Source organism: Huaxiibacter chinensis (assembly GCF_022171985.1).
GTDB classification, from domain to species: Bacteria; Pseudomonadota; Gammaproteobacteria; order Enterobacterales; family Enterobacteriaceae; genus Enterobacter; species Enterobacter chinensis_A.
The window spans coordinates 1-56717 of sequence record NZ_JAJVHF010000012.1 but is presented as its reverse complement, the minus strand read 5'-3'; the positions used below and the strand labels follow the sequence as shown (position 1 = coordinate 56717).

The 56717-nt window shown below is 54.1% G+C and carries 58 protein-coding genes (1 of these 58 running past the window's edge); 40 read left to right on the top strand and 18 right to left on the bottom strand.

Annotation, left to right across the window (positions count from 1 at the left end; all coding sequences use genetic code 11):
• The 3 genes from LZP96_RS19720 to LZP96_RS19710 all read left to right on the top strand — a co-directional run.
• A protein-coding gene (locus LZP96_RS19720; RefSeq protein WP_064326071.1) for a pyridoxal phosphate-dependent aminotransferase crosses the window boundary here: on the top strand, positions 1–1169 show its 3' portion. Its footprint begins 1 nt before the window's first position; the window shows 1169 of its 1170 coding nt (coding positions 2–1170); the start codon is cut by the window's left edge — 2 of its three bases fall inside, at positions 1–2; it ends in the stop codon at positions 1167–1169.
• Between the two features lie 10 nt (positions 1170–1179).
• Entirely contained in the window at positions 1180–1953 is a 774-nt protein-coding gene (locus tag LZP96_RS19715) for an ABC transporter substrate-binding protein (RefSeq protein WP_064326072.1), read from the top strand.
• A 245-nt stretch (positions 1954–2198) separates the two neighbouring features.
• Entirely contained in the window at positions 2199–3854 is a 1656-nt protein-coding gene (locus LZP96_RS19710; protein ID WP_064326073.1) for a glucan biosynthesis protein D, read from the top strand.
• 29 nt (positions 3855–3883) lie between these two features.
• Here the strand turns inward: LZP96_RS19710 and ydcK are convergent, their stop codons facing one another.
• Entirely contained in the window at positions 3884–4864 is a 981-nt protein-coding gene (gene ydcK / locus LZP96_RS19705; RefSeq protein WP_064326074.1) for a YdcK family protein, read from the bottom strand.
• Positions 4865–4986: 122 nt separating this feature from the next.
• On the opposite strand from ydcK, the gene tehA reads away from it, so the two are divergent.
• Together tehA and tehB are read left to right on the top strand one after the other, a co-directional pair.
• Positions 4987–5991: a dicarboxylate transporter/tellurite-resistance protein TehA gene (gene tehA / locus LZP96_RS19700; protein ID WP_064326075.1), complete on the top strand. Its 1005-nt coding sequence runs from the start codon at positions 4987–4989 to the stop codon at positions 5989–5991.
• Positions 5988–6584, top strand: coding sequence for a tellurite resistance methyltransferase TehB (gene tehB, locus LZP96_RS19695; RefSeq protein WP_064326076.1), 597 nt, complete (start codon positions 5988–5990; stop codon positions 6582–6584). The genes tehA and tehB overlap by 4 nt, the downstream gene beginning before the upstream one ends.
• Here tehB and pepT read toward each other — a convergent pair.
• Positions 6581–7810, bottom strand: coding sequence for a peptidase T (gene pepT / locus LZP96_RS19690; RefSeq protein WP_064326077.1), 1230 nt, complete (start codon positions 7808–7810; stop codon positions 6581–6583). The two genes, tehB and pepT, sit on opposite strands and share 4 nt — an antisense overlap.
• 112 nt (positions 7811–7922) lie before the next feature.
• Between pepT and LZP96_RS19685 the strand changes: the two genes are divergently transcribed.
• Both LZP96_RS19685 and LZP96_RS19680 read left to right on the top strand, forming a co-directional pair.
• Positions 7923–9515 carry an ABC transporter substrate-binding protein gene (locus LZP96_RS19685; RefSeq protein ID WP_064326078.1) on the top strand — a complete coding sequence of 531 codons (1593 nt, stop codon included), beginning with the start codon at positions 7923–7925 and terminating at the stop codon, positions 9513–9515.
• 136 nt (positions 9516–9651) lie between these two features.
• The gene (locus LZP96_RS19680) at positions 9652–10323 is read left to right on the top strand and encodes a DUF3313 domain-containing protein (RefSeq protein WP_064326079.1); all 672 of its coding nucleotides are present in this window, start codon (positions 9652–9654) and stop codon (positions 10321–10323) included.
• Between the two features lie 39 nt (positions 10324–10362).
• Here the strand turns inward: LZP96_RS19680 and LZP96_RS19675 are convergent, their stop codons facing one another.
• Entirely contained in the window at positions 10363–11259 is an 897-nt protein-coding gene (locus LZP96_RS19675; protein ID WP_064326080.1) for a DMT family transporter, read from the bottom strand.
• A 172-nt stretch (positions 11260–11431) separates the two neighbouring features.
• Here LZP96_RS19675 and LZP96_RS19670 point away from each other — a divergent pair, with 172 nt between their 5' ends.
• On the top strand, positions 11432–12304 hold the full coding sequence (locus LZP96_RS19670) for a helix-turn-helix domain-containing protein (protein ID WP_258926294.1): 873 nt from the start codon (positions 11432–11434) through the stop codon (positions 12302–12304).
• Here the strand turns inward: LZP96_RS19670 and LZP96_RS19665 are convergent.
• Positions 12284–13450: a benzoate/H(+) symporter BenE family transporter gene (locus LZP96_RS19665; protein ID WP_258926277.1), complete on the bottom strand. Its 1167-nt coding sequence runs from the start codon at positions 13448–13450 to the stop codon at positions 12284–12286. The genes LZP96_RS19670 and LZP96_RS19665 overlap by 21 nt on opposite strands.
• A 90-nt stretch (positions 13451–13540) precedes the next feature.
• Between LZP96_RS19665 and LZP96_RS19660 the strand changes: the two genes are divergently transcribed.
• Positions 13541–14083, top strand: coding sequence for a helix-turn-helix domain-containing protein (locus LZP96_RS19660; protein ID WP_064326083.1), 543 nt, complete (start codon positions 13541–13543; stop codon positions 14081–14083).
• A gap of 65 nt (positions 14084–14148) precedes the next feature.
• On the top strand, positions 14149–16110 hold the full coding sequence (locus LZP96_RS19655) for a peptidase U32 family protein (protein ID WP_064326084.1): 1962 nt from the start codon (positions 14149–14151) through the stop codon (positions 16108–16110).
• Between the two features lie 3 nt (positions 16111–16113).
• Here the strand turns inward: LZP96_RS19655 and LZP96_RS19650 are convergent, their stop codons facing one another.
• Positions 16114–16341 carry a DUF2554 family protein gene (locus tag LZP96_RS19650; RefSeq protein ID WP_064328124.1) on the bottom strand — a complete coding sequence of 76 codons (228 nt, stop codon included), beginning with the start codon at positions 16339–16341 and terminating at the stop codon, positions 16114–16116.
• 234 nt (positions 16342–16575) lie between these two features.
• Here LZP96_RS19650 and LZP96_RS19645 point away from each other — a divergent pair, with 234 nt between their 5' ends.
• Complete coding sequence (locus LZP96_RS19645) at positions 16576–16941, top strand: hypothetical protein (RefSeq protein WP_064328125.1); 366 nt, start codon at positions 16576–16578, stop codon at positions 16939–16941.
• Between the two features lie 188 nt (positions 16942–17129).
• Here LZP96_RS19645 and ftrA read toward each other — a convergent pair whose 3' ends face one another.
• The gene (ftrA, locus tag LZP96_RS19640) at positions 17130–18134 is read right to left on the bottom strand and encodes a transcriptional regulator FtrA (RefSeq protein WP_064326085.1); all 1005 of its coding nucleotides are present in this window, start codon (positions 18132–18134) and stop codon (positions 17130–17132) included.
• 73 nt (positions 18135–18207) lie between these two features.
• Between ftrA and LZP96_RS19635 the strand changes: the two genes are divergently transcribed.
• The 8 genes from LZP96_RS19635 to zinT all read left to right on the top strand — a co-directional run bounded on the left by LZP96_RS19635 (position 18208) and on the right by zinT (position 26202).
• Complete coding sequence (locus LZP96_RS19635) at positions 18208–18609, top strand: rhodanese-like domain-containing protein (protein ID WP_064326086.1); 402 nt, start codon at positions 18208–18210, stop codon at positions 18607–18609.
• Between the two features lie 145 nt (positions 18610–18754).
• Positions 18755–19858, top strand: coding sequence for a cobalamin-independent methionine synthase II family protein (locus tag LZP96_RS19630; protein ID WP_064326087.1), 1104 nt, complete (start codon positions 18755–18757; stop codon positions 19856–19858).
• Positions 19859–20060: 202 nt separating this feature from the next.
• Positions 20061–21332 carry an urea ABC transporter substrate-binding protein gene (gene urtA / locus LZP96_RS19625; protein ID WP_064326088.1) on the top strand — a complete coding sequence of 424 codons (1272 nt, stop codon included), beginning with the start codon at positions 20061–20063 and terminating at the stop codon, positions 21330–21332.
• A gap of 23 nt (positions 21333–21355) precedes the next feature.
• Positions 21356–22930 (top strand): urea ABC transporter permease subunit UrtB, encoded by a 1575-nt coding sequence (gene urtB, locus LZP96_RS19620; protein ID WP_064326089.1) that lies wholly within the window; start codon positions 21356–21358, stop codon positions 22928–22930.
• Entirely contained in the window at positions 22930–24003 is a 1074-nt protein-coding gene (gene urtC / locus LZP96_RS19615; RefSeq protein ID WP_064326090.1) for an urea ABC transporter permease subunit UrtC, read from the top strand. Before urtB ends, urtC begins: the two co-directional genes overlap by 1 nt.
• Positions 24003–24800 carry an urea ABC transporter ATP-binding protein UrtD gene (gene urtD / locus LZP96_RS19610; RefSeq protein ID WP_064326091.1) on the top strand — a complete coding sequence of 266 codons (798 nt, stop codon included), beginning with the start codon at positions 24003–24005 and terminating at the stop codon, positions 24798–24800. Before urtC ends, urtD begins: the two co-directional genes overlap by 1 nt.
• A 9-nt stretch (positions 24801–24809) precedes the next feature.
• A complete protein-coding gene (gene urtE / locus LZP96_RS19605; protein ID WP_064326092.1) occupies positions 24810–25508 on the top strand; it encodes an urea ABC transporter ATP-binding subunit UrtE in 699 nt (232 codons plus the stop codon).
• A gap of 52 nt (positions 25509–25560) precedes the next feature.
• Positions 25561–26202: a metal-binding protein ZinT gene (gene zinT, locus LZP96_RS19600; RefSeq protein ID WP_064328126.1), complete on the top strand. Its 642-nt coding sequence runs from the start codon at positions 25561–25563 to the stop codon at positions 26200–26202.
• A 41-nt stretch (positions 26203–26243) separates the two neighbouring features.
• Here the strand turns inward: zinT and ydeE are convergent, their stop codons facing one another.
• A complete protein-coding gene (gene ydeE / locus LZP96_RS19595) occupies positions 26244–27437 on the bottom strand; it encodes an efflux MFS transporter YdeE (protein WP_064326093.1) in 1194 nt (397 codons plus the stop codon).
• A gap of 191 nt (positions 27438–27628) precedes the next feature.
• Between ydeE and eamA the strand changes: the two genes are divergently transcribed.
• Entirely contained in the window at positions 27629–28528 is a 900-nt protein-coding gene (gene eamA / locus LZP96_RS19590) for an O-acetylserine/cysteine exporter (RefSeq protein WP_064326094.1), read from the top strand.
• Between the two features lie 32 nt (positions 28529–28560).
• Here the strand turns inward: eamA and marB are convergent, their stop codons facing one another.
• From marB to marR, 3 genes are read right to left on the bottom strand one after another with little or no spacing between them, the layout of a single operon-like run.
• Positions 28561–28779 (bottom strand): multiple antibiotic resistance protein MarB, encoded by a 219-nt coding sequence (gene marB, locus LZP96_RS19585; protein WP_064326095.1) that lies wholly within the window; start codon positions 28777–28779, stop codon positions 28561–28563.
• A 34-nt stretch (positions 28780–28813) separates the two neighbouring features.
• On the bottom strand, positions 28814–29194 hold the full coding sequence (gene marA / locus LZP96_RS19580; RefSeq protein ID WP_157685371.1) for an MDR efflux pump AcrAB transcriptional activator MarA: 381 nt from the start codon (positions 29192–29194) through the stop codon (positions 28814–28816).
• An 18-nt stretch (positions 29195–29212) separates the two neighbouring features.
• The gene (marR, locus tag LZP96_RS19575) at positions 29213–29647 is read right to left on the bottom strand and encodes a multiple antibiotic resistance transcriptional regulator MarR (RefSeq protein ID WP_064326097.1); all 435 of its coding nucleotides are present in this window, start codon (positions 29645–29647) and stop codon (positions 29213–29215) included.
• A gap of 256 nt (positions 29648–29903) precedes the next feature.
• Here marR and LZP96_RS19570 point away from each other — a divergent pair, with 256 nt between their 5' ends.
• Positions 29904–30569 carry a MarC family NAAT transporter gene (locus LZP96_RS19570; RefSeq protein WP_064326098.1) on the top strand — a complete coding sequence of 222 codons (666 nt, stop codon included), beginning with the start codon at positions 29904–29906 and terminating at the stop codon, positions 30567–30569.
• 39 nt (positions 30570–30608) lie between these two features.
• On the opposite strand, the gene LZP96_RS19565 is transcribed toward LZP96_RS19570, so the two are convergent.
• A complete protein-coding gene (locus LZP96_RS19565) occupies positions 30609–31805 on the bottom strand; it encodes a sugar transporter (RefSeq protein ID WP_064326099.1) in 1197 nt (398 codons plus the stop codon).
• Between the two features lie 175 nt (positions 31806–31980).
• Between LZP96_RS19565 and LZP96_RS19560 the strand changes: the two genes are divergently transcribed.
• Together LZP96_RS19560 and LZP96_RS19555 are read left to right on the top strand one after the other, a co-directional pair.
• Positions 31981–32775, top strand: a complete 795-nt coding sequence (locus LZP96_RS19560) for a PhzF family phenazine biosynthesis protein (RefSeq protein ID WP_064326100.1) — start codon at positions 31981–31983, stop codon at positions 32773–32775.
• An 80-nt stretch (positions 32776–32855) separates the two neighbouring features.
• On the top strand, positions 32856–33338 hold the full coding sequence (locus LZP96_RS19555) for a GNAT family N-acetyltransferase (RefSeq protein ID WP_258926276.1): 483 nt from the start codon (positions 32856–32858) through the stop codon (positions 33336–33338).
• Here the strand turns inward: LZP96_RS19555 and ptrR are convergent.
• Positions 33292–34170, bottom strand: coding sequence for a putrescine utilization regulator PtrR (gene ptrR / locus LZP96_RS19550; RefSeq protein WP_064326102.1), 879 nt, complete (start codon positions 34168–34170; stop codon positions 33292–33294). The two genes, LZP96_RS19555 and ptrR, sit on opposite strands and share 47 nt — an antisense overlap.
• A gap of 99 nt (positions 34171–34269) precedes the next feature.
• Here ptrR and sad point away from each other — a divergent pair, with 99 nt between their 5' ends.
• The 10 genes from sad (at position 34270) to LZP96_RS19500 (ending at position 45763) form a co-directional block, all read left to right on the top strand.
• Complete coding sequence (gene sad, locus LZP96_RS19545; protein WP_064326103.1) at positions 34270–35658, top strand: succinate-semialdehyde dehydrogenase; 1389 nt, start codon at positions 34270–34272, stop codon at positions 35656–35658.
• A gap of 122 nt (positions 35659–35780) precedes the next feature.
• On the top strand, positions 35781–37370 hold the full coding sequence (locus LZP96_RS19540) for a methyl-accepting chemotaxis protein (RefSeq protein WP_064328127.1): 1590 nt from the start codon (positions 35781–35783) through the stop codon (positions 37368–37370).
• 63 nt (positions 37371–37433) lie between these two features.
• The gene (gene glsB, locus LZP96_RS19535) at positions 37434–38360 is read left to right on the top strand and encodes a glutaminase B (protein ID WP_064326104.1); all 927 of its coding nucleotides are present in this window, start codon (positions 37434–37436) and stop codon (positions 38358–38360) included.
• Entirely contained in the window at positions 38360–38722 is a 363-nt protein-coding gene (locus LZP96_RS19530; protein ID WP_064326105.1) for a DUF4186 domain-containing protein, read from the top strand. Before glsB ends, LZP96_RS19530 begins: the two co-directional genes overlap by 1 nt.
• A gap of 108 nt (positions 38723–38830) precedes the next feature.
• Entirely contained in the window at positions 38831–40279 is a 1449-nt protein-coding gene (locus tag LZP96_RS19525; RefSeq protein WP_064326106.1) for a GGDEF domain-containing protein, read from the top strand.
• 180 nt (positions 40280–40459) lie between these two features.
• A complete protein-coding gene (locus LZP96_RS19520) occupies positions 40460–41452 on the top strand; it encodes a sensor domain-containing diguanylate cyclase (protein ID WP_064326107.1) in 993 nt (330 codons plus the stop codon).
• A gap of 51 nt (positions 41453–41503) precedes the next feature.
• Positions 41504–42469: a GGDEF domain-containing protein gene (locus LZP96_RS19515; RefSeq protein ID WP_064326108.1), complete on the top strand. Its 966-nt coding sequence runs from the start codon at positions 41504–41506 to the stop codon at positions 42467–42469.
• 81 nt (positions 42470–42550) lie between these two features.
• On the top strand, positions 42551–43075 hold the full coding sequence (locus LZP96_RS19510; protein ID WP_064326109.1) for a GNAT family N-acetyltransferase: 525 nt from the start codon (positions 42551–42553) through the stop codon (positions 43073–43075).
• 118 nt (positions 43076–43193) lie between these two features.
• Complete coding sequence (locus tag LZP96_RS19505; RefSeq protein WP_064326110.1) at positions 43194–44645, top strand: tagaturonate reductase; 1452 nt, start codon at positions 43194–43196, stop codon at positions 44643–44645.
• A 203-nt stretch (positions 44646–44848) separates the two neighbouring features.
• Positions 44849–45763: a bestrophin family protein gene (locus LZP96_RS19500; protein WP_064326111.1), complete on the top strand. Its 915-nt coding sequence runs from the start codon at positions 44849–44851 to the stop codon at positions 45761–45763.
• On the opposite strand, the gene LZP96_RS19495 is transcribed toward LZP96_RS19500, so the two are convergent.
• On the bottom strand, positions 45751–46317 hold the full coding sequence (locus LZP96_RS19495; RefSeq protein ID WP_064326112.1) for a GNAT family N-acetyltransferase: 567 nt from the start codon (positions 46315–46317) through the stop codon (positions 45751–45753). The genes LZP96_RS19500 and LZP96_RS19495 overlap by 13 nt on opposite strands.
• Positions 46318–46435: 118 nt before the next feature.
• Between LZP96_RS19495 and LZP96_RS19490 the strand changes: the two genes are divergently transcribed.
• From LZP96_RS19490 to LZP96_RS19470, 5 genes are all read left to right on the top strand, one after another.
• Positions 46436–46906 (top strand): GNAT family N-acetyltransferase, encoded by a 471-nt coding sequence (locus LZP96_RS19490; protein ID WP_064326113.1) that lies wholly within the window; start codon positions 46436–46438, stop codon positions 46904–46906.
• Between the two features lie 176 nt (positions 46907–47082).
• On the top strand, positions 47083–48078 hold the full coding sequence (locus LZP96_RS19485) for an alpha/beta fold hydrolase (protein WP_064328128.1): 996 nt from the start codon (positions 47083–47085) through the stop codon (positions 48076–48078).
• A 45-nt stretch (positions 48079–48123) separates the two neighbouring features.
• Positions 48124–48864: a response regulator gene (locus tag LZP96_RS19480; protein WP_064326114.1), complete on the top strand. Its 741-nt coding sequence runs from the start codon at positions 48124–48126 to the stop codon at positions 48862–48864.
• The gene (locus LZP96_RS19475) at positions 48861–50159 is read left to right on the top strand and encodes an ATP-binding protein (protein WP_064326115.1); all 1299 of its coding nucleotides are present in this window, start codon (positions 48861–48863) and stop codon (positions 50157–50159) included. Before LZP96_RS19480 ends, LZP96_RS19475 begins: the two co-directional genes overlap by 4 nt.
• 135 nt (positions 50160–50294) lie before the next feature.
• Positions 50295–51485, top strand: a complete 1191-nt coding sequence (locus LZP96_RS19470; protein ID WP_064326116.1) for a cytochrome c biogenesis protein/redoxin — start codon at positions 50295–50297, stop codon at positions 51483–51485.
• Positions 51486–51488: 3 nt separating this feature from the next.
• Here LZP96_RS19470 and tam read toward each other — a convergent pair whose 3' ends face one another.
• Complete coding sequence (gene tam / locus LZP96_RS19465; protein WP_064326117.1) at positions 51489–52247, bottom strand: trans-aconitate 2-methyltransferase; 759 nt, start codon at positions 52245–52247, stop codon at positions 51489–51491.
• Positions 52248–52389: 142 nt separating this feature from the next.
• Between tam and LZP96_RS19460 the strand changes: the two genes are divergently transcribed.
• Positions 52390–53190, top strand: coding sequence for an OBAP family protein (locus tag LZP96_RS19460; protein ID WP_064326118.1), 801 nt, complete (start codon positions 52390–52392; stop codon positions 53188–53190).
• Between the two features lie 123 nt (positions 53191–53313).
• On the opposite strand, the gene LZP96_RS19455 is transcribed toward LZP96_RS19460, so the two are convergent.
• Positions 53314–54321 (bottom strand): Rossmann-fold NAD(P)-binding domain-containing protein, encoded by a 1008-nt coding sequence (locus LZP96_RS19455; RefSeq protein ID WP_064326119.1) that lies wholly within the window; start codon positions 54319–54321, stop codon positions 53314–53316.
• Between the two features lie 117 nt (positions 54322–54438).
• On the opposite strand from LZP96_RS19455, the gene LZP96_RS19450 reads away from it, so the two are divergent.
• Positions 54439–55053 (top strand): TetR/AcrR family transcriptional regulator, encoded by a 615-nt coding sequence (locus tag LZP96_RS19450; protein ID WP_071892373.1) that lies wholly within the window; start codon positions 54439–54441, stop codon positions 55051–55053.
• A 43-nt stretch (positions 55054–55096) separates the two neighbouring features.
• Here the strand turns inward: LZP96_RS19450 and LZP96_RS19445 are convergent, their stop codons facing one another.
• From LZP96_RS19445 to LZP96_RS19435, 3 genes are all read right to left on the bottom strand, one after another.
• Positions 55097–55636, bottom strand: a complete 540-nt coding sequence (locus LZP96_RS19445; RefSeq protein WP_064326120.1) for a GNAT family N-acetyltransferase — start codon at positions 55634–55636, stop codon at positions 55097–55099.
• Between the two features lie 4 nt (positions 55637–55640).
• On the bottom strand, positions 55641–55910 hold the full coding sequence (locus tag LZP96_RS19440) for a type II toxin-antitoxin system TacA family antitoxin (RefSeq protein WP_064326121.1): 270 nt from the start codon (positions 55908–55910) through the stop codon (positions 55641–55643).
• A 386-nt stretch (positions 55911–56296) separates the two neighbouring features.
• Entirely contained in the window at positions 56297–56515 is a 219-nt protein-coding gene (locus LZP96_RS19435) for a helix-turn-helix domain-containing protein (RefSeq protein ID WP_071892502.1), read from the bottom strand.
• Positions 56516–56717: the final 202 nt, after the last annotated feature.

Below are 56717 nucleotides of genomic sequence, written 5' to 3'. Positions count from 1 at the left end.
TGACTCTGCGTACTCCGGTGCATACCCGTTCTAAATTGCCTGACGTTGGCACCACGATTTTTACCGTGATCGGTCAACTCTCAGCACAACACAACGCCATCAATCTTTCTCAGGGGGCGCCTAATTTCTCCTGCGACCCGGCGCTCATTGCGGGCGTGACGCGGGCAATGGAAGAGAATCATAATCAGTACGCGGCCATGACCGGACTGCAGTCCTTAAAAGAACGCATTGCCGATAAGATCGAGACCCTGTACGGCACTCGCTACGATGCGAACAACGAAGTGCTGATCACGGCGAGCGCCAGCGAAGGGCTTTATTCTGCCATCAGCGGGCTGGTGCATCCGGGGGATGAGGTGATTTACTTTGAACCCTCTTTCGATAGCTATGCGCCAATCGTGCGGCTCCAGGGCGCAACGCCGATAGCCATAAAGCTCACGGTCCCCGATTTTGCCGTGAACTGGGATGAGGTGCGTGCGGCGGTGACCTCGCGCACCCGTATGATCATTGTTAATACTCCGCATAATCCCAGTGGTCAGGTCTTCTCGGCCGAGGATCTTCACCAGCTTGCGGCGATAACGCGCCATACCGACATCATCATTTTGTCTGACGAAGTGTATGAACACGTCGTTTTTGACGGCAAGCCGCACCACGGAATGGCAACACACCCGGCGCTGGCCGAACGCAGCGTGGTGATTTCATCCTTCGGAAAAACCTATCACGTCACCGGCTGGCGGGTGGGGTATTGTGTAGCGCCAGCCGAACTGATGGATGAGATCTGCAAGGTGCATCAATTTCTGATGTTTTCTGCCGATACCCCCATGCAGTACGCATTTGCTGAACACATGGCCGACCCGCAGACCTGGCTTTCGCTGGCGGCGTTTTATCAACGCAAACGCGATTTGCTGCAAAATCTGCTGATGGAATCGCCGTTCAGGCTGCTGCCGAGTGCTGGCTCCTTTTTCCTGCTGGCAGATTACAGCCACTTCAGCGATGAGCGCGACAGCGACATGGTTAAGCGGCTGATCACCGAGTGCGGCGTTGCCACCATCCCGCTGTCGGCGTTTTACGCGGACGGTACGGACAATAAACTGATTCGTCTCTCTTTTGCGAAAGATGAGGCGACGTTACGGGCAGGTGCCCAGGCCCTGTGTCGGGTTAAACCACGCTAAGGAGTTTTACATGACATTACGCGCGTTAGTTGCCGGCATGGGATTGCTGTGTACATTTTCTTCGTTTGCGGCCACCGAGCTACGTTACGGTCTGGAAGCAGAGTATCCACCGTTCGAGAGCCGTAATGCCTCCGGCGAGCTGGAAGGCTTTGACGTTGATCTGGGCAAGGCGATCTGCAAAGCGGCGTCACTGAAATGCAGCTGGGTCGAAACCTCCTTTGATGCATTAATCCCGGGGCTGATGGCGAAGAAATTTGACGCTATTAACTCGGCAATGAACATTACCGAGCAGCGTCGTAAAAGTATCGATTTCACCCAGCCTGTCTATCGGATCCCCTCTCAGCTGGTCGGCAAGGCCGGGGCTGCGATGGAAGCCACGCCAGAAGGGCTGAAAGGCAAAACGATAGGCGTGTTGCAAGGTTCCATTCAGGAAACCTACGCTAAAGAGCACTGGGAAAAACACGGTGTCACCGTGGTGTCTTATAAAGATCAGAATATGGCCTGGGGAGATTTGCTGAACGGCCGCATTGACGCCTCTCTGGTGATGTCCGCCGCCGGACAGGCAGGTTTCCTCAGCAAGCCGCAGGGAAAAGGGTTTGGTTTTATCGGCAAACCCGTCTCTGACGACACGATCCTGGGAAGCGGGATCGGATTCGGGCTGCGCAAGGGTGACGAGGCCACCCGGCAGCAGCTCGATGCGGCGATAGAGAAAGTACGCGCTGACGGCACTATTGACGCTCTGGCGAAGAAATATTTTCCCGGAATTGATGTCAGCGTAAAATAAAAATAATGCGCCTGATTAGCCCCTGGTGACGATGTCCATCAGGGGCTTTTTTAATTTTTTATACGTAACTTTACGCCCATTTCAGCCCATTCCCCTCGACAGAAAATATTTCTCGCTTTGCTCAGATAATCGCCGCTCAACAATTGGATTTTTAACCATTTTTGTTTAGGCTGTGCGTTCTTTCCTGCCGTTGTTTTGCCAGGCGCGAAATTCATTCACACAGCCATAAGGACGTATTCTCAGGCATGAATCGCAGACGTTTTTTACAAGGTTCGATGGCAATGGCTGCGCTGAGCGGCACGGCCGGACTCTCGACGCTCTTTTCCCGCGCGGCCTTTGCCGCAGAATCGGATATTGCCGACGGTCAAAGCCGCCGTTTTGACTTCTCTGTGCTGCAGTCCATGGCGCAGGATCTGTCCCAAAACGCCTGGGGCGGGGCACCGCGACCCCTCCCTGAGACGCTGGCAACCATGACGCCGCAGGCCTACAACGCGATTCAGTACGACGCGAAACAGTCGCTGTGGAACAACGTTGAAAATCGTCAGTTAGACGTACAGTTTTTCCATATGGGCATGGGATTCCGCCGTCGCGTTCGTATGTTCTCTGTGGATGCGGGCACGTCTCAGGCGCGAGAGATTCATTTCCGCCCTGAACTCTTTACCTATCACGACACCGACGTTGATACCCGCCAGCTTGAAGGGCAGCGCGATTTAGGTTTTGCCGGTTTCCGCGCCTTTAAAGCCCCTGAACTGGCCCGTCGCGACATTGTCTCTTTCCTCGGCGCGAGCTACTTCCGTGCGGTGGATGATACCTATCAGTATGGTCTTTCCGCGCGCGGTCTGGCGGTGGATACCTTTACCGATACGCCGGAAGAGTTCCCGGACTTCACGTCGTTCTGGTTCGAGACGGTTAAACCTGGTGATACCACCTTTACCGTCTACGCGCTGCTCGACAGCCCAAGCATTACCGGGGCGTACAAATTTGTAATTCACTGCGAAAAAACGCAGGTCATCATGGACGTCGAAAATCGCCTGTATGCCCGTAAGGACATCAAACAGCTGGGTATATCGCCCATGACCAGTATGTTCAGCTGCGGTAACAACGAGCGCCGGATGTGTGACACGATTCATCCGCAAATTCACGATTCCGATCGCCTGGCTATGTGGCGCGGAAACGGTGAGTGGATCTGTCGTCCGCTTAATAACCCGCAGAAACTGCAGTTCAACGCCTTCGAAGACAAAAACCCGAAGGGATTTGGTCTGCTGCAGCTTGACCGGGATTTCTCGCACTATCAGGATATTATGGGCTGGTACAACAAGCGTCCAAGCCTGTGGGTCGAGCCGCGTAACCAGTGGGGCAAAGGCACCGTTGGGCTGATGGAGATCCCCACTACCGGCGAAACGCTGGATAACGTGGTCTGTTTCTGGCAACCCGAAAAAGCGATCAAAGCGGGCGATGAGCTGAATTATAAATATCGGCTTTACTGGAGCGCCAAACCTCCCGTGCGCTCTCCGCTGGCCAATGTCTTCGCGACGCGTACCGGCATGGGCGGCTTCCCGGAAGGCTGGGCGCCGGGTGAAAACTACCCGAAAGTCTGGGCACGACGGTTCGCGATTGATTTCATCGGCGGGGATTTGAAAGCGGCCGCGCCAAAAGGCATTGAACCGGTGATCACGCTGTCGAACGGAGAGGCGAAGCAGGTGGAAATCCTCTACGTTGAACCTTTTGATGGCTACCGCATTCTTTTTGACTGGTATCCGACCAACGATTCAACCGATCCGGTTGATATGCGCCTGTTCCTGCGCTGCCAGGGCGACGCTATCAGTGAAACCTGGCTGTATCAGTATTTCCCGCCTGCGCCGGACAAACGTCAGTACGTTGACGATCGCGTTATGCGCTAAGGCCCTGAAGACCTCTCTTCGGAGAGGTCTTAGATCGCCCCCAGCAGCGGCGTGCGGGTGATGTGTTCCTGTCCGTTAAGTATTTTTTCACCCCGCAGATGAATATACTCGCCGTCCACTGACGCAATCACCGCGTCATCGGTAATTTCAATGCGATGTTCGATCAGCACATTGCCGCTAATTTTGGCCCGCCCCTGAATCACCACTCTGTCATCAATCAAAACAGGGCCGCCACGCAGCCAGGCATGGCCGCCAATCAATACGTGATGTTTAATCACGCAGTTACCCTCAACGACGGCGTTTTCAGCCACCTGGGAGCTGTAGCGCAGGGTAGGGATGGCATCCTCTTCAAGGCCTGCCGACAGGCGCGCCTGACCATAGACTTTTGCGCAATCGCACACCCAGACGTTATTTATCTCATTGCCTTCGATCACGGCGCTGTCGAAGATCTCCGCCCGGTGCTCGATAAACGCGTAGCTCACCAGCGCGTTACCGTAAATTTGTGCCTGATGAATGACCCTGGACTGGCTGACGGTGGCGTTATCATAGATGCGAAGGATCTGCTCACGGTCGGGCGTCAGACCCTGCGCGGCGATAACGGTACTCTCATGCAGAATGCGTGCATGACCGGAAAGGTGACACTCGCCGCGGATCTGTGAATGCTGAACCGTGACGCTCCCGCTTAGTCGCGCACCATGGCTGACGTGTGCGCCATCTACCCAGCTCTCGCCGGAGATTAGGGCACCGTGGCTGATAACGCACGGCTGCGTCAGCCTGGCGTTATCGCGGATGTGGGCCTTTTCGAATACCACGCTATTTTCATCGTAGATCCAGCATAATCCGTCATGCGAAAGGGCGCTTTCATCGTCAATCCATCCGCCTTTGCAACCGGCTTTAACATCACCGAAATCGCGCTCTGCAACGATCTGGCGCAGCGTGACGGTGACCTTTGTCTCTCCGCTTTGCCAGAGATAAGGACGCGTTTCATCGCTGAGTCGGTATTTTTTCATGGTGGTATCCTGTCAGGTCGCCTTAGTTAAACGTAGCAAAGTTTACGCCTTTCGAAGTACTGGCAACCGATTCAGAAACCCCTTAAACTAGTATTTAAAATATATTTTATAATTTAAAATTTATGCATAATCGTAACAATCCCCAACAGGTTCTTAACTTACCCGCGGGTTATTTTGGCATGGTGTTGGGCACTATCGGCATGGGCTTCGCCTGGCGATACGCCAGCACGCTTTGGCCGGTTTCCCCCTGGCCCGGAGAGATCCTGGTCACGCTGGCGGTCGTTATGTGGTTCTTACTTTCCGTGGCATATCTCAGCCGCGCGCTGCGATTCCCGCAAAGCGTGCTGGCAGAAATGCGCCACCCGGTGATGAGCAGCTTTGTCAGCCTTTTTCCGGCAACCACTCTGCTGGTGGCGATCGGCTTTGTGCCGTGGTATCGGCCCCTTTCTCTGGGGCTTTTTGGCGTTGGCGTAGTGGTACAACTGGGCTATGCGGCCTGGCAAAGTGCCGGGTTATGGCGCGGCAAGCATCCGCAAGAGGCGACGACGCCGGGTTTGTACCTGCCAACGGTGGCGAATAATTTTATTAGCGCCATGGCCTGCGGTGCGCTGGGTTTCCACGATGCCGGACTGGTTTTTCTGGGGGCGGGCGTGTTCTCCTGGCTGAGTCTGGAACCGGTGATTTTGCAGCGTTTGCGCAGTGCGGGTGAGCTACCTGGCGCACTACGTACCTCGCTGGGTATCCAGCTTGCACCCGCGCTGGTGGCCTGTAGCGCCTGGTTAAGCGTCAACGGCGGGCAGGCCGATACCTTCGCGAAAATGCTGTTTGGCTATGGCCTGTTGCAGCTACTGTTTATGTTGCGCTTACTGCCCTGGTATCTTTCACAGCCTTTTAATGCCTCTTTCTGGAGCTTCTCGTTCGGTGTGTCTGCGCTTGCCACCACCGGCCTCCATCTGGGGCAGAGCAGTGCCTCCGGCTTCTTCCATGCTATTGCTGTTCCGCTGTTTATCTTCACTAACGGCATTATTGCGCTGCTTCTGGTGCGCACGTTTGTGCTACTGATGCAGGGAAAATTATTGATTCGTACAGATATCGCCACGCTTAAACACGCTGAGGAAAAAGAATGACTGTTTATGATGAGAATTACTTCACCGAGAAATACGGTCTGACCCGTACCCACTCTGAGGTTATCTATAGTGCGGGTATGATGAAGCCGGGCAAAACGCTCGATTTGGGCTGCGGTAATGGGCGCAACAGCCTGTACCTTGCCGCGAACGGGTATGACGTCACCGCGTGGGATAAAAATCCGGCCGGAATTGATAATATCGAGCGTATCAAAGCGGCGGAAGGCATCGTTAATCTGCAGGCGGAGATCAAGGACCTCAACACCCTGAGCTTTGAAGGGGAGTACGACTTTATCCTCTCGACCGTGGTGATGATGTTCCTCGACGCGAAAACCATTCCGGGCCTGATTGCTAATATGCAACGCTGCACCCGTCCGGGCGGGCACAACCTGATTGTAGCGGCGATGGATACCCCCGACTATCCCTGCAACGTCGGCTTCCCGTTTGCGTTCAAAAGCGGCGAACTGAGCCACTATTACGAAGGCTGGGAATTACTGAAATATAACGAAGACGTCGGTGAGTTACACCGCACCGACGCCAGTGGCAATCGCATCAAGCTGCGCTTTGCCACGATGCTGGCCCGCAAACCGGCTTAACGGGCCGCCAGCAGGCAAATTTGCAGGGCGGTGTGGTAAGAGGCCTCGAACGACGACAGCGGTAAAAACTCAAACTTCGAGTGGAAGTTATGGGCGCCGGTGAAGAAGTTCGGGGTTAACAGACCTTTTGCCGACAGCGCCGCACCGTCTGTTCCGCCCCGCATAGGCGTCGGTTTTGGCGTGATCCCAAGCGATTCCATCGCGCTAAACATCAAATCGATCGCGCGGCGATCTTCCCCCAGCGCATTGCTGATATTGCTGTAGGTATCTTCGATGTGATAGTCCACCTGCGCCGTAGGGTGTTGTGCGGCTATCTGGCCTGCCACATCGATGATCTGCTGTTTGCGCGCGGCAAAGCTGTCCTTGTCAAAATCACGGATATTGGCCTTCAGAACCGCTTCATTTTGCCCGGCCTGGATACCGTTGAACCAGATATAGCCTTCACGACCTTCCGTGCATTCTGGCGTTTGCTGGCGATCAAAATGATGGATGAAATCGGTGGCCATTAGTAATGGGTTGACCAGTACCCCTTTGGCGGACATTGGATGCGCCGTCACGCCGGTAAAGCGGATCTCTGCAGCCGCAGCATTAAAGTTCTCGTAAACCAGTTCACCGATTTCACAGCAGTCGATGGTAAAGGCGAAATCGACATCGAAACGGTTTAAATCCAGCGCTTTGGCGCCGCACAGACCGATCTCTTCATCGGGTACAAAGGCCACCACAATATCGCCATGGCGATCGGCTTGCGTGAGATTTTCCAGTAACGTCATCACCACCGTGACGGCCGATTTATTATCTGCGCCTAATACGCTGGTTCCGTCGCTGAAAATAATCTCTTCATTGGGATAAGAGAGAATTTCCGGGTGCTCTTTGACGCGCAACCAGATCGCTTTCTCTTTATTCAGGCAGAGATCATCTCCGGTAAAAGTTAATATTTGTGGATGAATATCCGGAGATAATCCCACGTCAACCGTATCAATATGAGTGATAAAACCGATGCGTGGCGCACCGGGTACGGTGCCTTTTTTGACGGCGGTAACGGTGGCGAATTCATCGATGACTATGTCACTTAACCCGAATGATTTCAGCTCGTTAGCCAGCTCTTCAGCCATTCGATGCTGTCCGGGCGTAGAGGGTAAGGTCTTTACCTTCGGATCGCTTTGACTGGTAATCGCCAGATAGCGAAAAAAGCGTTGGGTTAATTGACTGGAGAGTAATGAAGCCATAGTGAATCCTTCTTTATTTGTTTTATCAGGTGTTTGCAGTGTCACTTTAATGTTATTTATGGAATGGCAAAAGGGTTAATTAGCCGTCGAATTAAAAAGACAGGAAAAAATAATGAAAAGCAAACTCACAACCTTAGCGCTGGCGATGGCGGCTTTGACGGTCAGTTCCACCGTTGCGGCCAAAACACTGGTCTATTGCTCCGAAGGATCGCCGGAGAACTTCAATCCTCAGTTATATACCTCGGGAACCAGCGTGGATGCCAGCGCAGTACCGGTTTATAACCGTCTGGTCGATTTTAAACCCGGTACAACCGAGTTGGTGCCAAGCCTGGCTGAACGCTGGGAGGTGAGTGAAGACGGTAAGGTCTATACCTTCCATTTACGCAAAGGGGTGAAATTCCAGAGCAACAAGCTGTTCAAACCTACCCGCGACTTTAACGCTGACGACGTCATATTCTCATTTATGCGCCAGAAAGACGTTAATCACCCGTATCACAATGTCTCGAACGGCAGCTATTCCAATTTCGAAAGTCTGGAATTCGGCAGCCTGATTACCGCCATCGATAAAGTGGATGACCACACCGTACGCTTCACCTTAGCGCACCCGGAAGCGCCCTTTGTCGCCGATTTAGCCTGGTATTTTGCTTCGATACTGTCCGCTGAATATGCCGATGCAATGCTGATAGCCGGGACGCCGGAAAAAGTCGATATGGATCCAATCGGGACCGGTCCGTTCCGCCTGGCGCAGTATCAAAAAGATTCGCGCATTCTTTTTACCGCATTCCCGGAATACTGGCAGGGCAAATCGAAGCTCGATCGCCTGGTGTTTAGCATTACTCCGGATGCCTCGGTTCGCTATGCTAAAGTCGAGAAAAATGAGTGTCAGGTGATGCCGTTCCCTAACCCGGCCGAACTGCCGCGAATGAAGGCGAATAAGGATATCAACCTGATGAGTAAAGCAGGGCTGAATACCGGATTCCTGGCGTTCAATACGCAGAAACCGCCTCTGGACAATGTGAAGGTCCGGCAGGCGCTGGCGATGGCGATAAACAAGCCGGCGATTATTGATGCGGTATTTCACGGCACCGGAACGGCGGCAAAAAATCTCCTGCCGCCGGGAGTCTGGAGCGCCGACAGCGAACTGAAAGATTACGATTATTCGCCAGAGAAGGCGAAAGCCCTGTTGAAAGACGCCGGATTTGCGAACGGAGCGACCATAGAGTTGTGGGCGATGCCCGTGCAGCGGCCGTACAATCCTAACGCGAAACGCATGGCGGAAATGATTCAGGCTGACTGGGCAAAAATTGGCGTGCAGACCAAAATCGTTACCTATGAGTGGGGAGAGTACCTGAAGCGGGTGAAAAGCGGCGAACATCAGGCGGCGTTAATGGGCTGGACGACGGCAACGGGCGATCCGGACAACTTCTTTGGTCCGTTGTTTACCTGCACGTCGGCTAACGGCGGCTCGAATTCAGCAAAATGGTGTTATCCGCCTTTCGACAAAATTATTGCCGAGGCAAAATCGATTACCGATCATGATAAACGCGTGATGTTGTATAAGCAGGCTCAGCAAATGATGCACGATCAAATGCCTGCCGTGATGATTGCGCACTCGACGATTTTTGAGCCTGTACGAAAAGACGTTACAGGCTATGAGATCGATCCGTTTGGCAAACATATCTTCTGGCAAGTCGATATTAAATAGCCCCCCGGGTATCCGGCGCAGTGCCGGATACCATTTTTCGCAATTTGTGCTCTGAACATCATTTTTTGCCACAACGCGTTCATGGGGTTTTTGCTATAACTTCATATGCATATCTGCATATAAATGGAACACCATCATGCGTACTCAGACCTTTTTTAAAGTGGCCGTTCTTTCTGGCCTGTTGGCAATGACGGGCTGTGCATCCAAAGTGGCAGCGCCGGATCAATACTCAGGCTTTTTAAAAGACTACTCAGGTTTAAAGGAGACGACTTCAGCCACAGGTAAACCCACGCTGCGCTGGGTTGACCCATCCTATGATCCCGCAAAATACGACAGCATCGTCTGGAATCCGGTCACCTATTATCCGGTGCCAAAACCTTCCACTCAGATTGGTCAAAGAACCCTTGATGAGCTGAAGACGTACACTAACGATAAATTAAAAGCTTCTGTGTCGCAGCGTAAAAAAATTGTCACCACACCCGGGCCGCATAGCCTGATTTTCCGTGGGGCAATTACCGGTGTAAGTTCCAAAAATGAAGGTCTGCAGTTTTATGAAGTGGTCCCGGTTGCGCTGGTCGTAGCGGGCACGCAAATGGCTACCGGCCACCGTACCATGGATACGCACCTTTTCTTTGAAGGTGAATTGATTGATGCGGCGACAGGTAAGCCAGTGGTGAAAGTTGTACGCAAAGGAGAAGGCAAAGAGCTGAACAATGAAAACAGCCCGATGACCTTCGCCACCCTGAAGCAGGTTGTTGACGATATGGCGACCGATGCCGCCATGTTTGACGTAAAAGGGCAGAAATAGAAATAAAAGGCCTGCTTTATAGCAGGCCTTTTTTATGGATTACGCAACCCGCAGCCGCCGGAACCAGGTTTCAGGTTTCGCAAACATCACCATATTTCCCGTCAGGATCAGCAGTAATCCCAGAATCCCGTTGAGATGCCAGACATAGCCCTCATAGACCGTCGAAATGGACAGGGCGACCAGCGGGAATAGCAGGGTGCTGTAGGCTGCTTTGCCGGGGCCGATCCGTCCGACAAGGGTGAAATACGCCCCGAATGCGATCACCGAACCAAAAATCGCCAGATAGAGCAGGGCCCCGATATAACTGACCGTCCATTCGGGCATAAAATTATCGCCGCGTATCAGGGCAATGATTCCTATCATCACGGTGCCGTAAAACATCGCCCAGGCGTTGGTGGTCATCGTTTCAAGACCGCGCCGTTGATGGCGCATGCTGATCATATTCCCCAGTGAAAAACCGTAGGTGCCCAGGGCGGAGAGGCCAATCCCCAGAAGAAGGCCGTTGTTCCAGCCGCTGGCGACAACGTCCTCCCAGAATAACGTGATAATTCCGCACAGTCCCAGCAGTGCGGCATACCAGAATCGCGCCGGTGGGCGTTGACCAAAGAAGATAAAACAATTGATGGCGTTGTAGAGCACGGCCATGGAGAAGATAACCGATTCCAGACCCGTGTTGATCCAGGCGGCTGCGGTATAAAAACACCAGAAGTTGAAACAGAATACGCAGCAGCCCTGAAGAAGACAAAACAGATGATCGCGGAGCGCGAGCGTACGTAAACGCCTTAACGCCAGCAGGACTAACATGATTGTTGCGCTGGCAACGGCGAAGCGCCAGAAAATCGACACCGGGGCGGCGACCGGACCTTGTTGCAGGAAAATCGCAATCCAGGTGGTTCCCCAAATCACCACGACCAGGCCATACAGTAGTGCGTTCATGTTTTTCTCTTATCGTCCACGAAGAGAAGCAGTGTGACCGATAAGGCGGCGGGGCGCTTTCAGGTGTCTGCGCGACACTTGCATATTCTTGCGCTTTTTTATCAGCCCGATACTGGCAACCCGCGTCAACACTTCATAGACTGTCTCTCTGTCTCATTATCCGTTAATGATTATGTCTCACGCCTACGACACGTTTGAAACATTACGCCAGCAGAATGCCGTTCTGCGGGAGACGGTCGCCCTGAATTCAGGTATCCAGCTGGCCGCGTGGTATAACAAACACGACACGGTCACCGTGAAAAGTAATCATCACACCCTGAGTCTGTACGTGGTAGACGGTTATGAGAGTTACCACAAGACGCCGGGCGGATGGAAAAACGGCGGCGGTCCGGATCGTTTTTGCCTGATGCCGAAAGAGAGTGAGTCGAGTTGGGATATTCGTGACGATCTGTCGTTTGTGCACTTGTACTGCACCGATGCGCATCTGCGCGAGATTAGCGAAAAAATCTGGGATAAAAGCCCGACATCCATTGCGCTTGATGAGAAAACCTTCGCCAGCGATCCGAAAATCACCACCCTTTATCGCCAGTTCTTGCTGGGCTGCGACTGGCAACAGCCCGCCAATCAGCTGACGCTCAGCACGGCCAGCACCTTGCTCCTGACCCATCTGGTACAACACTATTCCAGCGTACAGTGGAAGCTTCCGGTCGTCACAGGTGGGTTATCTCCCTCTGTGTTGCGCCATACGCTGGCCTATATCGATGCGAACCTGGCGAACCCATTGACCCTGCACGAACTTGCAGAACAGGCGGCGCTCAGTGAATTTCATTTCGCCAGAATGTTCCGTCAGTCGATGGAGATGGCGCCGCATCAGTATGTCATGCAGCAGCGCATAGATAAGGCCAAAGCGCTGGTGCTGGCGAACCAGCTGCCGCTGACGGAGATCGCGCTGGCCTGCGGATTCAGCTCGGCCAGCCATTTTAGCAACAGGTTTAAACTCGCCACGGGTTTTACGCCGTCACAGCTACGCGCGTCGATAGCGTGAGAGTAAAACGTATGTGCTTCCTCCGGCAATCAGCCCCCAAAATGCCGATCCTATCCCCAGCAGCGTCACGCCGCTGGCGGTGACCAGAAACGTCACTACGGCTGCATCCCGCTCGGTTTCATGCTGGAGCGCCTGATACAAACTGCCGCCAATCGTCCCCAGCAATGCCAGTCCGGCCAGCGTCTGGATCCAGCTTAGCGGCAGCGCGGCCATCAGGGCGCTAATCGAGCCGCCAAAAATCCCCGCCAGAAGATAAAACATGCCCGCCGCCGCTGCGGCGAGCCAACGTTTACTGGCATCGGGGTGCGCGTCCGGGCTTTGACAGATGGCCGCAGTGATCGCGGCAATGCAGATGGAATAGAGGCCAAACGGCGAGAAAAGCAACGCCAGCCCGCCGGTAAAGACCATCAGCGGCGATACGGCGACGGGGTAGCCGGAGGCTTTCATGGTGGCAAACCCCGGGGCATTTTGAGACGCCATGGTAACCAGAAAGAAGGGTATCCCGATACTGAGCAGCGTGGTAAGGATGAAACGCGGGGCGATAAATTCAGGGATCACCACAGAAAAATGGAGATTAGTTGTGACAACGTCACCGCCAGCCCAGGCGACGACCCCGCCCACCACCAGCGTGGCGACAATAGCATAGCGAGGCGCAACGGCCTTTGCCGCAAGCCACGCCAGGAACATACTCCCGCACAGCAGGAAATGGCCTTCAAAATTGCTAAAAGCCTGTAAGCCAAAGCGCAGCAGCACGCCAGCCAGCATAGCCGCAGCCAGGCTGTGCGGAATGATTTTCATCAGGCGGGCAAAGAGACCCGTCACGCCACAAAGAAGGATCAGCGCATTAGCAAAAATAAAAATGCCGACGGTTTCCGAAAGCGATACGCCCTGGAGGCTGGTGGCCAGCAGCGCCGCCCCAGGGGTTGACCATGCGGTGAGAACCGGCACCCTGAACCATAACGTCAGCGCCAGCGTGCTGACGCCCATCCCCAGCCCAAGGGCGGTCATCCAGCCCGCAATTTGTTGCGCGTTGGCACCGGCAGCCGCAGCGGCCTGCCAGATAATGGCCGCAGAACTGGCGTATCCGACCAGGACCGCCACAAAGCCCGCCAGCAGCGGCGGAAAAAAGGAAGAGGAAGTCCGCATATGTTCTCCGTTGTGCGTTATAACGTCCGGTGCAATGTAGCACTGTGCGCTATAGCGTACAAGTGGTACACTCCGGCAACGGAGGAATGTATGGATATCACGCAACATCTTGCTTTTACGTTGAAAGCATTACGCCAGACGCGCGGCTGGAGTTTGTCAAAGCTGGCAGAAGAGACCGGCGTATCGAAGGCGATGCTGGGACAAATCGAACGAAACGAGTCCAGCCCGACGGTCTCCACGCTGTGGAAAATCGCCACAGGGCTGAATGTCCCTTTTTCTGTCTTTATCACACCCGAATCCGGCCCGCAGACGGCGTTTGATCCGCAGCAGCAGGCGATGGTAGTAAAACCCTTATTTCCGTGGGATGACGCCCTCAGATACGATCATTTTTCCATTACCCTGGCGCCAGGCGCCATGAGTGAATCCACGCCTCACGAGGCTGGCGTTATCGAACACGTGGTGGTGATCGAAGGCGTGCTGGAGATGTGCATTGAGGGCGTCTGGCAGACGTTATTGCCTGATACCGGCCTGCGTTTTGCTGGCGATAAACCCCATGCCTATCGCAACCCTGGCGCGCAGGCAACGCACTTTCATTCGCTCATTCATTATCCTCGTCAGGATGACGCAAAATAGTTCCGTTGGCGTAGACTTCTGACTACAATAGCCGCCATTTTGCCCCTAACGGATAACGACGACGTATGCGCCTGCAATCCCATCATCTTGAACTCTTAAGCCCGGCTCGTGATGCCGCCATCGCCCGTGAAGCGATTCTTCATGGCGCAGATGCTGTCTATATTGGCGGCCCGGGTTTTGGCGCACGCCATAACGCCAGCAATAGTCTTCGCGACATTGCTGAGCTGGTGCCTTTTGCCCACCGCTTTGGCGCAAAGGTGTTCGTCACGCTGAACACCATTCTGCATGATGATGAGCTGGAGCCCGCGCAGCGTTTGATAACCGATCTTTACCACGCGGGTGTCGATGCACTGATCGTTCAGGATATGGGCGTGCTGGAACTGGATATCCCGCCAATAGAACTGCATGCCAGCACCCAGTGTGATATCCGTACCGTTGAGAAGGCGAAATTCCTTTCTGACGTCGGCTTTACCCAGATTGTGCTGGCCCGTGAGCTCAACCTGAATCAAATTCGGGACATTCGTCAGGCTACGGACGTGAATATCGAGTTCTTTATTCACGGCGCGCTGTGCGTGGCCTATTCAGGCCAGTGCAATATTTCGCATGCTCAGACCGGGCGCAGCGCGAACCGTGGCGACTGCTCGCAGGCGTGCCGTTTACCCTATACCCTCAAAGACGATCAGGGGCGCGTCGTTGCCTTTGAAAAGCATCTCTTGTCGATGAAAGATAACGATCAGACGGCGAACCTGGGCGCGCTGATTGACGCGGGCGTACGCTCCTTCAAAATTGAAGGGCGTTATAAGGACATGAGCTATGTGAAAAACATCACCGCGCATTATCGTCAGATGCTGGATGCCATCATTGACGATCGCGGCGATCTGGCCCGCGCCTCTGCGGGGCGGACCGAGCATTTCTTTGTCCCGTCGACCGACAAAACGTTCCATCGCGGCAGCACTGACTATTTTGTTAACGCGCGTAAGGGCGATATCGGCGCATTTGATTCCCCAAAATTTATCGGCCTGCCGGTCGGTGAAGTGCTGAAGGTAGCAAAAGATTATCTCGATGTTCAGGCCACGGAGACGCTGGCGAACGGCGATGGTCTAAACGTGATGATCAAGCGTGAAGTAGTCGGTTTTCGTGCCAACACCGTGGAGAAAACAGGCGAGGGGCGCTATCGTGTCTGGCCCAATGAGATGCCTGCCGATCTGTACAAGGCGCGGCCGAACGCTGCATTGAACCGTAACCTCGATCATAACTGGCAACAGGCGTTGTTAAAAACATCAAGTGAACGGCGCATTGCCGTGGATATTGAACTTGGCGGCTGGGAAGAGCAGCTGATCCTGACCATGACCTGCGAAGATGGCATCAGCGTAACCCATACGCTGGACGGTCAGTTCGAGAAGGCTAATAACGCTGAAAAAGCGCTTAACAGCCTGAAAGACGGGGTGGCTAAGCTCGGGCAAACCCTTTATTACGCCCGCGATATTCAGGTTAACCTTGCCGATGCGCTGTTTGTTCCTAACAGCTTGCTCAATCAGTTCCGTCGCGAAACGGCAGAAAAGCTGGATGAAGCGCGCCTGGCTCACTATCCACGCGGCACCCGTAAAGCCGTTTCTGTACCGCCGCCGGTCTATCCGGACACCCATTTGTCCTTCCTGGCGAACGTTTATAACCATAAAGCCCGCGCTTTTTATCATCGTTATGGGGTGCAACTGATTGATGCCGCCTACGAAGCCCACGAAGAGAAGGGCGATGTGCCGGTGATGATCACCAAGCACTGCCTGCGTTTTGCCTTTAACCTGTGTCCGAAGCAGGCTAAAGGCAGCATTAAGAGCTGGAAAGCGACGCCAATGCAGCTGGTCAATGGTGACGAAATTCTGACGCTTAAATTTGACTGCCGCCCGTGTGAAATGCACGTGATAGGCAAGATGAAGAACCATATTTTCAAAATGCCGCAGCCGGGCAGCGTTGTGGCGTCCGTCAGCCCCGAAGAGTTGATGAAGACCTTACCGAAGCGTAAAAGCTGATTGCTATTTAAAGTGCGTGTCAGGTCTGCGTGATTTTTGCCAGTAGTGGTGATCGCGCAGACTGTCCGCTGACTCTTCCGCGGTTGCGCGCAGTTCGTCGCTGTCGGCTTCATGACGAAGCTGATGATCGGCGCTGTGCACCAGATAATAGGTGTGACCAGGATGCCCTGCCATTAATTGCCCCGAAAATAGCGCAGTGACCAGCAGAATCAGCGACAATATGTTTCTCATCTGAATATATCCTTGAATAAGATTCGCGATAATCATGCCGATGATTTCGTCGGGTTATAATTGTGATCTCAAAAGTTCCGCAAAGAAACTGTCAGGATTTGTTTTATTAATATAAGAATTATCCTAGACGCCCCCCCCCTAAATTAGTGCATTTCTGTGGCGACTCTTTACTGGGTATTTAAGGAGAATCCTATATAATAATTTTTTTAGACTACAGGACAGGTCTTGCAAAAAATGAAAAAAATATTCCCTATTGCCTCTCTGGTTATTGTTGTTATTGCTACTGCCTGCGTAAGTTATTCCTATAATGATAAGCCAACCTATCTTCAGGCAGCAGAGACACGCGTGGGATCTTATTTAACCAGTGATTATGGGCGGGTTTCATGCGAGAGCAGCAAATTGAGCGACGAGCGCTGGAATCTTCATTGCCTGACGCGTACAAGCGGACAAAAATTTGAATATACCGTGACGCCTGCAGATAAAGCGCCCTATGCCGTTTCGCGTCCATTCTATCTTGAGGCAGTTAACGATAATGCCCGTCAAAGTGCAGATCGTGGATTGATGCGTTATTTACAAATTAATAGCGGACATTCAGCGTAATTATCCCCCCGAAAGGCTAAATACGCTGGCGGCTGGAAACGTTAGCGACGCTTTGTTTAGTCTTCGTTGAGCGTCAGGGTGATAAATTTAGGCCGATCCGCAACCTGGTATGGATTGCCGGGTACGTAGATACGAAAACACAAATCTATCCATGCAAGCATTTACCGCCAGATAATGGCGGTTTTTTTTTATCTTTCTCCCGCAGGAGTGAATCTTTTACGGTACTGAGCCGGCGACAAAGCGAAGTGCTGCCGAAAGTGGTGGCGAAGCGTCGCGGAATGACTAAATCCGGTTTGTCCGGCGATACTGTCGATGCTTAACCGGCTGGTTTCGAGATACGCTTTTGCCTGCTGTAATCGCGCATTGAGCAACCATCGGGCAGGGGTTGTGCCTGTGGCGTCCTTAAACCGACGTAAAAAGGTTCTCTCACTCATACCTGCGCGACGCGCCAGCGAGCTAACGCTGTGGGTCTGGGCGATGTTTTGATGCAGGAAGTCAAATAACTGCCCCATTCTTTGACTTTCACGCAGGCGGGCCACGGGGCGGCTCAGTTGCTGCGTTTGGGCACCATCGCGATGTGGCGGGATAACCAGACGATGCGCAACGCGATTCGCGACTTCAGGGCCATAATCCCGGCGGACCAGATGCAGACAAAGATCGATGCCCGCCGCGCTGCCTGCTGAGGTAAGAATATCCCCTTCATCCTGGTACAAGACATCTTCCACTACCTGAATGGCAGGGTAACGCGCTTTGAGCGTTTCGGTGTAACGCCAGTGGGTGGTGGCTTTACGTCCGTTCAATAAGCCTGTAGCCGCCAGCACAAAAACCCCTGAGCAGATTGATAACAGCTGACAACCCCGCGCATGGGCCTGACGCAGCGCGTCGATGAGCGAGGGGGGAACGGGTTCATCAATGCCCCGCCAGCCGGGGATCACAACAAGATCGGCCTTATCGAGCAGGGAGAGCGTGCCATCGGCAACGACGTGAATTCCCCCGGTAGCCCGCAGTTCACCGTCATCGACAGACGCGACGTTAAAGCGATACCAGTCATTACCCATTTCCGGGCGGGGAAGACCAAAAATCTCCACCGCAACGCCAAACTCGAAGGTACACAATCCGTCATAGGCCAGCACTGTCACCAAAGGGCCGGGAATCTGTCTTAAGTTTGTCATCTTTTTGCTGTTTTCTGGCATGGGCGAGGGCATTCACTGGGTGAATTTCTGGTTAGAGTAGTGTTAACACAAACCCCTTTCAGGAGAAAGTACCATGAGCTACGTGACTGATATTCCTGCGGCGGCTCCTCAGGAAGCCGTTGCCCATTTTGCACACCGGTTGAGCGTCGAAACCGACTGCGCGGATGTCCACCATGCCTTAACCCACCAGCAGCAGGATTTTGTTTTATTGCACGTTGTCGGCACCGTTGAGCAATTTGCACGTCGGCATATTCCCGGCGCCCTGCACATGCCCCGGGCTGCGATAAATGCACAGAGTATGGCGCAATGGCCGACGGGAACGCTCTTTGTCGTGTATTGTGCAGGGCCACACTGTAACGGGGCAGACAGAGCGGCGTTAACGTTATCCCGACTAGGCCTGCCGGTTAAGATCATGCTCGGGGGGATCACCGGCTGGGCAGATGAAGGTTTCGCATTTGCCGGTGAAGATGAATAAAATTCATCTGCCATGAATTTTTCTCGTTTGCCGTCTTCAGGCGGATATGACATCTTTTGGACATATAGACATCCAGAAGTCTAAAAGTTCAAGTTATGAATTATCACTGCAGGCAATTATCTGCCTACAGGTAAAGGAGAAGATCATGCAGCGACAACATGCCCCGTACCGTGCCGATGTAGTTGGCAGTTTTTTGCGCACTCAGGCGATTAAAGAGGCGCGCATTAAATATGCCAGCGGCGAGATCAACGCGGGAGAGCTGCGTGCCGTGGAGGATGACGCCATTCGTCACGTCGTTGAACAGCAATGCGCCTGCGGGCTCCATGTGGTGACCGACGGTGAGTTTCGACGCGCCTGGTGGCATTTCGACTTCTTCGACGGTCTGCAAGGGGTAGAGCGTTATGATTCAAATCAGGGTATTCAGTTCAACGGCGTGCAAACCAAAGCACACGGCGTTCGCGTGACCGGCAAACTGGGCTTTGGCGCACACCCGATGCTGGAAGACTTCCGTTTTCTGAAAAGCATCAGCGGCGACGCGCAGCCGAAAATGACGATCCCTAGCCCGAGCGTGCTGCATTTCCGTGGAGGACGCAAAGATATCGATGCCACCGTCTATCCGGATCTGGACGTCTACTTTGACGATCTGGCGACCACCTGGCGTGATGCTATTCACGCATTTTATGCGGCGGGTTGCCGTTATCTCCAGCTGGATGACACCGTCTGGGCCTATCTCTGCTCCGACGATCAGCGTCGGCAGATCCGCGAACGAGGCGAGGATGCGGACGAACTGGCGCGTATTTATGCCCGCGTGCTGAATAAAGCGCTGGAGGGGAAACCGGAAGATCTTATTGTCGGTCTGCACGTCTGTCGCGGCAACTTCCGTTCAACATGGATTTCGGAAGGCGGTTACGAGCCGGTGGCCGAAGTGCTGTTTGGTACCGTGAACGTGGATGCCTTTTTCCTGGAGTATGATAACGACCGCAGCGGTGATTTCGCACCGCTCCGTTTTGTTCGTCCCGGTAAGCAGCAGGTCGTCCTGGGCCTGATCACCACAAAAAATGGCGAGCTGGAAAACCCGGAAGGGGTGAAGGCACGGCTTGAAGAAGCAGCCAGATACGTGGCGAAAGAGCAAATTTGCCTGAGTCCCCAGTGTGGATTCGCCTCTACCGAAGAGGGCAATACCCTGACGGAAAACCAGCAGTGGGATAAAGTGCGCCTTGTCACGCACATCGCAGAACAGGTCTGGTAATACCCCGGCACGGCGTTGCACCTTAATCAGGCAGCGCTGTGCCATTCTGAGTCAACTCCCGCCTTTATCGCCACGCCATCCCCGATAACATCACGCTTCGCCATTCTGGCATCTTTTTTGCTCATCTGAATCTGACGTGAGTCTCTTCGTCCATCTGAGATTATGGACGTTTCGCACCGTTTTCTTTTCAGGAGTGAAAATTATGCATCGTCGTACCTTCATAAAAGCTTTCGCGCTGTCCGCCTCGGTTGTGGCGATGGGAATGAGTTTTGCTGCTCAGGCTGCCGATACCATCAAAGTGGGGATCATGCATTCGCTGTCGGGCACCATGGCGATTTCTGAAACGCCGCTTAAAGATGTGGCCTTAATGACCATTGATGAAATCAATGCCAGGGGCGGCGTTTTAGGAAAAAAGCTGGAGCCTGTTGTGGTCGATCCGGCCTCAAACTGGCCGATCTTCGCCGAGAAAGCGCGACAGCTGCTCAGTCAGGATCGTGCCGCGGTGGTGTTTGGCTGCTGGACCTCGGTATCGCGCAAATCGGTGCTGCCGGTGTTTGAAGAGCTGAACGGCCTACTGTTCTATCCGGTGCAGTATGAAGGCGAAGAGATGTCACCTAACGTTTTCTATACCGGTGCGGCGCCTAATCAGCAGGCGATTCCGGCGGTGGAGTATCTGCTAAGCGAAGACGGAGGACAGGCAACGCGTTTCTTCCTGCTGGGCACTGACTACGTGTATCCGCGCACCACCAATAAAATTTTGCGCGCCTTCCTGCACTCCAAAGGGGTTCAGGATAAAGACATTGAAGAAGTTTATACCCCGTTTGGTCACAGCGACTATCAGACCATCGTGGCCAGCATTAAGAAATTTTCCGCGGGCGGTAAAACCGCCGTCGTTTCGACGATAAACGGCGATTCTAACGTACCGTTCTATAAAGAGCTGGCGAACCAGGGGGTAAAAGCCACCGACGTGCCGGTTGTGGCCTTCTCGGTAGGAGAAGAAGAGTTGCGCGGCATCGACACCAAACCGCTGGTGGGGAATCTCGCCGCCTGGAACTACTTTGAATCGGTCGACAATCCGACGAACCAGGCCTTTGTGGCGGATTATCGCGCCTGGGCCAAAGCCCACAAACTGCCGAATGCGGATACCGTGGTGACCAACGACCCGATGGAGGCGACCTATGTGGGCATTCATATGTGGGCACAGGCGGTTGAAAAAGCGGGCACGACCGACGTCGATAAAGTCCGTGCCGCCATGGCGGGGCAAACTTTCAAGGCGCCGTCCGGGTTCACGCTGACGATGGATGCCACCAACCATCACCTGCATAAGCCGGTCATGATTGGCGAAATCGAAGAGAATGGTCAGTTCAACGTGGTCTGGCAGACGGATGAACCGGTGCGTGCGCAGCCGTGGAGCCCGTACATCGCGGGCAACGACAAAAAATCCGATCAGCCGATCAAAACGGCCAGTCACTGAGTGACCTGCAAGGGAGAAAAGCCATGAACATACTGCGAAGGGTTGTCGCACTTTTCTGGCTTGCGGGTCTGCTGCCAGGGATGGCGCAGGCTTCGGATGCGGATAATTTCGTCGCCGCAAGCCGGGCTAAGCAGGTTAGCCTGCTCGAACAGTGGGCGATAGCCCCTGAACCTTCCCGCATGCCTCTGCTGCAGGCGTTGCAGAGGGAGAGCGTGTTTGCAGACGGACAACGGCATGCCTTTACCCGCATTAACGGTGACATGGTCGCGCTGGGAGAACAACCGCAGGTGCAGGGAGAGACCAAACCTGTCCGTCTGACCAACCGCCTGCGTATGCTCACCGCCACGGCACTGGCGACGCATCAGCTTTTTAGTGACAACGTCACGTTAAGGCTGACGGCCGCGCGGCAGCTACAACATGATGCGATGCCCTCAATGGAAGCATTGCTTGCACGTCGATATGCCGTAGAGAAGGATCCTGACGTCCGTCAGGCATTACGGGTGACGCTGGCAAATCTGCAGCTTGCCAGCCCGCAGCCTGACCTGCGATTGCAGGCGATAACCCTGTTGGGCGAATCCGCCGATCCGCAGACGCAGGCTCGCCTGATACCTTATACACAAACCGAAACCGAGCCGGATGCCCGCGTGCGTGCCGCCGCTGAAGAGAGCCTGCAGAAGATAAAACACCGACTGGTGCTGGGCGATCTTCTGGGGCAAGCCTTTATGGGGCTTTCTCTGGGATCGGTGCTGCTGCTGGCGGCGCTGGGGCTGGCGATCACCTACGGCCTGCTGGGCGTGATCAACATGGCCCACGGGGAAATGCTGATGCTTGGCGCGTACTGTACCTGGATAGTGCAACAGCTTATGGCGCAGTGGGCGCCGCACTGGCTGGCGTTTTATCCGGTTGTGGCGTTGCCCGTCGCCTTTATGGTAACTGCCACCCTCGGGATGACGCTGGAGCGGACCATCATTCGCCATTTGTATGGCCGACCGCTGGAAACCCTGCTCGCCACCTGGGGGATCAGTCTGATGATTATTCAGCTGGTGCGCATGACGTTCGGTGCGCAGAACCTTGAGGTTGCCAACCCGGCCTGGCTGTCGGGTGGGGTTCAGGTCTTTGCCAACCTGATTCTGCCCTGGAATCGCCTTGTCGTACTGGGATTTGTGCTGCTGGTGCTGTTCTTTACCTGGCTCATTCTCAATAAAACGCGACTGGGACTTCACCTGCGTGCGGTTACCCAGAACCGCTCTATGGCGGCCTGCTGCGGGGTACCGACCGGACGCGTCGATATGCTGGCTTTTGGCCTGGGTTCAGGTATCGCCGGGCTGGGGGGCGTGGCGCTCTCGCAGTTGGGCAACGTCGGTCCGGAGCTTGGGCAAGGATACATTATTGACTCATTCCTGGTCGTGGTACTGGGCGGCGTCGGGCAACTTGCGGGCAGCGTCGCCGCTGCGTTCGGGCTGGGTATCTTCAATAAAATTCTTGAGCCACAAATGGGGGCGGTACCCGCCAAAATTTTGATTCTGGTGGCGATCGTGCTGTTTATCCAGAAGCGACCGCAGGGTCTGTTTGCATTGAAAGGGAGGGTGACGGACTGATGAGCCAGCCATTAACCTTAACCATGGCGCGCAGAGCGCCACGTATGACGCAGCTGCTGGGCGGTCTTGTCGTCGCGCTGCTGCTGATTATGCCGTTTCTTACCTTACTGCCTGCCAGCCATCCGCTGGCGGTCTCAACCTGGATGCTGACCCTGGTGGGTAAAATCCTGTGCTACGCCATCGTTGCTATCGCGCTTGACCTGGTGTGGGGCTACGCGGGGATGCTCTCTCTCGGTCACGGCCTCTTTTTTGCCCTTGGGGGATATGCGATGGGGATGTATCTGATGCGCCAGGCCTCCGGGGAGGGGCTGCCCGCGTTTATGGCGTTTCTCTCGTGGGATGAGATGCCGTGGTTCTGGTGGGGAACGCAGCACTTCGCCTGGGCTATGGTGTTGATCGTGATGGTACCCGGGCTGCTGGCGCTGGTATTTGGCTGGTTTGCCTTTCGCTCGAAGATCAAAGGCGTCTACTTCTCCATCATGACCCAGGCGCTGACTTACGCGGGCATGCTGCTGTTTTTTCGCAACGAGACCGGCTTTGGCGGCAACAACGGTTTTACCGGCTTCACCACGCTGCTGGGTTTTCCGGTGACGGCGACAGGCACGCGTATTGGGCTATTTCTGGCAACCGTTCTGCTGCTTCTGGCATCGCTGGCTATCGGCTTCTGGCTGGCGAAAAGTAAATTTGGCCGCATTCTTACCGCCGTTCGCGATGCGGAAAACCGTCTGACGTTTTGCGGCTACGACCCACGCGGTTTCAAGCTGCTGGTGTGGACGCTCTCCGCCGTGTTGTGTGGTCTTGCGGGCGCGCTGTATGTTCCGCAGGTGGGCATCATCAACCCTGGCGAAATGTCGCCAACCAACTCTATCGAGGCGGCCATTTGGGTGGCGCTGGGCGGACGCGGCACCCTCGTCGGACCGGTGATAGGGGCGGCGTTGGTTAACGGTGCAAAAAGCTATTTTACCGTGGCGATGCCGGAATACTGGCAGCTGTTTCTTGGGGCGATTTTTATCGGCGTCACGCTGTTCCTGCCGCGTGGGGTCTACGGTCTTTATCGTAAAGGAGAGAAATAATGCAGCCCGCGGAAGGACTCTTTACCCGTCAATTACCCGGCGATCGCTTTCGCGACCAGACCGACCCGGTGCTTCAGCTTGAGGCGATAAACGTCAGTTTTGATGGTTTTCAGGCGTTGACCGATCTGACGCTTAACATCGGTGTCGGAGAGTTACGCTGTGTCATTGGTCCAAACGGAGCCGGTAAAACGACGCTGATGGACGTCATCACCGGCAAAACCCGGCCACAAAGCGGACGGGCGATTTACGATCAGTCGATCGATCTCACCACCCTTGATTCGGCGACCATTGCACGAAAAGGGATCGGACGCAAATTCCAGAAGCCCACGGTATTTGAAGCCCTGAGCGTGTGGGAGAACCTGGAGCTGGCAATGAAAGGTGATAAATCGGTCTGGGCCAGCCTGCGGGCGCGGCTGAATTCGGCGCAGGAAGACCGCATTCACGAGATGCTGATGCTCCTTCGCCTGGGCGCTGAACGTCACCGCTCTGCGGGCCTGCTGTCGCACGGGCAAAAGCAGTTTCTGGAGATAGGCATGTTGCTGGTTCAGGACCCGCATCTCCTGTTGCTGGATGAACCTGCCGCAGGCATGACGGACGCGGAAACCGACTATTCTGCAGAGCTTTTTCGGACGCTGGCGGGCAAGCATTCTCTGATGGTAGTGGAACACGACATGGGATTCGTCGAGACCATCGCCGACCATGTCACCGTCTTACATCAGGGGCGGGTGCTGGCAGAAGGCTCGCTGCGTGACGTCCAGGCCAACGAGCAGGTCATCGAAGTCTATCTGGGACGCTAAGGAGGCTCAATGTTACAGGTGAACGAACTGCATCAGTATTACAGCGGGAGCCATATTTTACGCGGCGTCAGTTTTGAGGCACCCAGCGGCGAAGTGACCTGTTTGCTGGGGCGCAATGGTGTCGGTAAAACCACTCTTCTGAAATGCCTGATGGGGCTGGTCCCGGTACGCAGCGGGGAGATCGTCTGGCAAGGTAAAGCCATCACCCACGCTAAACCGCATCAGCGTGTTCAGTCCGGCGTGGCGTATGTTCCGCAGGGGCGCGAAATTTTTCCTCGTCTCACCGTCGAAGAGAACCTGCTGCTCGGGCTGGCGCGATGCCCGGCCCGCGAAGCGAAGACGGTACCGGATGATATCTGGCAGTTATTCCCCGTGCTGAAGGAGATGAAACACCGCCGGGGAGGCGACCTCTCGGGAGGGCAGCAACAACAGCTGGCTATCGGGCGCGCGCTGGCCAGCCGCCCGCAGCTGCTCATTCTGGATGAGCCGACCGAAGGGATCCAGCCGTCGGTCATCAAGGAGATCGGCCAGGTGATTCGTCAGCTAGCCAGCCGGGGAGATATGGCGATTTTGCTGGTTGAGCAATTTTACGACTTTGCAGCGGGGCTGGCGGACAATTATCTGTTGATGTCGCGCGGCACCATTATACAGCGCGGGCGGGGCGAACAGATGGAGCAGGAGGGAGTGCGCGGACTGGTTGCCATCTGAAATGTTATACTATAACATCCTCATTCTCATAAAACGGAGTGAGGATCTTATTTTGGCAGCACATATTGGAAAATTTGCAATGACTCTGGCGGCCCTCCTGGCGAGCGGCCAACTTTTTGCCCATTCGCACGGCCATCAAATGACCGAGGCAGAACAAAAAGCGGCAAATGGCGTATTTGAAGATAAAGATGTCCGGGACAGAAAGCTGTCCGACTGGGATGGCGTCTGGCAGTCGGTGTATCCTTTCTTAGAGGATGGTTCGCTGGATCCCGTGCTGAAAAAGAAAGCAGAGAAGGACAGCAGTAAATCGTTTGACGAATATAAAGCCTATTATCGCAAAGGATACGCCACCGACGTCGACACCATCGGCATCGAAAATAATGTAATGGAGTTCCACACCGGTAAAGCCGTGAGCCGCTGTCAGTATGATTACAGCGGATATAAAATCCTGACCTACACCTCCGGGAAGAAGGGCGTGCGTTATCTGTTCGAGTGTAAGGATGCCAGCAGCAAGGCACCGAAATTCGTGCAGTTCAGCGACCACACTATCGGCCCGAAAGCGTCTGCCCACTTCCATATCTTTATGGGTAACACCTCGCACGAGGCGTTACTGAAAGAGATGGATAACTGGCCGACCTATTATCCGAACGAAATGTACAAAGAGCAGGTGGTTGACGAGATGCTGCACCACTAATCCTGTCGCCGGGCAACGCGCTGTTTGCCCGGCACTTCACCTCAGGCTGTTTCGGACTGTTTGCACCAGGCTTTCACATTCATCCCGCGTAAAATCATCAGCCAGGCGATGACGATCGCACCCATCATAATGGCAAACAGGGACCAGTGCGGCAGATGGGTCAGTATAATCCCGGTGATCATAGGATTGGCCGCTGCGCCTAACCAGCCGAGCGCCTGGGCGGAGAAGTAGCTCGATTTCATGCCCGGCGGGGCAATGTTATCTATCAGCATATATTCACCCGGTGCGTAAATAATTTCGCCAATGGTGAAAACCGCCGAGGCGATACCCCAGTAGACTAAATTACTCCCGGACAACATAAATCCACCCAGCCCTAATAAGAAAAAGAGGGTGCCTAAGGCCATCAGCGGGCGAATATTACTGGCTGAGATTTTCCGGCCAATAACATACTGTAACGAGACCACCACGGCGGCATTAACGGGCAACACAACGGCCACCACTTTCTGGGCAAAATCGCTGTCGTAATCGGCGGCTAAAACATACTGCGAAATACAGCTGGCAAAAGATCCCCCGACGTAAGACGCCAGAAAACCTGAAAGCGTAAACCAGAATAATGCCTTGTCGCGCAGCAGGACCGACGGTTGCCAGGGGACGGGCTGTTCAGACGCGTCAGCGGCGAGGCCTTTTTGCACATACAGCTGTATAAAGACCAGGGGCAGAGCGGCACAAAACGCGGCGAGCCAGAACGGCAGTTGCAGGCTGTACATCACCAGCAGGGTGCCAATCGGCGGGCCTATCGTCCAGCCGATATTCAAAAAGCTGTAGTTAAGAGAGAAAACGCGTGCTTTCTCACCGGACGTTAATACATCGGCAAACCAGGCCTTCAGTACGGTTGAAAATACCGAATAGGCGCAGTTGATCAGGGCAAAAAACAGGACCACCAGCGTGACGTTATCCACCAGCGGAATAGCAATAAAGCCGGCAATAAACGCTACGATCGCGTTCAGCATATAACGCTTTTTATCAAACTTATCGGCCAGGATCCCAAACCCCATGCTGAACACCACGCCAATGGTGAGCGCGATGGTCAGAGCATAACCAATATTCTCCACGCTCATGTTATAGACGCGCGTGAGATAAATGGTCATAAACGGCAGCGTTGCCCCACGACCGATGGTTAATAACAATGACGATGCCAGCAGCGCTGCGGTTGAGCGCCTGAGAGATGGTTTCATTTTCCTGCCCGACAATTGCTGATGCTTATAGTGTTGTGTTCTAAAAGGATTACCATGCCATAAGGGGCTTGTATAGCACCCAATTTATCCGCACGTGCGTATTCTTCCTGCCAGAATTAATGATCTTTTCCTCCGCGTTTTTTTTCGTTACCTTGAAGTGTTTACAAAAATTTAATAATCAGGGGCGGGGTATGACGCGGAAAGACGGACTGCTGGCATTGCTGGTGGTAGTAGTGTGGGGCCTGAATTTTGTGGTCATCAAAGCCGGGTTGCATAATATGCCCCCCATGATGCTGGCGGGACTGCGTTTTTTACTGGTGGCCGTACCCGCGCTCTTTTTTGTCGCCCGGCCTAAAATTCCCCTGCGTTTGCTGCTGGGCTATGGCCTGACGATCAGCTTTGCGCAGTTTGCGTTTCTTTTCTGTGCCATCAAGTTCGGCATGCCTGCCGGGCTGGCCTCGCTGGTGTTACAGGCGCAGGCGTTCTTTACCATCATTCTTGGCGCGTTTGTGTTTAGCGAACGGCTGCAGGGTAAGCAGCTGGCAGGAATTGCGCTGGCGGTATTCGGGGTGCTGGTGCTGATTGAAGCCAGCCTGAACGGTCAGCACGTGGCCCTGCTGGGCTTTATGTTAACCCTGGCGGCGGGGTTGAGCTGGGCCTGCGGCAATATCTTTAACAAGCTGATTATGCAGCATGAGGCGCGCCCGGCAGTTATGTCTCTGGTGGTCTGGAGCGCGCTGATTCCGATTGTGCCCTTTTTCGCGGCGTCGTTTATTCTGGATGGCCCGGCGGTGATGCTCAAAAGCCTGATCGATATTGATCTGATGACTTTGCTGTCGCTGGTTTATCTGGCGTTTATCGCCACCATCGTGGGCTACGGGATATGGGGAACGCTGCTGGGGCGATACGAAACCTGGCGCGTCGCGCCGTTGTCCTTACTGGTGCCGGTGGTCGGGCTGGCCAGTGCGGCGCTGTTGCTTGATGAAACGCTGAGCGCGCTGCAGTTAATGGGCGCGGTGCTGATTATGGCTGGGTTATATATCAACGTATTCGGACTGCGTTTACGCAGAGCGTCGGGGGTCAGGGGATAAAAAAGGCCCCGCATCCGCGGGGCAAAAACGAATCAGAGGCTGTGCTGATTGTAATACGGCACGCCTAATTCGTCGGATTTGTCGCTACCCGCACCCATATGATTGAAATCGAAGGGCGATTGTTGTTGTGCGGAGGGCAGAATCATCGCGTTGCGCGCATTCTGCTGCGTAGCGTCAGTGGTTTGCTCCGCATAAGTCTGGCCGGAGACCAGCACCAGTAAGGTGAGGGCGGCGGAGGCGATACGTTTCATGAGTTCCTCGGTTACGTCTTAATACAGGCGATTATCAGTTACAATGAGTCAGTGGAAGCAAATAGCGGGACTCGCCCGGCATACTGGTAATGCGATACTTATGCGGCGGCACGTCAAAATAGTTCTTAAACGTGCGGGTCAGGGTTTGCTGCGATTCAAACCCATAACGTTCGGCCAGATAAAGAATCGGTTCATTACTTTCTTTGAGCTTCTGGGCAATTTCCGTCAGCTTACGGCTGCGGATGTATTGACCTAATGAATGACCCGTCTCTTTTTTAAACATCCTTTGCAGGTGCCATTTTGAGTAACCTGAACGCTCGGACACTTTCTCAAGTGACAGGGGAGATTCCAGGTTATCTTCGATCCAGTCCAAAATGCTATGAATAGTGATGGCGTCATTATTGCGTCTGGACATCGTCATACCTCTTTCTGTTTACGGCAGGATTTTCTTCAACAAATGTTCAAGAGTGACCACTTCATCCGCCGTTAAGTTTTTTGTTAATTCCTGATGCAGGGTTTGTCCTACTAACTCGTGACATTTTTCACACATGGCCGCGCCGTCACTGGTGAGTTGCACCAGCACGCCACGTTTGTCATTCGGGTTAGGTCGTCTTTCAATCCATCCTTTGCAGACAAGACGATCGAGCATGCGCGTCAGGGCACCGAGATCGACGGAGAGCACTTTTTTTAGCTCAACCGGCGTAATACAGACTTCACAGCGAATAGAACACAGCACTTTGAACTGCGTTGCGGTGATGTCCATCGGAGAAAGGTAGTCGTTCAACAGCCGATCTTTTTTCTGGTTCACCATGTGGATAAGACGACCCAGTGGGATTATGTCGTTAAAGAGATCACTGGTGCTTTTCACAATGGTTGCCCTGGCAAGTAGTTTAATCACGGCAGATATTATTGCTCAGGCAAGTATAAGTCAACTGAATGGATCGACGGATGCCACGAATTGCTAAAACGTTTCATGAACTTTTTTTGGGGGCTTTCAAATCATGTACATAACCCTGGGTTATCGGCCGTGAACAGAAAATTTAACTTACAGGGTACAGATGGCTCACCCGCATGATTTCACCGTATACTTGGGACGTTGATTATGGATAAGGATACGAGGCGCTATGTTGGATCTCTTTAAGGCCATTGGGCTTGGTCTGGTGGTATTACTGCCATTAGCCAACCCGCTTACCACCGTTGCCCTGTTTTTAGGGCTGGCGGGGAATATGAACAGCGCTGAGCGCAACCATCAGTCGAGGATGGCCGCGGTCTATGTGTTTGCCATCATGATGGTGGCGTATTACGCCGGACAGCTGGTGATGAACACCTTCGGGATCTCGATCCCGGGCCTGCGTATCGCCGGTGGACTGATCGTTGCTTTTATTGGATTCCGGATGCTCTTCCCGGTGCAAAAAGCGCATGACTCTCCCGAAGCCAGAAGTAAGTCGGAAGAGATGGAGGATGAACCGACCGCCAATATCGCCTTTGTGCCGTTAGCCATGCCGAGTACGGCGGGGCCGGGAACCATCGCCATGATTATCAGTTCGGCCTCAACGGTGCGCGATGGCGGCACGTTCCCTGACTGGGTTATCACCCTGGCACCGCCGCTAATCTTCGCGCTCGTCGGACTGATTGTCTGGGCTTCTTTGCGCAGCTCTGGGGCGATCATGCGGTGGGTAGGCAAGGGTGGGATAGAAGCCATCTCACGACTGATGGGCTTCCTGCTGGTTTGCATGGGCGTGCAGTTTATCATTAACGGCGTACTGGAGATTATTAAAACCTACCACTGAATCGATGCCGGGCGGCAGGGCGCCACCCGGGTTAACCTTTTATCCGTGATGGGCCTGCTCTTCCATTGCCACGGGCCATTTGCGGAAAATTAATACCGACCAGACCAGCGCTATGAGTGCCGGGATCGCGCCGAGATATCCAATGGCCGACATCGAGACGTTAAGGCTTATTTGATTTCCCAGCAGTGCGCCTGCGCCAATGCCCAGATTGAAAATACCCGAGAACAGCGACATCGCCACGTCGGTGGCATCGGGGGCCAGGGCCAGCACTTTCACCTGCATCCCCAGACCGATAATCATGATCGCCACTCCCCAGAAAATACTCAGAATAGCCAGATGAGTCTCGCTGCCCGCGGCAGGCATCAGCAGCAGCAGACACGCCAGCAGTAAGCCGATTGCGCTACTCACCAGCAGCGAGGCATGCTGGTTGCCGAGCTTGCCAAACAAAATACTGCCAATAATGCCCGCGCCACCCAGAATCAACAGCAGGATGGTGGCGAAATTACCGCTAAAGCCCGCGACGACCTGCACAAAAGGTTCGATGTAGCTGTAGGCCGTATAGTGGGCCGTGACCACAATCACCGTGAGAAGATAAATGCTCATCAGTGCAGGGCGACGCATCAGCAGCGGCAGGCTTTTCAGCGAGCCGGAGTGTTCACTGGGCAGTGCAGGCAGGAGTTTGATCAGGCAGATAAGCGTAACCAGCGCCCCCATCCCGATAGCGAAAAAGGTGGTTCGCCAGCCAAAGTATTGCCCCACGATGCGGCCGATTGGCAAACCCAGCACCATCGCCAGCGCCGTACCGGTCGCGATCAGGCTCAGCGCCTGCGCCCGTTTGCCTGCCGGGGCAAGGCGAATGGCAAGCGACGCGGTAATCGACCAGAAGATGGCATGTGCAAACGCGATACCGGTGCGGCTAATCACCAGGACGGTGAAATTCCACGCCAGAAACGACAGCACATGGCTGGCAATAAATAACACGAACAGACCAATGAGCAGCTTGCGTCGCTCCATCTGGCTTGTCAGCAGCATAAAGGGGAGCGACATGAGCGCCACTACCCAGGCATAGATGGTCAGCATAATGCCCACCTCTGCCGTCTCCATCTGGAAACTCTGCGCGATGTCAGACAGCAGGCCCACGGGAACAAACTCCGTGGTATTGAATATAAAGGCGGCAATTGCCAGTGTGACCACGCGTAGCCACGCGACCTTGCGGGAAACTGTGTTCGTTGTCATAGGGATATCAAGGGTTCGTCGGGAGAAGATGAAGAGAGGATCTTAAAGCGTTAAACGGCGAAAACTCAACCATTATGTGATGGAGATCTCAATTATTTGCACCGACCAACGGTAGCGGCGAGCTTCGTTTTCGCTGAGTATAAGGAACGAGACAGTAAAAACAGGCGATATATCCATGCAGGAAATTGATTTTTATCTGGTTGATGCCTTCAGCGATAAGGCATTTGGCGGGAATACCGCTGCGGTGTGTCCGTTGCAGGAGTGGCTCCCCGATGAAGTGTTACTGAATATGGCTAAGCAGCATAATCAGTCGGAGACAGCTTTTCTGGTGCGAACCGATACGGGTTTTGATTTGCGCTGGTTCACCACGCAGTATGAAATCAACCTCTGCGGTCACGCGACGCTGGCGGCGGCGCACGTCATTTTTGAATATCTTGATTATCCGCAGACAGACATTGTTTTCTCTACCCGTTTCGTTGGGGAACTGACCGTAAAACGCAGCGGCGACTGGCTGACGCTCAACTTTCCGGCCTGGTCGAGCGAGGAGGTCGCGAACCCACCAGCCTTACTCTTCAGCGCGCTGGGCATTGACGGCGCAAAAGAGGTCCGCGCCGGACGCGACTATATGGTGGTGCTGGAGACGGAGCAGCAGGTGGCCGATCTCACGCCGGATATCGCCGCGATGCTGCCGCTGGATAAAATGGTGTGCGTCACGGCCCCCGGGGATCGCTATGATTTTGTCAGTCGTTTCTTCTGCCCGGGGGAATCGGTGCCTGAAGATCCGGTGACCGGTTCGACCCATAGCATGTTAATTCCTTACTGGAGCGACAGGCTGGGTAAGACGACGCTGCTGGCGCGCCAGATTTCTGCCAGAGGCGGTGATCTACGCTGCGCATTGCAGGGCGATCGCGTGCTGATTGGCGGCCAGGCGACTCTGTATCTGAAAGGAAAAATTTTTCTGCGTCTTTAGCGTGGAGAAATAAGTTAATCGTATGAACGCTTGCCAGGCAGGCCCGCTATGTTGATAAGAAACATCACAAGGAGCCTGCCATGTATTCCATTACCTCTGAATCTGCCTCACACCCGGATATTCTGGCGCCGGTTGCTGCGCTGGATGACTATCAAACCGCCCTTTATCCCGCCGAAAGTAACCATCTGCTGGATCTTTCTCAGTTGCCGGACAGCGCATTACTGATGATGGTCATTCGCGACAATCAGCTTAACGCGGTGGGCTGCGGGGCGATTGTCCTGAACGGCGACGGAACCGGCGAAATGAAGCGGGTTTTTATCGATCCCCGCCATCGTGGTCAGCGTCTGGGAGAGAAATTGCTGGCCGCGCTCGAAGATGAGGCGCTAAGCCGTCACTGCCACACGCTGCGACTGGAAACCGGTATTAAGCAGCATGCGGCAGTGAGTTTATATGAACGCTGTGGCTATCATACCCGTCAGGCTTTTGCGCCTTATCATGACGATCCGCTAAGCCTGTTTATGGAGAAGGCGCTGGTGGCTGACGTTCGTTTAGCAGTGCTATAAAGGCTTCGAGCTGGCGGGTCATCGCTCCGCGCCGCCACACCAGCCAGGTGGTAAGCCAGCGCCAGTTTTCCGCCAGCGGCCAGGCCGCCACCTGATGATGCCCTGGCATACTTTCCAGCATTGAACGGGGCATCAGGGCAATGCCTGCCCCGGCAATCACGCAGGCGAGCATCCCGTGATAGGACTCCATTTCATGAATGCGCCCGGGCGTGACGCTATCCGCATGGAACCAGCTTTCCAGATGTCGGCGATAGGAACAGTTGGCGCGAAAGGCATACACATCGCTGCCGCTGACCTGAGTGGCGCGTGAAACGGCATCGTGCCCCGCTGGGGCCACCAGCATCATCTCTTCCCGATAGACCGGCATCCCTTCCAGTTCCGGGTGCGATAAAGGCCCATCGACAAACGCCGCGCTTAATGTGCCCTCAAGGACGCCATCAATCATCGTGCCTGACGGGCCGGTAGAGAGGGCAAACTGGATGCGCGGATAACGCTGATTAAACGCCGCAAGGCTTTCGGGAATGCGCACGGCCGCCGTGCTTTCCAGCGCGCCAAGGGCAAACAGCCCCTGCGGCTCATCTCCGGCGACAACCATCCGCGCCTCATCCACCAGCGCCAGGATCTGCCTGCTGTAGCGCAGGAAATTGTGACCTGCGGGGGATAAACGTAACCGCTGGTTTTCACGAATGAACAACTCCACGCCAAGATCGGCTTCCAGCTGTCGGATACGCGTGGTCAGGTTTGACGGAACACGATGCACTTTTTGCGCCGCCTGGGTGATGCTGCCGGTCTGGGCGACGGCGTTAAACATTTCAAGCTGGGTTAAGTCCATACCATTCTCGTTTTGTGAATAAGGTGGTTAGTATTATTCATTTTTCATAAATAGCAGAGTGGACCACACTGAATCAACTCTTAATGCGTGGAGAACATCATGACTTATTCACCGGCTAAACATGCACTCTCTGTTAACCCGGCTACCGGCGAAACGCTGGCGGCCTGTCCCTGGGCCACCGCAGAAGCGGTTGAACAGGCGATTGCCCTGGCCGACACGGGGTTCCGTCAGTGGCGAAGCGAAAGCGTTGCCCATCGCGCTCAGAAACTGCGCGACCTGGGCGCGGCACTGCGCGAGCGTGCGGAAGAGATGGCGCAAATGATGTCCCGCGAAATGGGCAAACCCATTTTGCAGGCGCGTGCCGAGGTGACGAAATCAGCGAGCTTATGTGACTGGTATGCCGAACATGGCCCGGCAATGCTCACGGCCGAGGCGACTCAGGTTGAACAGAACAACGCGGTCATCGAGTATCGCCCTCTGGGGCCGATTCTGGCGGTTATGCCGTGGAACTTTCCGCTGTGGCAGGTGCTGCGTGGTGCGGTGCCCATTCTGTTAGCCGGTAACAGCTATCTCCTGAAACATGCCCCGAACGTCCTCGGTTCAGCGGAGCTCATCGCCCGCACGTTTGCCGAGGCGGGTTTCCCGGCCGGGGTATTTGGCTGGGTCAATGCCACGAACGACGGCGTGAGTCAGGCTATTAACGATCGTCGCATTGCGGCGGTGACCGTCACCGGCAGCGTTCGCGCCGGCGCGGCGATCGGTGCGCAGGCCGGGGCCGCACTGAAAAAATGCGTACTGGAGCTGGGGGGTTCCGATCCTTTTATCGTGCTAAACGATGCGGATCTGGATCTGGCCGTCAAAGCCGCCGTTGCGGGGCGTTACCAGAATACCGGACAGGTATGTGCAGCCGCGAAGCGTTTCATTGTGGAAGAGGGCATTGCCGATCGTTTCACCCAACGCTTTGTAGAGGCGACCGCCGCCCTGAAAATGGGCGCACCGGATCGGGAAGAAAATTATCTCGGCCCGATGGCGCGTTACGATCTGCGTGATGAGCTCCACCAGCAGGTTCAGGCGACCCTGGCAGAAGGGGCAACGCTGCTGTTGGGCGGAGAGAAAATCGCCGGTGCCGGTAATTACTATGCCCCAACCGTGCTGGGTAACGTCACATCAGAGATGACGGCGTTTCGTCAGGAGCTATTTGGGCCAGTGGCGGCCATTACGGTCGCGAAAGATGCTGACCATGCCCTGGCGCTTGCTAACGACAGCGACTTTGGGCTATCCGCCACGATCTTTACCGGGGATGCACGCCAGGCGGAGAGATTCTCACGCCAGCTGGAGTGCGGCGGCGTATTCATCAACGGCTACAGCGCCAGCGATGCCCGCGTCGCGTTCGGCGGCGTCAAGAAGAGCGGATTTGGTCGTGAGCTTTCTCATTTCGGCCTGCACGAGTTCTGTAACGTGCAGACGGTGTGGAAAGACCGGGTATAGCGCACATCTAACGCTAAAAACGGGCCTTCGCAATGAAGGCCTGTGTCATTTTTCTGTCATGGTTCTGTCATGCGCGTTTCGTAGACTCGCACGCGTATAACGTACTGTTACAGAAGAAAATTATGAACCTAACGCAAATTTTTCGCCGTATTGCGCTGCGCTTTATTCCCCGTCAGTTCGGGCTACTGGCAGGCATCTTTTGTATTATCGGTCTTTTCTCCGCGCTACAGCTTTCTTCCACGGTTCTGTTGACCGCCTCCCTGCGCGACGCACAGCAAAATGAACAACGTAACCAGCTGGCCCAACAGCAGCAGAATACGCTGGATGCTGCCCGCGTTTCCTTACTGGCCGCGAGCGATCTGCTAAACCGCTCCGGGGTCTATTTCATGCAGGACAGAGAGACGGGTTCGGAGGGGAGCTGGAACAGTTTAATGGACGAGGCGCAAAAGGCGCTGAACGCCTCGCAGCAGGCGTGGAACCTCTGGCAGACCCTGAATCCCCCCAAAGATGAGGCGCTGGTCAGCAGTTATCAGCTTTTCTTTGGCGCCATTAATGAACAGGCGCAGGCGCTGGTAAAGAATCACTCGATTGACGCTTTCTTTGCTGTCCCCGCCCAGGCGTTTCAGACTGATTTCAACGATAACTTTGCCCGTTACCAACAGCTACGTGAACACCAGGCCAATGCGGGACGAGAGTCCCTGATGCAGAGCCTGTCCGGGCTACAGTCGCTGTTCATGCTGGCGCCGGTTGTGCTGTTAATGATTGCCGTGGCGGTCTGGTTTGGCATGTCCCGGTGGGTGATTACGCCGCTACGCGGGGTGATTGCCCATATTAACCAGCTGGCCGCTGGGGATCTTTCGGGTACGCCGCCCGCAGTGTCGGGATTTAATCGTGAAATCAGGCAACTGAACGTCAGTATTGCCACAATGCAGCAGGGGTTACAGCAACTGGTGACGCAGGTCAGCCAGGCGACCACCTCAATGGTGGAGAATATTGGTGCCCTGGCGGAAGGAAATCAAAAGCTCTATCAGCAGTCCGTTCGTCAGACCCAGGAGCTGAATGATGTTACCGCGCATATTGCCACGCTTGAATCCCACGTTGAGGGCAATACGGGATATGCCAGACTGGCCAGCTCACGCGCGGATGAAGCCCGGCATGCGGCGGCAGGCGGGGACGCCATGATGTCGACGGTGAATGCCTCCATGGAAGCGATTGTGGCGCGATCTGCCGAAATGCGCGGCATTGTGGCGATGATTGACGGCGTGGCGTTCCAGACCAATATTCTGGCGCTGAACGCCGCTATCGAAGCGGCCCATGCGGGTAATCAGGGGCGCGGATTCGCGGTTGTGGCAAAAGAGGTGGGGCTTCTGGCGCGGAAAAGCAGCCATTCCACGCAAACTATCCAGGCGCTGATTAATCATTCACTGCAGGGCATTGAGGACGGGTCTAAAGCAGTGGTGCGCCTGGAAGACAATCTGCAAGAGGTGACCCGTCTGGTCGCCAACCTGAGCAGTTTGCTCAGTGACATCTCTGCCGCCACCCTGAGTCAGGGGGAGAGTATCCATCAGATGACCCGTCAGCTGCAGGCCCTCAATCAGGTCTCACAACAAACGGATCAACTGGTAACGACCGCTTCAGAAGCGTCGGCGCGCCTGCATGATGAATCCTGGCTACTGATGAAAGCCGTCTCGCGTTTTCGTCTTCCGGCCTGACGCGGCCTGCCAGGCTCTGATATACTCGCAGCCCGTTTTTGGCCTGTGGGCAAGGAGCAACGTGTGGCTGCGGTCATCCAAAATGAGATGCTGGAAGAGATTCTGGCACAGGTACGCCCGTTACTGGGCAAAGGAAAGGTTGCCGATTATATTCCGGCGCTGGCCTCGGTTGAGGGGAACAAGCTGGGCATCGCCATTTCTACCGTAGACGGTCAGCATTTTCAGGCAGGCGATGCCAGCGAGCGCTTCTCGATTCAGTCGATCTCTAAAGTACTGAGCCTCGTCGCGGCCATGCGTCAATATGAAGAGGATGAGATCTGGCAGCGGGTGGGCAAAGATCCCTCCGGTCAGCCCTTTAACTCTCTGCTGCAGCTTGAAATCGAACAGGGCAAACCGCGAAACCCATTCATTAACGCAGGCGCGCTGGTGGTGTGTGACATGCTGCAAAGTCGGCTTAGCGCACCCCGTCAACGAATGCTGGAGATTGTGCGTAAGCTGTGCGAAGAGTCTGATATTGCCTACGATTCGACGGTGGCGCGCTCTGAATTCGATCACTCGGCGCGTAATGCCGCCATTGCCTGGCTGATGAAATCGTTTGGTAATTTCCATAATGACGTCGCCACTGTCCTGCAAAACTACTTCCATTACTGTGCGCTGAAGATGAGCTGCGTTGAACTGGCGCGTACCTTTCTGTTTCTTGCGAACCAGGGCCATGCGCCCCATCTGGCAGAAGACGTGGTGAGCCCCCTGCAGGCGCGGCAGATCAACGCGCTTATGGCGACCAGTGGTATGTATCAGAACGCGGGTGAATTTGCCTGGCGCGTGGGGCTGCCGGCAAAATCCGGCGTCGGCGGGGGCGTGGTGGCGATTGTGCCGCATGAAATGGCCATCGCCGTATGGAGTCCGGAACTGGATGAGACCGGCAACTCTCTGGCAGGCGTCGCCGTGCTTGAAAAATTAACCCAGCGTCTGGGGCGCTCTGTTTACTGATGACTACGTTTGACCCGCTGTTTGCGCGCCTGGCCCGTTCGGCGTTTCGTTCCCGCTTTCGTCTGGGCGTGAAAGAACGTCAGTACTGCTGGGACAAAGGGGCGGAAGTTATCGATCAGCATGCGGCAGATTTTATTGCAACGCGCCTGGCGCCTGCACATCCGCGTAACGACGGTAAGCAAACGCCCATGCGCGGTCATCCGGTCTTCATCGCGCAGCATGCCACGGCGACCTGTTGTCGAGGATGTCTGGAAAAATGGCATCAGATCCCTCACGGGCAGCCACTGAGCACCGCGCAGCAGCGTTATGTCGTTACCGTCATTCATCACTGGCTGGTCTTACAGATGAACACGCCGGGTTAAGAGGCCTTACGCCCGCGTGATATGGCTGAAAGATCCGTGCTAAGCTTTAACAATTCCTGTTGATGACCGCAAATAATCACCCTAAGTGATTATATGGACAGATATTTAATGCGATCTTCGTTTTCCTCATTTAAACCTTTTTTGCCTGACTATCCGCTGCGTAATGCCGCAGGGATATTTCTGCTCACCACGCTGTTTTATTTCGTGGGGGCAGAGCTTCGTCTGGTGGAATCGCTATCACTTTTCTGGCCGCTAAACGGGGTCATGGCGGGCGTTTTTGCCCGTTACGCATTTCTGAATCGTCTGCGTTACTATGCGGTCTCGTATGTGGCGATGCTGTTATATGACGCGATGACCACCACCTGGGGTTTTGCATCGGTGGTGATCAATCTTTCCAATATGGTCTTTATCGTCACCGTAGCCTTGCTGGTTACGCGTGATAAACGGCTTAAACGCAAGACGCCGCATCCCATTAACGCGCTGAGGATATTCAATTACTGTCTGATTGCCGCTCTGCTTTGCGCACTGGTGGGGGCGCTCGGTTCAGTGGGAATTGATAGTCACACCTTCTGGCCGCTCTATGCAGACTGGTTTAGCGAACAGTTCTCAACGGGCGTACTGATTGTGCCCTGCATGTTGACGGCAACGTTGCCGCGCATGGATCAGGCCGTACGAGGGGATCATTTTCTTCCCGTCGTGGCGTTGGTTGTCTCCGTTATGGCTTCCGTCGTGATTGGCGGCGCGGGAAGCCTCGCGTTCCCGCTTCCGGCCTTGATCTGGTGTGCGGTGCGTTATTCGCTTCCTGCGACCTGTCTGCTGACGTTTATCACCGGTGGGGTGGAGATCATCCTGGTGGCGAATTCGATTATTAACATTGCCGTAGAAGCGCCGCTCTCCACCCCGATGATGTTCTCTGCCCGTCTGGGTATTGCCACCATGGCCATTTGTCCGGTAATGGTCTCGGTAAGCGTGGCGGCGATTAACTCCCTGATCCGCCAGGTGTCACTGCGGGCGGATTATGATTTCCTCACGCGCGTCTATTCTCGCTCCGGTCTTTATGAGGCGCTCAGACATGAGGATTCGCTGCGTCAGGCCCGCACGTTGACGGTCATGCTGCTGGATATTGATTATTTCAAAAGTATCAACGACAGCTATGGGCATGAATGTGGGGATCGGATGCTGGCGGCTTTTGCGGGCAAGATCCAGGCGGAGGTTGGAAACGCAGGGCTGGTGGCCCGCATGGGCGGGGAGGAGTTTGCCGTGGTGACCCCCACGCTGAACGCCCGTCAAGCCCGGGAACTGGCTGATCGCCTTCGTCGCGCGATAGAGTTATATCCCTTTACCTGGCGGCAGCAGACGCTGTTTTTGACGGTCAGTATTGGTATAAGTCACACCCGATCAGAGTTCAGTCATTTAACCGAGGTGTTCAATAAGCTGATGGCCGAAGCGGATGACTATTTATATCGTTCGAAAAAAGCAGGGCGAAATCGCATCAGTGCGCCCGAGACGAACGAAGAGAGCGTGAGGCAATCTTCGCAAAGCAGCCCTACGGTGTAACCGTCACCATCCCAGACGGGATGCGGCGTAGATGTTGCCAATTTGCTGATTATTTTCTTGCTAGCCATAGTCAAGCTCCCTAAGATACCGAAGATAATAATTCGGAATAATCTCATCATGACTGGACAAGACAAACTACGCCCATCCTCCCGCATACCAGGACGTCGGTTTGTCTCACGGATGTATATGATGCGGATTTTGGGCACCTTTCTCTGTTTCATTCCGATACTTTCCGTCCTCATTGAACTTAAACGTTCACCCTGGCTGATGCTTTTGCTTGGGCTGAATGCGTTTCTCTGGCCAACGTACGCCTGGTTTCGCGCAAAACGCTCGGCGACGCCGCTCGACACAGAACATCAGAATCTCATTATCGATGCCGGTGCGGGGGGATTTTGGATCGCGATGATGGCGGTGAACCCGCTGCCGTCTGTGGTCATTGCTACGATTTTACTGTCCGACCGGCTTGCCGCAGGAGGCTTTCGGCTAATGGGAAAGGCCGCTATTGCCATGCTCACGGTCTTTATGGCTGCCTGGCTGGCGCAGGGGATGACCGTTGTGACCTACGTGTCGCAGCAGAGTCTCTTTGCCACCTTGCCTTTAATCGCTATCTATATCATTGCGCTTAGCGTCCTGACGGACAGTATTGCCATCCGGTTACGCTGCAAAACGCGGGAACTGGAACGGATCGCGATGATGGATCCGCTCCTTGATATTGCTAATCGTCGGCTTCTGGAAAAACGCATCGATCACGAGCTTGGCAAGCTGCAACAGGTTTGTCGTGAATCGGTACTCATGTTTATTGATATCGATAATTTCAAAGAGGTTAACGATCGCTTTGGACACAAAGTGGGGGACACGATGCTGGCGACCGTCTCACGCATACTTCATCTGGCCACCCGACCCACGGATACCCCGGCCCGGCTTGGCGGCGATGAGTTCGTGATCCTGCTCCCCAACACCACCCTCGAAGAGGCAGAAATCGTGGCGACACGCATCATGGATGCCGCTGCGGTCATGGAAGATGTGGCGGATGAGGCCATCCGTTGCACCCTCAGTATCGGCATTGCCTGCGCCACGCGGAGCATGACGTCTGTCACAGAGTGGTTACAGGCGGCAGACCATGCGCTCTATCAGGCTAAAAGGGGGGGTAAAAACCGTATTTTTGGTCACTGAAATTGCGGCGGTTAGGCTACGCTTTTAAAACGCATCCTGTCAGGAGACACCATGAAAGCCCCCACTAATCCAGCCAATGAAACAGAGCGCCTGGCATCCCTGCGCGAATCGGGGCTGCTCGAAGCGGAAAACCGGCAAGCTTACGACAGATTAACCCGGCTCGCTAAAAGACTGTTTAACGTTCCGGTTGCCATGGTCAATTTGATCGACGAGCGCGCGCAAGTCGCGCTTTCTGTTGATGGACCGGGCCCTTATACGCTTCCCAGACATGTTTCTGTCTGTGCGCATACGATTTTGAGCCACGAGCCGCTGGTGGTCGCAGACACGCATAACGATATGCGTTTCGTCGATAATCCGCTGGTCACCACGCAACCCGGCATCCGTTTTTACGCCGGGATACCGCTACGCCTTCCGGATGGCGCGACGGTAGGCTCCCTGTGCGTGGTGGATCACACCCCGCGGGAGTTTTCTGCCGCCGACATTGCTGCATTAAGCGATTTAGCCGCGCTGGCCGAGGACGAATTTGCCGCCACCAGCGCCGCGACCACGGATGAACTCACCGGTTTATTCAACCGGCGCGGGTTTAATCAGTTTGCCGCCTTTGCCTTGTCAGGTGCGCGGCGACGTGCCGAGCCGCTGACGCTGGCGTGGATTGATCTGGATCGTTTCAAACAAATTAACGATCGCTATGGTCATGAGGAGGGGGATGCGGCTCTGAAGGCGATGGCCAGTTTGCTCCGTTCGTCGTTTCGGGAGGCCGATTTGCTGGTGCGCTACGGTGGCGATGAGTTTGCCGTCCTGTTTGCCGACACCGACGAAAATGGCGCGTGGATAGCGATGCAATACCTCACGGAACAGGTGGCGCTGTTTAACCAGCAGGGCAATCGCCCCTGGACGTTGACGTTCTCCTGGGGCGTCTGCGAATTCGATCACGATCATAACGATCTGCAGCACTGGCTTCGCATAGCAGATGAAAAAATGTTTACCATGAAACAAAAAAACAGCGTGGCCCGATGACATAACAATTCCCTATGTCACCGTTCTTGCGTTAAACCTTTGTTATGGGCAAGGTGAGGGAAAAACCTCGGAACCCTTACCATGCCCGCATTCACTGTTCATTCTCTCTCCCGGGAGGAGATCCTCTCTCATCGCCAGGCCCTTGCCGATATTCTTGTTAACTGTGTCAATGGCGGGGCGTCGGTGAGCTTTATGATGCCTTTAAGTCTGTCTCGTGCCGGGGAGTTCTGGTCTGCCATCGCTGAAAGCGTCGGACGGCAGGAACGCACTGTGCTGGTATGTAAAGACGAAACCCATCAGCTAGCCGGCACCGTTCAGCTCGTCACCGATCAGCCCGAAAACCAACCGCACCGCGCCGATGTCGCCAAACTGTTAGTTCATGAGAAAGCCCGACGTCAGGGGATTGCAATGCTCTTGATGGATGCGCTGGAAGCGACTGCCCGCGCGCAGGGTAAAACCGTTCTGGTGCTGGATACCGCAACAGGAAGCGGGGCAGAGTCATTTTATCAACGTGCAGGCTGGCAGAAATCAGGCGAGATCCCGCGCTATGCCCTGATGCCGGATGGGGAAATGACGGGCACTACCGTGTTCTATAAGTTCCTGTAATCTTTTTTCATCATTACAACATGCTTTGATCAAAACAGGGTTTCCTGGTAGAAAAGTTTGATAAGTTATTGGACCAATCTTATCAGGCTGTATGACCACTAAAAAAAGGAACCTCTTTGTGAACACACTCAACCGTCGCGATTTCCCCGGTGCTCTCTATCCTGAACGTATCATTCAGTTTGGTGAGGGCAACTTCCTGCGGGCGTTTGTGGACTGGCAGATTGATCTGTTGAATGAACACACGGACCTGAATGCTGGCGTGGTGATAGTGCGCCCCATTCAGAGCGCTTTTCCGCCTTCGCTGAGCACCCAGGATGGTTTATATACCACCATCATTCGTGGACTTAATGAGAAGGGCGAAGCGGTCAGCGATGCACGCCTGATCCGGTCGGTGAACCGTGAGATTAGCGTATACGGTCAGTATGACGAGTTCCTGAAGCTGGCACACAATCCAGAAATGCGTTTTGTCTTCTCTAATACGACCGAAGCGGGGATTAGCTATCACGCTGAGGATAAATTCGACGACGCGCCTGCCGTCAGTTATCCCGCCAAGCTGACGCGTCTGCTGTTTGAACGTTTCCAGCATTTCAACGGGGCGAAAGACAAAGGGTGGATTATCATTCCGTGTGAACTGATTGATTACAACGGTGACGCGTTGCATGAGCTGGTTCTGCGCTATGCACAGGAGTGGGCGTTACCCGAGGCCTTTATAACCTGGCTGGATGAAGCGAATGCCTTCTGTTCAACGCTGGTAGATCGCATTGTGACCGGCTATCCGCGTGATGAAGTGGCCGCGCTGGAAGCAGAACTGGGCTATCACGACGGTTTCCTCGATACAGCTGAACATTTCTACCTGTTTGTGATTCAGGGGCCTGAATCGCTCGCCCGCGAACTGCGTCTGGACAAGTATCCCCTGAACGTGCTCATCGTTGATGACATTAAACCGTATAAAGAACGCAAGGTCGCCATTCTGAACGGGGCGCATACCGCGCTGGTTCCCGTTGCATTCCAGGCAGGGCTGGATACTGTCGGTGAATCGATGAACGACGACGCTGTCCGCGCCTTTGTCGAGAAAGCGATTTATCAGGAGATTATTCCTGTACTCGATCTGCCGAAAAACGAGCTGGAATCCTTTGCCAGTGCGGTGACAGGCCGTTTCCAGAACCCATACATTAAGCACCAGTTGCTGTCGATTTCACTCAATGGCATGACGAAATTCCGCACCCGTATTTTGCCGCAGCTGTTAGCAGGGCAGAACGCTACCGGGCAACTACCGGCGCGTCTGACCTTTGCTCTGGCCGCGTTGATTGCTTTCTATCGCGGCGAGCGTAACGGTGAACGTTATCCGGTGCAGGATGAGGCTCACTGGCTCGAACGTTACCAGCAGCTATGGGCGCAGCATCATGATAAGCAGATCAGCACCAGCGAACTGGTGAGGGCGGTTTTAAGCGTTAGCGAACACTGGGAACAAGACCTGACCAACGTAAAAGGTCTGGTAGAACAAGTAACGCTCGACCTGGACGCCATTTTACTGCAAGGAATGCGGGCTGCCGTTAAGCCGCTTTGCTAACAAAATAACCCGGTTTCGGCCGGGTTTTTCAAAAAGAGATATTAGTTACAACATACAATGAACTTCCTGGTTAAATCACCACTTCAACATCAGTGCATAGCGTGTCTTGCAGAAGGGAATGGGCCATCATTTGTTAACAAGCTTGCAACCGTGACGTCGATCACGTTTAATAGCCGCGCTCTTTTTCTTGCCTGAAGCTGACTATGATCGTTCGTCCTCAACACCACTGGCTCCGCCTGATTTTTGTCTGGCACGGATCCGTCTTGCCTAAAATCTCGACCCGGCTGTTTCTCAACTTCCTGTTATCGCTTGCGGTCATCGTGATGCTGCCCTGGTACACCACGCTCGGTATAAAATTTACCGTCGCACCGTTCAGTATTTTGGGCGTCGCCATCGCGATATTTCTCGGATTTCGTAACAACGCCTGTTATTCGCGCTATGTTGAAGCCCGGCAACTTTGGGGGCAGCTGATGATAGCGTCACGGTCGCTGTTTCGCGAAGTAAAAAATACGCTGCCTGACGATCCGCACCTTGGTGAATTTGTTCGCCTGCAAATTGCCTTCGCCCATTGTCTGCGAATGACATTGCGCAGACAGCCTCAGGCAGACCAGCTTGCAGGCTATTTATCGCCAGATCATCTGCGTGCGGCGATGGCGTCCAATTCACCGTCGAACCGTATTCTGCTGATTATGGGGGAGTGGCTGGCGCAAAGACGCCGGGAAGGGCAGCTGTCAGATATTCTTTTTATTAGCCTGAATAATCGCCTGAACGATATGTCCGTTGTGCTTGCCGGATGCGAGCGCATCGCCAATACGCCCGTGCCGTTTGCCTATACGTTAATACTGCATCGCACCGTGTATCTCTTTTGCATCATGCTTCCTTTCGCGCTGGTCGTTGACCTGCACTACATGACGCCGTTCGTGTCGGTGCTGATCTCCTACACCTTTATCTCGCTGGATGCGCTGGCAGAAGAGCTGGAGGAACCGTTCGGTACCGAGAATAACGATTTGCCGCTGGATGCCATCTGCAATGCAATGGAGATCGACCTGCTGCAAATGAACGATGAACAAACGATCCCCGCCCGAATTCTGCCCGATAAATATTATCAGTTGACCTGATCGCCAGTGGAACGCCGTAAAGCGTTCCACTCTTCACGGGTAATCTCCCACAGTTCGGAGTCCAGTTCCCCGCTAACATAGGCTTTCTTTTCCGTTCTGATGAGCCGCATGCCGCTACTGGCTGAAATGCGCTGCGATCGCTGGTTTAGAGCCGCTTTCGGCGCACGTAATACCGGCTTATTCAGGGTATTAAACCAGTAATCCGTTGCCGCAATGCTCGCTTCACGCATATAGCCTTGACTCTGCCATTCCGGAGCAAGCCAAAAACCGCGGTTATTATCTTCAACGTCATACAAACAAATTAAGCCAATAAGCTGCTCTGGCTCCTCCTGTCGACGCAGCGTCCAGAACCAGGCGATGCCTTTCTTCATATCAGGGAGCGCAACATTATTGACGTAGTGGCGGGCGCCGTCATCCGGATAGGGCCACGGGACGCTTGAGACCATATAGCGCACAATTTCCCAGCGGGGGTAGAGCGCCTGGATTTGGGCAGCGTCTTCTGCTTCAAGCGGTTTCAGTATCAACCGTTCGGTAACCAACGTGGGAATCGACATGGCAGCATCTCCAATATTTGGCGTTATGTTTTTGTTTGCCTTCTGCTATTTTCATGATTACCACATAACGTGCCGGGAAGCATTAATACACGGGCTACCAGAATTTGCAGAGGCAGGCATGACCATCAGACGGGCAGTACCACAGGAAGCAGAAACGCTGTGGAATATACGTAATCAGGCGATCCGCCACGGCTGTCAAGAGAGCTATCCCGCGGACGTCATCGCGCGCTGGACGCCCGATATCATGCCGGACACTTATCGCCAGAGGGTCATCGAATATCCCTTTTACGTTGCTGAAGATAACTACGGTACGGTTGTTGCGACCGGTTATCTGGATCTGACGCAAAACAGTCTCGAGGCAATTTTTACTCTGCCATCCGCATCAGGCAAGGGCTACGCCCGTCAAATTATGGCCGTTTTACTGGAGGAAGCGCGGGGCAGGAAGATCGCCTGTGTTACCCTCGCCGCCACGCCAAACGCGCAGTCCTTTTACGAAAAAATGGGTTTTGTTACCCTGAAGGAGAGTCTTTATCCCTCACGGCTGGCAGGCGCGGATCTACGCTGTTTTGATATGGCCATCACCCTGTAAGGCAAACGACTTTGTTCGTCAGGGAATTTTACGCTGAACTTTGCGGCTTTGTATCACAGTGTATCTGAGGCGTTTTCACATACACAGCCATGCAAAAAAGACCTTTTTGCACATCTCACGAATACAAAAAATTGATGAGATATCCCCGTGAAATGCACTCAATCGGAGATATCAACATGTTCAATAAACTGGCTTATTCAACACTGGCTTTAACGCTTTCTCTTGGTACCGTCCTGTCCTGTCAGGCAGAAGCGATGGCAGGCGATACCGCCTCCGCATTTAATCAGCTTCATCAGATAAACGCAGGCGTGCTCAACGTCGGCTATGTCGATATTGGCCCTAAAAATGGTCAGCCGGTCATTCTGTTACACGGCTGGCCCTACGATATTCAAAGCTATGCTCAGGTGGCACCAGCCCTTGCGGCTAAAGGCTACCGGGTGATTGTTCCTTCCCTTCGGGGTTACGGCACGACCCGTTTTCTGTCTGATAGTACGCCGCGAAATGGTCAACCCTCTGCTATGGCTAAAGACATCGTCGATCTGATGGATGCCCTGAATATTAAACAGGCCGTGTTCGCCGGTTACGACTGGGGTGCCCGAACGGCGGATATCGTGGCCGCGTTGTGGCCAGAGCGGGTGAAATCGCTGGTATCCGTCAGCGGTTATCTGATCAGCAGTCAGGCGATCGGTGAAAAACCCTTACCGCCTAAGGCTGAAGTGCAATGGTGGTATCAGTTCTATTTCGCCACTGCACGCGGTGCTCAGGGCTATGCCAAAAACACCCATGATTTTGCGCGATTGATTTGGTCCCAGGCTTCGCCAGACTGGAAGTTCAGCGATAAAACCTTCAATGCGAGCGCCAAATCGCTGGATAACCCGGACCATGTCGCCGTGACCCTCAGTAATTACCGCTGGCGCCTGGGTCTCGAAAAAGGTGAGCCGCAATACGATCGATATGAACAGAAACTGGCGGCGTTACCCGCTATCCATGTGCCGACGATCACTATTGAAGGCGGCAATAACGGTGCACCGCATCCGGACCCAAAAACTTACGCCAGTAAATTCACCGGCAAGTATGAACACCGTACCTTTGGTGCTCACGTAGGTCATAACCCGCCGCAGGAAGATCCGCAGGATTTCGTCAAAGCGGTCGTGGATGCTGACAAGCTCTGAGTTGTGCTATTTTCAATACGTTATCTCTTTTTTCAGGAGCGTCAGGTGGACCATATTGATCATATCCTTGTAGTTGATGACGACAGGGATATTCGTGAACTGATTGTCGATTATCTGGTGAAGTCGGGTTATCACGCGACGGGCGCCGCTAACGGCAAAGAGATGCGTGTTGTGCTGGACAAACAGCATATCGATTTGGTTGTGCTGGACGTGATGATGCCCGGCGACGACGGTTTAACGCTGTGTCGTCAGCTGCGCGGCGGTAAGCATAAGGATCTGCCGATTCTGATGCTTACCGCCCGCAACGAAGAGACCGACCGGATAGTAGGCCTGGAAATGGGGGCCGATGATTATGTGGTGAAACCTTTCGTGGCCCGCGAATTGCTGGCACGAATCAAGGCCATTCTGCGGCGTTTTCGGACCATGCCACCGAATCTCCAGGTGACCGAGGCCGGACGTCTGATCGCTTTTGGCGAATGGGAGCTGGATACGGTGTCACGACACCTGATTGATCGGGAGGGCATGATTGTGGCCCTGAGCGGTGCGGAATACCGTTTGCTCCGCGTTTTCCTCGATCATCCTCAACGGGTACTGACGCGCGATCAGCTGCTGAACCTGACTCAGGGCCGTGATGCCGAGCTTTTTGAACGCTCTATCGATCTTCTGGTGAGCAGGGTACGTCAGCGTCTGAACGAGGATGCCAAAACCCCCGCCTATATCAAAACGGTACGCAGCGAGGGATATGTACTGGCCATGCCGGTGGTGATCAAAGAGTATAACGAATGACGCTCTGGCCACGATCGTTACTCTCCCGTTTGCTGATCATTGTGTTTGCCGGGCTGGTTCTCGCGAACGCGCTTAGCCTGACGCTGGTCATGGTTGAACGAATGCACAGCGCGCGCAATGTGATGCTTGGCAATCTTGAAAATGACGTTGCAACAAGCGTCGCCATCCTTGACCGCCTGCCTGCTGGTGAACGTGCACAGTGGCTGCCGCAGCTGGAGCGGGGCAACTATCATTATATTCTTGGCCCCGGCGAACCGGGAAAACCGCCACAGGATAAACGTTCGCAGGATGCCATTCGCAGCCTGCGCGACACGCTTGGCGATCGCTATCCGCTGAGTTTTACTGCCATACCCGGACCGGTATCGCACATCCAGGCGCATGTGACGTTAAGCGACGGTTCGCCTTTAACCCTGGACCTGACTCCTCGAATGCCACCGGTCGCCAGCTGGCTGCCGGTCGTCTTTATCCTGCAACTCTTACTCATTGTGCTCTGCTCATGGATCGCCGTTAAACAGGTCGTACGGCCTTTTTCGCTCTTTACCCGAGCCGTCGATTCGCTGGAGCCCGCCGCACACCAGCCGATGAGTGAGCAGGGACCGGCAGAGGTACGCCGCGCAGCCCGGGCGTTTAATGCCATGCAGGCACGAATACAGCTCTATCTGAAAGAACGCGCCCAAATCCTGGCCTCAATATCACATGACTTACAAACGCCGATTACGCGAATGAAACTGCGTGTTGAAATGGCCGATCAGCCTGAACTTCGCGAAAAGCTTATGCAGGATTTGGATAACATGACGCGTCTGGTGCGGGAAGGGATTGCGTATGCCCGTTCATCAGAATCACTGGAAGAACCGCCCGTCAGGCTCGATCTGTCAGCATGGATAGACAGCATCGTCTGTGACTACCGGGATACCGGCAAGAACGTGAGCTTTATCGCACCGGATGGACGGTTACCTTTCAGAACCCGACCTCAGGCGCTCCGACGAGTCATGACGAACTTAATAGATAATGCTCTCAAGTATGGGGAACGTGCGGATATCAGTCTGGACACAGGCGATCTTTCGCGCATTGTTATTCACGTGGTGGATATTGGCCCTGGCATACCGGAAGACGAGCAGGACGCCGTGCTGCAACCGTTTTATCGCCTTGAAAGCTCCCGCAATCGTGATACGGGGGGAACGGGGCTTGGGCTGGCCATCGCCGCGCAGTTAATTGCACAGCTTCAAGGATCGTTGACGCTGACCAATCGTCCGCAAGGTGGGCTTGATGCGTCCGTTACCCTGTCGAACCTGTAATTGTACCCGTTTGTATCTGAATGCCGTCTGGATACGCGAGAAGACAAAAGGGCGAGCGCAGAACATCATCTGAATACACTTATACGATGAAATGACCTCACTGCATTTCGCAGATAACTGTTACGTGAGGTCATTATGTTTCTTCTCATTGCCTTTCTCGGGGGGATGGTCAGCCTGCTCAGCCCCTGTACGCTCCCGGTGATCCCACTCTTATTTGCTGGTTTTCGCGGCAAACGACAGCACATCATTGCCTTGCTTCTGGGTATGGTGGTGATGTTTACCGTCGTCGCTATGTTGGTCACCGTCGCCAGCGACTGGATCGTAAAAGCAACGGCGTACGGAAGGGGTATCGCCCTGGTATTCTTCGCCTTTGCGGCGCTGGCGCTGATCTTCCCGTCTTTCGCACAGCGGCTGGCGCAGCCCGCGGTTAATCTGGGTAACAGACTTAATTTTCACAGTAACAAAACGGCCGGGATCGCGTCGGCCTTTTTAGCCGGTCTCGCCGTCGGGTTGCTCTGGTCACCTTGTGCCGGTCCGATTCTGGGGGCTATTTTCAGTCTGGGAATTGCGGGGCATTCAGCGGTGGCGACCGGTTCATTATTAATCGCCTATGGCGCCGGTTGTGCAGTTATGCTGGCGTTGCTGGGGCTGGGTGGACAAAGGCTGTTAGCCCCGTTAAAAGCACGCTCCGCACTGATGGATACGTTACGTCGCGGGTCTGGCGTGGTGATGCTGAGTGCCGTGGTATTAAGCGCCACGGGAATGAATAGCCTGCTTCAAGGGGCGAATGGCGTGGCAGACACCCTTGAAAACCAGCTGCTGCGCCTGGCACCGCAGGCAACCCCGCCGGCGAAATTACAGCCTGTTGTGCAACCTGTGACATCCCATTCACTGCCTTCACTTGAGGGAGGGACAGGCTGGATAAACGGTGACCCTGTCACGTCTGAGCAACTCAAAGGGAAGGTGGTGCTGATTGATTTCTGGACCTGGGACTGTATTAACTGCCAGCACACGCTGCCGTTAGTACGCGCGTGGGCCAATAAATATCAGTCGCAAGGTCTGACGGTTATTGGCGTTCACACCCCCGAATACCCCTGGGAAAAACCGCGCCAGTCCGTTGAGAAAGCGGTAAAAAAATGGCAACTGCCGTACTCAGTCGTCACCGATAATAATTACCGCATCTGGAACGCGTTCGGCAACAGATACTGGCCAGCGCACTATTTCTTTGATGCAAAAGGGCAGCTTCGTTATGTCTCTTTTGGCGAAGGCAATGAAGAAAAACAGGAGCAGGTCATCCAGCAACTGCTTAAAGAAGCCCACGCCTGACGACTAGGGTTCACGCCGGGCGACCATAAACAGACGTGGAAATGCCAGCAATATCTGCCCATTCTCCTGGAGCGGATATTGCTGTTCCAGTAATTCCTGATAACGCGCCAGGTAGTTTATTTGCTCGCTTTGGCTTAAGTCCTGCAACCAGGGGCGTAATCCCGTCGCGCTGACCCAATCAATAATCGCCTGATGCGAACGCATTTTGTGATAGTAGGTGGTGCGCCAGATATCCACGTCGCATCCCGCATCCGTTAAAATATCGTAATAGGCGTGAACGCCGGGCAAAGCGTCGCGACTCCGGTCGGGATACCCTTGCTCGTAGGCCACTTCGCGCATAGCGACGTGGGTAGGCTCCATGGTGTTATCAGGCATCTGGAGAGCCAGCACGCCATTCATTTTCAGCAATGACACCAGATGCGGGAGTAATTCGTAGTGATTGGGAACCCACTGCAGTGACGCATTGGCGAAGATCACACTCAAAGGGTGCTCAGGTCGAAACTGGCTGATATCGCTCTCAACGAAGCGGCAGTCGGGCAGGGCAACGCGAGCTTGCTCGAGCATCGCCGGCGAATTATCCACGCCCGTTATCCGGGCAGACGGCCAGCGATGGCGTAGCAGCGTCGTACTGTTTCCAGGCCCACAGCCTAAATCGGCCACATGCGTGACGTCATCCAGTGTCACTCTGGCGAGCAATTCCATCGCGGGACGGGTACGCTCGGCACCGTATTGCAAATAAAGGGAAGGGTTCCAGTCGGCCAATTTCTCTCTCCTGTCAGCGGGCTTACCTTAAGATTAGCCGATTCGGCTTCACGTTTCGGCCTGGGATTAAAATGAGATCTTTTGCGGCTAAAGTGGCGGGGATGAACTATGTTCATAACAAACCTTTTGCCAGGGAGAGCCTGTGAAATCAATCTCTTTAATCCTCTTTTCAAGCCTCATCTTAACCGGATGCGGCGCAAATAACACACCGCCTAAAACGGATATCCCGGGTGATAAAACCTCTGCTGAGATGCGTACGCTGGAAACGGGAGCAAACGTCTTGCAGTCCCGACCTCCGGTTGATGCAATCAGTACCTATCTTGATGGTTTTCATTTTTACAACGGTGATAAGAACGGGCAAATGGAAGCCCATCACTATGTGACCGTGTTGAACGATGATGTGATGCAGGCCGTGATCTACGACGGCAATACCAAAGATGCCCGGCTGATGGGCGTTGAGTACATCATCAGTGAACGTTTGTTCAGGACACTCCCGCCTGAGGAGAAAAAATTGTGGCACAGCCATCAATATGAAGTGAAATCCGGTAGCCTGATCGCGCCGGGTCTTCCCGCAGTGGCAGACAAGGCGTTGATGAGTAAAATCGTGAATACGTACGGTAAAACCTGGCATACATGGCATACCGATCGAGATAAGACGTTGCCGCTCGGTATTCCTGCATTGATGATGGGCTTTACCGCAGACGGACAACTTGATCCCGCGTTACAGGCAGACAGAGATCGTCGGCTCAAGGTGAGTACTGAAACCGTGAAGAGTGAGCGCAAGGAGATAGTGGCTCATCCGGTCATTGCGGGTGCCAATGCCTGGCAACAAGGCGACGTGATCCAGTTAAAACGCGTGCAGGGTTCCGGTGAACATGGGCATGGTGAAACCGCGAAATTCGGGAAGTCAGAACAGTCGAAACAAGGCAAAACCGGGCAGTAAACGGAACATGTTCGAACATAGCCCGTGCCGGGTCTTCCTGATAAGGATCATGACGCATCTGATTCGCAACGAGTAAACACCGGCGGGCATACGGCTGCCTCGCCGGATATGACTGAGCATTGTTTACGGGAGGGGGAGTTGCACAACCTCGCCGCCTTCTTGTGCCAGACGGGCTAAGTAGTGCGACGCATCCAGAATCTGATAAGGGAAGTACAGGCCTGGCGTGACAGGGGGTTGGCCATCCAGCCCGATCAAGCGCTCCAGAAGCAAGGCAATTCCCATTCCGGTGAGGGGAGCCGCACCGCCAGGATGCACGACCGCATGCCTTGTACGAAGCGTCTGCCCGGTGTGATCGCGACCAGAAAGATCCAGAAGGATTTCCGTTGATAATGCCCCACCTTTGCGCCGACTCGAACTGATCCCCTTGCCGAGATTGAACTGAACGCTCGGTGCGCCTGTCGCGGCTGCCAGCCCCGTTACGTCGATGGAAGAAAAGCCGGCAGCGTCAATTTTACTGCCATCGAGCGCTGAGAAAGTCACGTTTGCCTCATCACCTTCCCGCCATATCCAGTTTCCGTTACGGCGCGAAAGCGCGGCAGGCATCAACCGGCTAAGATATTCAAAATCTTCGGCCACCGCCGGCCCACCGGTATCCTGTTCATCGACCAGCGCACCAATGCGAATTTCATCGACCTGAGCGAAGGATTTTGACAGATGGAGCGCGGGAACGGTTGTTGCGCCTACCAGCCATTCATAGCCAAGCACCACCGCCGATGCAGTGGGTGACTGCATGAAGCTTGCGACTTCTGGGGCAATTTCGAATACCCCGGATGAGATACTCAGGTGAGGTATTCCCCGCGCCAGGGCGAAGCGCAAACTGGCAAGAGAATGATCCTTGTAGAGAACGACCACCGCACTGATTTGTTTATCTTCCAGACCCAGTTCTGCCGCGTTCATATCCGGCACGATAGCCTGGGCGTTGCCAATCTCTGCCGCAGCACGCTGGGCCCTGGTTAAATCCCGACCGCCAATCAGAAGCGGAACATCCGGGTAAGTCGCACGAAGTGCCCGCGCAGTCTGCTTGCCGATAGAACCAGAACCACCCAATAAAAGTATAGGATTAAAGGACATAGGCGTTTTTCCTCATTTACGTGATAAGCTACTATTAGTAGGAAAGGTAGTCCGCTTTTCGATATTAAGCTACTTTTAGTAGGTTAAATTTTTGTGTAGCTGAAGGAATAGTGATCGATGAAAAATAAGAACGACCCTCTCTTCACGTCTCCGGTTAAAAGATTAACCCGAGCCGAAAGGCGCCAGCAGCTTCTTGAAACCGCGCTTCTCATCGTACGCGAGGAAGATCTCGATAACCTGACTCTGGGACGGCTAGCCGAGCGTGCAGGCATTTCTAAACCTGTGGTCTACGATCATTTTCCAACCCGCTCGGCATTGTTAATCGAACTCTATAAATGGATCGATACAGAACGAGTCAGAACCTTCGCTGAAATGATGTCCAGAACACATAACAATGCTCAGGAAACTTCACAGGTCCTGGCGAGCACCTATATCCATTGTGCCGCAGACAAAACGGGTGAATTCCACATCATTGGCGCCGCGCTGGCAGGTAGTGAAGAAAAAGCGGTGGTTTTCCAGGCGTTGCTGGATAACTGCGTCGCCATGTTTGTCTCTGTTCTGACACCGCATGTGGATATGGCCCCAACGGTGTTACAGAAAATTTGCGTAGGGCTTGTTGGCGCTGGGGAAGCGTTGTCCGTAGCGATTACGCGTGGAAACATGCAGCATGATGAGGCTGTGGAGGCTTTCGCAACGCTTATCAACGGGATCGTACAGCCCGGTGTAAGGTAAAGTCTTCCTTACTGTAATGAAAAAGCCCCACATTTCGGGGCCTTTATCCTGCGTTAGCTTCTTTGCCGTCGAATAATTCCTCTATCGCTGTGGTTGGATAGAAGAGGGTGTTCCCGTTTGCTCCCCTGAGCAGTACAAATCCCAGATTAAGATAGAATTTTTTGGCGTTGTCGTTAAGCGCTTCAACGAACATTCCATGAATGCCGACCGCTTGAGAGGCGTGATACACCACCTTCATGGCATGCGTCACGAGCGCTTCTCCGTAGCCCTGGCGATGTAGGCTTTTATCAACAGCCAGACGTCCCAGAGTCACACTCGGAACGTTTTTGTAGGGCACGCGTTTTTGTTGCGTTTTACTTGGCAGAAACTCCTTTTCAAAGCAGCTTCCTGACAAAGTGTAATAACCCATAACACGGGGTTTATTTTCTCTCGTGGTGAGCACGTAACCACGTAAAACCTTACCCATATGCTGGCGTTTCAGATGGTCAGTGAGAAAAGTATTCAGATACGCTTCACCGCAATCGAAGTTGCTGAGATCATAATTAACGTCTTCAGAAAAAATCGCTATCTTTAAAACGTCCACGTCATTACTCCAAATTCTGGAGACGCTTAGCAGCTCGTTTCAGTCGGTCGTTCGGTGCCGGTGGGTTACTGATTGCATCCATAACGAGGTTCCACGACGCCTCGTTGAGGATCAGTCGACGATGCTGGTTGATAACTTCCGCTGCACGTTCAGAGGCGGTGCTCACCATAAACTGTGAAATTGACTGGTTAGTCATTGCCGCAGCCTCTTCGATCATGCTTTTGTCATCCTCGTTTAATCTGAGATCGATGCGCTGTTTCTTCAATGCTGACATGGTCTTTCTCCTCGACCACCCGTGATAAAAGTAGGGCGGTCAACTGCTCGTTAAGTGTAAGCGTTTGAGCTTAGGGTCATTCTCAGGCTTCGAGCCTGTAAGGGTATGGTAATCAGGCGGTGTACGGTTTAACGCCGTACATGAATGATAGGGTTCTAAAAGACAGAATTCAACCAGAAGTTGTTCTCAGGCCTGCATGCCGCACGAAATGGCATACAGGATTGATGGTCGCATTGGGCGTATGTTTATTGGTGAATGGACAACTTAGAAACCTCTGGCGTGCAGACCAGAGGTTTGTATTAAAACTTACCAGGGGTAACGTAAAAAAGTACGGGGCAACTGATAACCAGAGCGACATTGTGACGAATTACTGACTCCAGGAGTAATCAAATACGCAGTGCACGTCCAGCGAGGCCCGGCAGCAGTTGTCGGTTGCCAGGCTCTCCACGATGACGGTTAACAACTGAAAACTGTTTGTGTTCGCGGTAACGTTGAAGCAAACGGCGGAAGTGACTGTCAGAAATCCCAAACCGGGTTGCTGCAAGACGTGTGGTAAGACGACGGTCGATAACGTCCTGAAGGATCCGGGTTCGGTATGCCGTCATGAGACTCATAATTAGAAAGCAGTGGTCGGTATGTTGAGACTGCAGCGCGGACATATCTATTTGGGGTTTGGTCACAGTCGATATCTGAATTTAGCTAGCATACCGTCTGTCAAAGCAAGTTTAAAATGTCACCTCTTTGTGCAAGATAGAAAGGGCACTTTCAGCCTATGTAATCATATTAATGTGACTGCTGCGTTATCCC

Coding starts and splice junctions, on each gene's coding strand:
- LZP96_RS19455 (WP_064326119.1), bottom strand. CDS start 54,321: ATGTCCTTTAATCCTATACTTTTATTGGGTGGTTCTGGTTCTATCGGC.
- LZP96_RS19680 (WP_064326079.1), top strand. CDS start 9,652: ATGCGTACTCAGACCTTTTTTAAAGTGGCCGTTCTTTCTGGCCTGTTG.
- LZP96_RS19440 (WP_064326121.1), bottom strand. CDS start 55,910: ATGTCAGCATTGAAGAAACAGCGCATCGATCTCAGATTAAACGAGGAT.
- LZP96_RS19530 (WP_064326105.1), top strand. CDS start 38,360: ATGACTACGTTTGACCCGCTGTTTGCGCGCCTGGCCCGTTCGGCGTTT.
- ptrR (WP_064326102.1), bottom strand. CDS start 34,170: ATGGACTTAACCCAGCTTGAAATGTTTAACGCCGTCGCCCAGACCGGC.
- tehA (WP_064326075.1), top strand. CDS start 4,987: ATGCATAATCGTAACAATCCCCAACAGGTTCTTAACTTACCCGCGGGT.
- LZP96_RS19645 (WP_064328125.1), top strand. CDS start 16,576: ATGAAAAAAATATTCCCTATTGCCTCTCTGGTTATTGTTGTTATTGCT.
- LZP96_RS19555 (WP_258926276.1), top strand. CDS start 32,856: ATGTATTCCATTACCTCTGAATCTGCCTCACACCCGGATATTCTGGCG.
- LZP96_RS19560 (WP_064326100.1), top strand. CDS start 31,981: ATGCAGGAAATTGATTTTTATCTGGTTGATGCCTTCAGCGATAAGGCA.
- LZP96_RS19715 (WP_064326072.1), top strand. CDS start 1,180: ATGACATTACGCGCGTTAGTTGCCGGCATGGGATTGCTGTGTACATTT.
- LZP96_RS19510 (WP_064326109.1), top strand. CDS start 42,551: ATGCCCGCATTCACTGTTCATTCTCTCTCCCGGGAGGAGATCCTCTCT.
- LZP96_RS19520 (WP_064326107.1), top strand. CDS start 40,460: ATGTATATGATGCGGATTTTGGGCACCTTTCTCTGTTTCATTCCGATA.
- LZP96_RS19650 (WP_064328124.1), bottom strand. CDS start 16,341: ATGAGAAACATATTGTCGCTGATTCTGCTGGTCACTGCGCTATTTTCG.
- LZP96_RS19660 (WP_064326083.1), top strand. CDS start 13,541: ATGGATATCACGCAACATCTTGCTTTTACGTTGAAAGCATTACGCCAG.
- LZP96_RS19475 (WP_064326115.1), top strand. CDS start 48,861: ATGACGCTCTGGCCACGATCGTTACTCTCCCGTTTGCTGATCATTGTG.
- ydeE (WP_064326093.1), bottom strand. CDS start 27,437: ATGAAACCATCTCTCAGGCGCTCAACCGCAGCGCTGCTGGCATCGTCA.
- LZP96_RS19655 (WP_064326084.1), top strand. CDS start 14,149: ATGCGCCTGCAATCCCATCATCTTGAACTCTTAAGCCCGGCTCGTGAT.
- ftrA (WP_064326085.1), bottom strand. CDS start 18,134: ATGCCAGAAAACAGCAAAAAGATGACAAACTTAAGACAGATTCCCGGC.
- LZP96_RS19565 (WP_064326099.1), bottom strand. CDS start 31,805: ATGACAACGAACACAGTTTCCCGCAAGGTCGCGTGGCTACGCGTGGTC.
- pepT (WP_064326077.1), bottom strand. CDS start 7,810: ATGGCTTCATTACTCTCCAGTCAATTAACCCAACGCTTTTTTCGCTAT.
- LZP96_RS19490 (WP_064326113.1), top strand. CDS start 46,436: ATGACCATCAGACGGGCAGTACCACAGGAAGCAGAAACGCTGTGGAAT.
- urtD (WP_064326091.1), top strand. CDS start 24,003: ATGCAGCCCGCGGAAGGACTCTTTACCCGTCAATTACCCGGCGATCGC.
- LZP96_RS19485 (WP_064328128.1), top strand. CDS start 47,083: ATGTTCAATAAACTGGCTTATTCAACACTGGCTTTAACGCTTTCTCTT.
- urtA (WP_064326088.1), top strand. CDS start 20,061: ATGCATCGTCGTACCTTCATAAAAGCTTTCGCGCTGTCCGCCTCGGTT.
- LZP96_RS19710 (WP_064326073.1), top strand. CDS start 2,199: ATGAATCGCAGACGTTTTTTACAAGGTTCGATGGCAATGGCTGCGCTG.
- LZP96_RS19500 (WP_064326111.1), top strand. CDS start 44,849: ATGATCGTTCGTCCTCAACACCACTGGCTCCGCCTGATTTTTGTCTGG.
- LZP96_RS19630 (WP_064326087.1), top strand. CDS start 18,755: ATGCAGCGACAACATGCCCCGTACCGTGCCGATGTAGTTGGCAGTTTT.
- LZP96_RS19515 (WP_064326108.1), top strand. CDS start 41,504: ATGAAAGCCCCCACTAATCCAGCCAATGAAACAGAGCGCCTGGCATCC.
- urtC (WP_064326090.1), top strand. CDS start 22,930: ATGAGCCAGCCATTAACCTTAACCATGGCGCGCAGAGCGCCACGTATG.
- tehB (WP_064326076.1), top strand. CDS start 5,988: ATGACTGTTTATGATGAGAATTACTTCACCGAGAAATACGGTCTGACC.
- LZP96_RS19495 (WP_064326112.1), bottom strand. CDS start 46,317: ATGTCGATTCCCACGTTGGTTACCGAACGGTTGATACTGAAACCGCTT.
- LZP96_RS19665 (WP_258926277.1), bottom strand. CDS start 13,450: ATGCGGACTTCCTCTTCCTTTTTTCCGCCGCTGCTGGCGGGCTTTGTG.
- LZP96_RS19675 (WP_064326080.1), bottom strand. CDS start 11,259: ATGAACGCACTACTGTATGGCCTGGTCGTGGTGATTTGGGGAACCACC.
- marA (WP_157685371.1), bottom strand. CDS start 29,194: ATGTCCAGACGCAATAATGACGCCATCACTATTCATAGCATTTTGGAC.
- LZP96_RS19450 (WP_071892373.1), top strand. CDS start 54,439: ATGAAAAATAAGAACGACCCTCTCTTCACGTCTCCGGTTAAAAGATTA.
- LZP96_RS19635 (WP_064326086.1), top strand. CDS start 18,208: ATGAGCTACGTGACTGATATTCCTGCGGCGGCTCCTCAGGAAGCCGTT.
- urtB (WP_064326089.1), top strand. CDS start 21,356: ATGAACATACTGCGAAGGGTTGTCGCACTTTTCTGGCTTGCGGGTCTG.
- marB (WP_064326095.1), bottom strand. CDS start 28,779: ATGAAACGTATCGCCTCCGCCGCCCTCACCTTACTGGTGCTGGTCTCC.
- ydcK (WP_064326074.1), bottom strand. CDS start 4,864: ATGAAAAAATACCGACTCAGCGATGAAACGCGTCCTTATCTCTGGCAA.
- LZP96_RS19540 (WP_064328127.1), top strand. CDS start 35,781: ATGAACCTAACGCAAATTTTTCGCCGTATTGCGCTGCGCTTTATTCCC.
- LZP96_RS19685 (WP_064326078.1), top strand. CDS start 7,923: ATGAAAAGCAAACTCACAACCTTAGCGCTGGCGATGGCGGCTTTGACG.
- sad (WP_064326103.1), top strand. CDS start 34,270: ATGACTTATTCACCGGCTAAACATGCACTCTCTGTTAACCCGGCTACC.
- LZP96_RS19670 (WP_258926294.1), top strand. CDS start 11,432: ATGTCTCACGCCTACGACACGTTTGAAACATTACGCCAGCAGAATGCC.
- LZP96_RS19570 (WP_064326098.1), top strand. CDS start 29,904: ATGTTGGATCTCTTTAAGGCCATTGGGCTTGGTCTGGTGGTATTACTG.
- urtE (WP_064326092.1), top strand. CDS start 24,810: ATGTTACAGGTGAACGAACTGCATCAGTATTACAGCGGGAGCCATATT.
- LZP96_RS19525 (WP_064326106.1), top strand. CDS start 38,831: ATGCGATCTTCGTTTTCCTCATTTAAACCTTTTTTGCCTGACTATCCG.
- LZP96_RS19435 (WP_071892502.1), bottom strand. CDS start 56,515: ATGACGGCATACCGAACCCGGATCCTTCAGGACGTTATCGACCGTCGT.
- LZP96_RS19470 (WP_064326116.1), top strand. CDS start 50,295: ATGTTTCTTCTCATTGCCTTTCTCGGGGGGATGGTCAGCCTGCTCAGC.
- eamA (WP_064326094.1), top strand. CDS start 27,629: ATGACGCGGAAAGACGGACTGCTGGCATTGCTGGTGGTAGTAGTGTGG.